Source organism: Mariniflexile sp. HMF6888 (assembly GCF_044335535.1).
GTDB lineage: Bacteria > Bacteroidota > Bacteroidia > Flavobacteriales > Flavobacteriaceae > Mariniflexile.
This window is the reverse complement of record NZ_JBIQVZ010000003.1, coordinates 461,373-519,043: the sequence shown is the minus strand read 5'-3', so window position 1 is coordinate 519,043 and position 57,671 is coordinate 461,373. Positions and strand designations below refer to the sequence as shown.

Annotated in this window: 55 protein-coding genes (2 of these 55 cut by a window edge); 26 read left to right on the top strand and 29 right to left on the bottom strand. The window is 35.3% G+C overall.

Annotation, left to right across the window (positions count from 1 at the left end):
* The 3 genes from ACGLWY_RS10865 to ACGLWY_RS10855 all read left to right on the top strand — a co-directional run.
* The coding region annotated (locus ACGLWY_RS10865; protein ID WP_396619690.1) for a gliding motility-associated C-terminal domain-containing protein crosses the window boundary (this coding region is incomplete at its 5' end): on the top strand, window positions 1-782 show 782 of its 1,205 nt. The annotated region extends 423 nt beyond the left edge of the window.
* A gap of 41 nt (window positions 783-823) precedes the next feature.
* Window positions 824-1,726: a type IX secretion system membrane protein PorP/SprF gene (locus tag ACGLWY_RS10860; RefSeq protein WP_396619689.1), complete on the top strand. Its 903-nt coding sequence runs from the start codon at window positions 824-826 to the stop codon at window positions 1,724-1,726.
* 13 nt (window positions 1,727-1,739) lie between these two features.
* A complete protein-coding gene (locus ACGLWY_RS10855; protein ID WP_396619688.1) occupies window positions 1,740-3,689 on the top strand; it encodes an OmpA family protein in 1,950 nt (649 codons plus the stop codon).
* Between the two features lie 116 nt (window positions 3,690-3,805).
* Here the strand turns inward: ACGLWY_RS10855 and ACGLWY_RS10850 are convergent, their stop codons facing one another.
* Window positions 3,806-4,132, bottom strand: a complete 327-nt coding sequence (locus ACGLWY_RS10850; protein ID WP_396619687.1) for a ferredoxin — start codon at window positions 4,130-4,132, stop codon at window positions 3,806-3,808.
* Between the two features lie 299 nt (window positions 4,133-4,431).
* Between ACGLWY_RS10850 and ACGLWY_RS10845 the strand changes: the two genes are divergently transcribed.
* From ACGLWY_RS10845 to ACGLWY_RS10815, 7 genes are read left to right on the top strand one after another with little or no spacing between them, the layout of a single operon-like run.
* Window positions 4,432-4,857: a SoxR reducing system RseC family protein gene (locus ACGLWY_RS10845; protein WP_396619686.1), complete on the top strand. Its 426-nt coding sequence runs from the start codon at window positions 4,432-4,434 to the stop codon at window positions 4,855-4,857.
* 6 nt (window positions 4,858-4,863) lie between these two features.
* On the top strand, window positions 4,864-5,754 hold the full coding sequence (locus ACGLWY_RS10840) for a Fe-S cluster domain-containing protein (RefSeq protein WP_396619685.1): 891 nt from the start codon (window positions 4,864-4,866) through the stop codon (window positions 5,752-5,754).
* On the top strand, window positions 5,747-7,075 hold the full coding sequence (rsxC, locus tag ACGLWY_RS10835; RefSeq protein WP_396619684.1) for an electron transport complex subunit RsxC: 1,329 nt from the start codon (window positions 5,747-5,749) through the stop codon (window positions 7,073-7,075). The genes ACGLWY_RS10840 and rsxC overlap by 8 nt, the downstream gene beginning before the upstream one ends.
* A 2-nt stretch (window positions 7,076-7,077) precedes the next feature.
* Entirely contained in the window at window positions 7,078-8,088 is a 1,011-nt protein-coding gene (locus ACGLWY_RS10830) for an RnfABCDGE type electron transport complex subunit D (RefSeq protein WP_396619683.1), read from the top strand.
* Window positions 8,089-8,090: 2 nt separating this feature from the next.
* Entirely contained in the window at window positions 8,091-8,687 is a 597-nt protein-coding gene (locus ACGLWY_RS10825) for an RnfABCDGE type electron transport complex subunit G (RefSeq protein ID WP_396619682.1), read from the top strand.
* 5 nt (window positions 8,688-8,692) lie between these two features.
* Entirely contained in the window at window positions 8,693-9,298 is a 606-nt protein-coding gene (locus tag ACGLWY_RS10820) for an RnfABCDGE type electron transport complex subunit E (RefSeq protein ID WP_396619681.1), read from the top strand.
* A gap of 2 nt (window positions 9,299-9,300) precedes the next feature.
* Complete coding sequence (locus ACGLWY_RS10815) at window positions 9,301-9,876, top strand: electron transport complex protein RnfA (RefSeq protein ID WP_396619680.1); 576 nt, start codon at window positions 9,301-9,303, stop codon at window positions 9,874-9,876.
* 192 nt (window positions 9,877-10,068) lie between these two features.
* Here the strand turns inward: ACGLWY_RS10815 and ACGLWY_RS10810 are convergent, their stop codons facing one another.
* On the bottom strand, window positions 10,069-11,082 hold the full coding sequence (locus ACGLWY_RS10810) for a 2-oxoacid:ferredoxin oxidoreductase subunit beta (RefSeq protein ID WP_396619679.1): 1,014 nt from the start codon (window positions 11,080-11,082) through the stop codon (window positions 10,069-10,071).
* Between the two features lie 2 nt (window positions 11,083-11,084).
* On the bottom strand, window positions 11,085-12,953 hold the full coding sequence (locus ACGLWY_RS10805) for a 2-oxoacid:acceptor oxidoreductase subunit alpha (RefSeq protein ID WP_396619678.1): 1,869 nt from the start codon (window positions 12,951-12,953) through the stop codon (window positions 11,085-11,087).
* Window positions 12,954-13,191: 238 nt separating this feature from the next.
* Here ACGLWY_RS10805 and ACGLWY_RS10800 point away from each other — a divergent pair, with 238 nt between their 5' ends.
* From ACGLWY_RS10800 to ACGLWY_RS10790, 3 genes are all read left to right on the top strand, one after another.
* Window positions 13,192-13,542 (top strand): 4Fe-4S dicluster domain-containing protein, encoded by a 351-nt coding sequence (locus ACGLWY_RS10800; protein WP_396619677.1) that lies wholly within the window; start codon window positions 13,192-13,194, stop codon window positions 13,540-13,542.
* Window positions 13,543-14,028: 486 nt separating this feature from the next.
* Entirely contained in the window at window positions 14,029-17,559 is a 3,531-nt protein-coding gene (gene nifJ, locus ACGLWY_RS10795; protein WP_396619676.1) for a pyruvate:ferredoxin (flavodoxin) oxidoreductase, read from the top strand.
* A gap of 251 nt (window positions 17,560-17,810) precedes the next feature.
* Window positions 17,811-18,185, top strand: coding sequence for a hypothetical protein (locus ACGLWY_RS10790; RefSeq protein ID WP_396619675.1), 375 nt, complete (start codon window positions 17,811-17,813; stop codon window positions 18,183-18,185).
* Between the two features lie 183 nt (window positions 18,186-18,368).
* Here the strand turns inward: ACGLWY_RS10790 and ACGLWY_RS10785 are convergent, their stop codons facing one another.
* From ACGLWY_RS10785 to trmB, 9 genes are all read right to left on the bottom strand, one after another.
* The gene (locus ACGLWY_RS10785; RefSeq protein WP_117173236.1) at window positions 18,369-18,614 is read right to left on the bottom strand and encodes a NifU family protein; all 246 of its coding nucleotides are present in this window, start codon (window positions 18,612-18,614) and stop codon (window positions 18,369-18,371) included.
* Entirely contained in the window at window positions 18,615-19,754 is a 1,140-nt protein-coding gene (locus tag ACGLWY_RS10780) for a P-loop NTPase (RefSeq protein WP_396619674.1), read from the bottom strand.
* A gap of 988 nt (window positions 19,755-20,742) precedes the next feature.
* On the bottom strand, window positions 20,743-21,144 hold the full coding sequence (locus ACGLWY_RS10775) for a hypothetical protein (protein ID WP_396619673.1): 402 nt from the start codon (window positions 21,142-21,144) through the stop codon (window positions 20,743-20,745).
* Window positions 21,145-21,169: 25 nt separating this feature from the next.
* The gene (locus ACGLWY_RS10770) at window positions 21,170-22,498 is read right to left on the bottom strand and encodes a glycoside hydrolase family 19 protein (RefSeq protein WP_396619672.1); all 1,329 of its coding nucleotides are present in this window, start codon (window positions 22,496-22,498) and stop codon (window positions 21,170-21,172) included.
* A 243-nt stretch (window positions 22,499-22,741) separates the two neighbouring features.
* Window positions 22,742-23,092: a T9SS type A sorting domain-containing protein gene (locus ACGLWY_RS10765; RefSeq protein ID WP_396619671.1), complete on the bottom strand. Its 351-nt coding sequence runs from the start codon at window positions 23,090-23,092 to the stop codon at window positions 22,742-22,744.
* A 47-nt stretch (window positions 23,093-23,139) separates the two neighbouring features.
* Window positions 23,140-24,222: a tetratricopeptide repeat protein gene (locus tag ACGLWY_RS10760; RefSeq protein WP_396619670.1), complete on the bottom strand. Its 1,083-nt coding sequence runs from the start codon at window positions 24,220-24,222 to the stop codon at window positions 23,140-23,142.
* 825 nt (window positions 24,223-25,047) lie between these two features.
* Window positions 25,048-25,377, bottom strand: coding sequence for an MGMT family protein (locus tag ACGLWY_RS10755; protein WP_396619669.1), 330 nt, complete (start codon window positions 25,375-25,377; stop codon window positions 25,048-25,050).
* 2 nt (window positions 25,378-25,379) lie between these two features.
* Window positions 25,380-26,009, bottom strand: coding sequence for a LysE family transporter (locus ACGLWY_RS10750; protein WP_396619668.1), 630 nt, complete (start codon window positions 26,007-26,009; stop codon window positions 25,380-25,382).
* 2 nt (window positions 26,010-26,011) lie between these two features.
* Window positions 26,012-26,686, bottom strand: coding sequence for a tRNA (guanosine(46)-N7)-methyltransferase TrmB (gene trmB / locus ACGLWY_RS10745; protein WP_396619667.1), 675 nt, complete (start codon window positions 26,684-26,686; stop codon window positions 26,012-26,014).
* 134 nt (window positions 26,687-26,820) lie between these two features.
* Between trmB and ACGLWY_RS10740 the strand changes: the two genes are divergently transcribed.
* A complete protein-coding gene (locus tag ACGLWY_RS10740) occupies window positions 26,821-27,876 on the top strand; it encodes a glycosyltransferase (protein ID WP_396619666.1) in 1,056 nt (351 codons plus the stop codon).
* Here ACGLWY_RS10740 and ACGLWY_RS10735 read toward each other — a convergent pair.
* Both ACGLWY_RS10735 and ACGLWY_RS10730 read right to left on the bottom strand, forming a co-directional pair.
* Entirely contained in the window at window positions 27,850-28,893 is a 1,044-nt protein-coding gene (locus ACGLWY_RS10735) for a sensor histidine kinase (RefSeq protein WP_396619665.1), read from the bottom strand. The genes ACGLWY_RS10740 and ACGLWY_RS10735 overlap by 27 nt on opposite strands.
* A complete protein-coding gene (locus ACGLWY_RS10730; protein WP_396619664.1) occupies window positions 28,893-29,573 on the bottom strand; it encodes a response regulator transcription factor in 681 nt (226 codons plus the stop codon). The genes ACGLWY_RS10735 and ACGLWY_RS10730 overlap by 1 nt, the downstream gene beginning before the upstream one ends.
* A 279-nt stretch (window positions 29,574-29,852) precedes the next feature.
* Here ACGLWY_RS10730 and ACGLWY_RS10725 point away from each other — a divergent pair, with 279 nt between their 5' ends.
* The 4 genes from ACGLWY_RS10725 (at window position 29,853) to ACGLWY_RS10710 (ending at window position 33,050) form a co-directional block, all read left to right on the top strand.
* Complete coding sequence (locus ACGLWY_RS10725) at window positions 29,853-30,194, top strand: T9SS type A sorting domain-containing protein (RefSeq protein ID WP_396619663.1); 342 nt, start codon at window positions 29,853-29,855, stop codon at window positions 30,192-30,194.
* A gap of 153 nt (window positions 30,195-30,347) precedes the next feature.
* A complete protein-coding gene (locus ACGLWY_RS10720) occupies window positions 30,348-31,073 on the top strand; it encodes a T9SS type A sorting domain-containing protein (RefSeq protein ID WP_396619662.1) in 726 nt (241 codons plus the stop codon).
* A 381-nt stretch (window positions 31,074-31,454) separates the two neighbouring features.
* Window positions 31,455-32,435: an acyl transferase gene (locus tag ACGLWY_RS10715; protein ID WP_396619661.1), complete on the top strand. Its 981-nt coding sequence runs from the start codon at window positions 31,455-31,457 to the stop codon at window positions 32,433-32,435.
* 168 nt (window positions 32,436-32,603) lie between these two features.
* Window positions 32,604-33,050 (top strand): YHS domain-containing (seleno)protein, encoded by a 447-nt coding sequence (locus ACGLWY_RS10710; RefSeq protein WP_396619660.1) that lies wholly within the window; start codon window positions 32,604-32,606, stop codon window positions 33,048-33,050.
* A gap of 130 nt (window positions 33,051-33,180) precedes the next feature.
* Here ACGLWY_RS10710 and tyrS read toward each other — a convergent pair whose 3' ends face one another.
* Window positions 33,181-34,476: a tyrosine--tRNA ligase gene (gene tyrS / locus ACGLWY_RS10705; protein ID WP_396619659.1), complete on the bottom strand. Its 1,296-nt coding sequence runs from the start codon at window positions 34,474-34,476 to the stop codon at window positions 33,181-33,183.
* A gap of 141 nt (window positions 34,477-34,617) precedes the next feature.
* Here tyrS and ACGLWY_RS10700 point away from each other — a divergent pair, with 141 nt between their 5' ends.
* Window positions 34,618-35,625, top strand: coding sequence for an NAD-dependent epimerase/dehydratase family protein (locus tag ACGLWY_RS10700; protein ID WP_396619658.1), 1,008 nt, complete (start codon window positions 34,618-34,620; stop codon window positions 35,623-35,625).
* Here ACGLWY_RS10700 and ACGLWY_RS10695 read toward each other — a convergent pair.
* The 3 genes from ACGLWY_RS10695 to ACGLWY_RS10685 all read right to left on the bottom strand — a co-directional run bounded on the left by ACGLWY_RS10695 (window position 35,585) and on the right by ACGLWY_RS10685 (window position 38,285).
* Complete coding sequence (locus ACGLWY_RS10695; RefSeq protein ID WP_396619657.1) at window positions 35,585-36,118, bottom strand: DUF4296 domain-containing protein; 534 nt, start codon at window positions 36,116-36,118, stop codon at window positions 35,585-35,587. The genes ACGLWY_RS10700 and ACGLWY_RS10695 overlap by 41 nt on opposite strands.
* Window positions 36,115-37,464: a dihydroorotase gene (locus tag ACGLWY_RS10690; RefSeq protein WP_396619656.1), complete on the bottom strand. Its 1,350-nt coding sequence runs from the start codon at window positions 37,462-37,464 to the stop codon at window positions 36,115-36,117. Before ACGLWY_RS10690 ends, ACGLWY_RS10695 begins: the two co-directional genes overlap by 4 nt.
* A gap of 98 nt (window positions 37,465-37,562) precedes the next feature.
* Entirely contained in the window at window positions 37,563-38,285 is a 723-nt protein-coding gene (locus ACGLWY_RS10685) for a polyprenol monophosphomannose synthase (protein ID WP_396619655.1), read from the bottom strand.
* 342 nt (window positions 38,286-38,627) lie between these two features.
* Here ACGLWY_RS10685 and ACGLWY_RS10680 point away from each other — a divergent pair, with 342 nt between their 5' ends.
* Both ACGLWY_RS10680 and ACGLWY_RS10675 read left to right on the top strand, forming a co-directional pair.
* Entirely contained in the window at window positions 38,628-39,275 is a 648-nt protein-coding gene (locus tag ACGLWY_RS10680; protein ID WP_396619654.1) for a DUF4271 domain-containing protein, read from the top strand.
* A gap of 21 nt (window positions 39,276-39,296) precedes the next feature.
* Window positions 39,297-40,046 carry a uroporphyrinogen-III synthase gene (locus ACGLWY_RS10675; protein ID WP_117173269.1) on the top strand — a complete coding sequence of 250 codons (750 nt, stop codon included), beginning with the start codon at window positions 39,297-39,299 and terminating at the stop codon, window positions 40,044-40,046.
* A gap of 71 nt (window positions 40,047-40,117) precedes the next feature.
* On the opposite strand, the gene pckA is transcribed toward ACGLWY_RS10675, so the two are convergent.
* On the bottom strand, window positions 40,118-41,734 hold the full coding sequence (gene pckA / locus ACGLWY_RS10670) for a phosphoenolpyruvate carboxykinase (ATP) (RefSeq protein ID WP_396619653.1): 1,617 nt from the start codon (window positions 41,732-41,734) through the stop codon (window positions 40,118-40,120).
* Window positions 41,735-41,795: 61 nt separating this feature from the next.
* Window positions 41,796-42,182, bottom strand: coding sequence for a DUF423 domain-containing protein (locus ACGLWY_RS10665; protein ID WP_396619652.1), 387 nt, complete (start codon window positions 42,180-42,182; stop codon window positions 41,796-41,798).
* 75 nt (window positions 42,183-42,257) lie between these two features.
* Here ACGLWY_RS10665 and ACGLWY_RS10660 point away from each other — a divergent pair, with 75 nt between their 5' ends.
* The 3 genes from ACGLWY_RS10660 (at window position 42,258) to ACGLWY_RS10650 (ending at window position 44,911) form a co-directional block, all read left to right on the top strand.
* The gene (locus tag ACGLWY_RS10660) at window positions 42,258-43,622 is read left to right on the top strand and encodes a saccharopine dehydrogenase family protein (RefSeq protein WP_396619651.1); all 1,365 of its coding nucleotides are present in this window, start codon (window positions 42,258-42,260) and stop codon (window positions 43,620-43,622) included.
* A 176-nt stretch (window positions 43,623-43,798) separates the two neighbouring features.
* Window positions 43,799-44,275, top strand: a complete 477-nt coding sequence (locus ACGLWY_RS10655; protein ID WP_396619650.1) for an Lrp/AsnC ligand binding domain-containing protein — start codon at window positions 43,799-43,801, stop codon at window positions 44,273-44,275.
* Window positions 44,276-44,368: 93 nt separating this feature from the next.
* The gene (locus ACGLWY_RS10650) at window positions 44,369-44,911 is read left to right on the top strand and encodes a DUF3575 domain-containing protein (protein WP_396619649.1); all 543 of its coding nucleotides are present in this window, start codon (window positions 44,369-44,371) and stop codon (window positions 44,909-44,911) included.
* 75 nt (window positions 44,912-44,986) lie between these two features.
* Here ACGLWY_RS10650 and ACGLWY_RS10645 read toward each other — a convergent pair whose 3' ends face one another.
* On the bottom strand, window positions 44,987-46,528 hold the full coding sequence (locus tag ACGLWY_RS10645) for a glycine--tRNA ligase (protein ID WP_396619648.1): 1,542 nt from the start codon (window positions 46,526-46,528) through the stop codon (window positions 44,987-44,989).
* Between the two features lie 211 nt (window positions 46,529-46,739).
* On the opposite strand from ACGLWY_RS10645, the gene ACGLWY_RS10640 reads away from it, so the two are divergent.
* On the top strand, window positions 46,740-47,420 hold the full coding sequence (locus tag ACGLWY_RS10640) for a ComF family protein (protein WP_396619647.1): 681 nt from the start codon (window positions 46,740-46,742) through the stop codon (window positions 47,418-47,420).
* A gap of 58 nt (window positions 47,421-47,478) precedes the next feature.
* Window positions 47,479-49,083 (top strand): Ig-like domain-containing protein, encoded by a 1,605-nt coding sequence (locus ACGLWY_RS10635; RefSeq protein ID WP_396619646.1) that lies wholly within the window; start codon window positions 47,479-47,481, stop codon window positions 49,081-49,083.
* Here ACGLWY_RS10635 and ACGLWY_RS10630 read toward each other — a convergent pair.
* The 8 genes from ACGLWY_RS10630 to ACGLWY_RS10595 all read right to left on the bottom strand — a co-directional run.
* On the bottom strand, window positions 49,070-49,849 hold the full coding sequence (locus ACGLWY_RS10630) for an amidohydrolase (protein ID WP_396619645.1): 780 nt from the start codon (window positions 49,847-49,849) through the stop codon (window positions 49,070-49,072). The two genes, ACGLWY_RS10635 and ACGLWY_RS10630, sit on opposite strands and share 14 nt — an antisense overlap.
* A 71-nt stretch (window positions 49,850-49,920) precedes the next feature.
* Window positions 49,921-51,069 carry a methionine aminotransferase gene (locus ACGLWY_RS10625; protein ID WP_396619644.1) on the bottom strand — a complete coding sequence of 383 codons (1,149 nt, stop codon included), beginning with the start codon at window positions 51,067-51,069 and terminating at the stop codon, window positions 49,921-49,923.
* Between the two features lie 175 nt (window positions 51,070-51,244).
* Complete coding sequence (locus tag ACGLWY_RS10620) at window positions 51,245-53,014, bottom strand: DNA mismatch repair protein MutS (protein ID WP_396619643.1); 1,770 nt, start codon at window positions 53,012-53,014, stop codon at window positions 51,245-51,247.
* Between the two features lie 199 nt (window positions 53,015-53,213).
* On the bottom strand, window positions 53,214-53,918 hold the full coding sequence (locus tag ACGLWY_RS10615) for a Bax inhibitor-1 family protein (protein ID WP_396619642.1): 705 nt from the start codon (window positions 53,916-53,918) through the stop codon (window positions 53,214-53,216).
* 403 nt (window positions 53,919-54,321) lie between these two features.
* Complete coding sequence (locus tag ACGLWY_RS10610; protein ID WP_396619641.1) at window positions 54,322-55,020, bottom strand: zinc metallopeptidase; 699 nt, start codon at window positions 55,018-55,020, stop codon at window positions 54,322-54,324.
* Between the two features lie 360 nt (window positions 55,021-55,380).
* Complete coding sequence (gene ald, locus ACGLWY_RS10605; RefSeq protein ID WP_396619640.1) at window positions 55,381-56,481, bottom strand: alanine dehydrogenase; 1,101 nt, start codon at window positions 56,479-56,481, stop codon at window positions 55,381-55,383.
* Window positions 56,482-56,780: 299 nt separating this feature from the next.
* Window positions 56,781-57,041, bottom strand: coding sequence for a SemiSWEET family sugar transporter (locus ACGLWY_RS10600; protein WP_117173295.1), 261 nt, complete (start codon window positions 57,039-57,041; stop codon window positions 56,781-56,783).
* A 136-nt stretch (window positions 57,042-57,177) separates the two neighbouring features.
* Window positions 57,178-57,671: the final stretch of a leucine--tRNA ligase gene (locus ACGLWY_RS10595; RefSeq protein WP_396619639.1), read on the bottom strand. Its footprint extends 3,019 nt past the window's final position; only the last 494 of its 3,513 coding nucleotides appear in the window; its start codon lies off the right edge, out of view — the gene reads right to left on this strand; its stop codon occupies window positions 57,178-57,180.

The window sequence follows — 57,671 nt, the reverse complement described above, 5'->3', positions numbered from 1 at the left end:
GAACTTATACAGTAACAGCTATATCAGGATCAGGTTGTGTTTCAGTAGCATCTGCAAGTGTAACACTTACTAATTGTATAGATGCTGTGGATGACGATTATGCTCCAAGTATTTCAATAATAAAAACGGGGATATTCAATGATAGTAATAATGATGGCTATGCTCAACCTGGTGAAACCATTACTTATAGTTTTACAATAACTAATACTGGTAATGTACCATTGACAAACGTTACAATTACGGATCCTTTACCAGGTTTAATTTTAACAGGAAGTCCAATACCTATTTTGGGAGTAGGAGAAACAAATAATAGTGCATATACCGCTGTTTATCCCGTAACCTTAAATGATATACAATTAGGTTTAGTAATAAATCAAGCAACTGTAACTGGGTATTCAAACGAAACAACCGTTGAAAGTAGTACTGAAGAACAAACAACTCTTAATGAAGAGCCAATAGTATTACCTGAATCGGATTGTGTCATAGAGGTATACAATGCAATTACTCCTAATGGAGACAATGAAAATGAATTCCTTAAAATTGATGGATTAGAATGCTATCCAGACAATAAGGTAGAGATATACAACCGTTGGGGAGTTTTGGTATTTGAAAGGAGTGGCTACAATAATTTAGACAAAGCTTTTAATGGAATGTCAGAAGGACGAGTTACTGTTAACCAATCTAAATTATTACCTGCAGGAACCTATTTTTATATTCTGACATATAAAGACAATAATGCCAAAGGCTATCAAAAAACGGGATATTTATATTTAAGTAGATAAATCGACAACTAAGGAATCTAATTCCTATAAAATATAAAATTATGAAAACAAAATTATTAGTGTTACTTCTGTTATCAGGTGCTATATATGGCCAGCAGGACACACAGTTTACCCAATACATGTACAATACAATTACTGTAAATCCAGCGTATGCAGGATCGCGTGGAGTCATGAGTGTCTTTGGGTTGCATAGAACACAATGGGTTGGATTGGAAGGTGCTCCAACTACGAATGCTTTTTCTATTAATTCACCCATAGAAAACAGTAATTTAGGGATTGGATTGTCTTTTGTAAATGATGAAATAGGGCCAACGGTTGAAAACAAGATTTCAGTAGATATATCATATACGATTCAAACCTCAGAAATCTTTAAACTATCATTTGGGATAAAAGGAATGGCCAATCTGTTCGATTTAGACGTAAATAAGTTGAATTACAGTAAAAATGATCCCTTACTAATGGATATTCATAATGATTTTTCTCCCAATATAGGAGCTGGAATTTATTTGTATTCAAACAACTCCTATTTAGGGGTATCGGTTCCAAATTTTTTTGAAGCCGAACATTATGATGATAATTCCATAGCTATATATAAAGAACGTATGCATCTGTATTTTATAGGGGGATATGTTTTGAATTTGAATCCTAATCTAAAATTCAAACCCGCCTTTTTAACCAAACTGGTTCAAGGCTCCCCTTTACAATTGGATTTATCGGGAAACTTTTTATTCAACGATAAGTTCGTATTAGGAGCCGCTTGGAGATGGAGTGCTTCAGTAAGTGCCATGGTAGGGTTTCAAGTAAGTGATAACATATATATTGGCTACAGTTATGATTTGGAAACAACAAAATTAGTCCATTATAATTCTGGGTCACACGAGATTTTTTTACGATTTGAGATATTGAAAAATCCAAACAGAATAGTGTCACCAAGATTCTTCTAAAATACCAACAAGAATGAAAAATAGAATTATATATATAGTATTAGCAACGATTACATCGGTAAATATGATGCAATCGCAAAAGTTTAAAAAAAATAAAGCGGACAATGAATATAACCAGTTTGCTTATGTTGATGCCGTCAAAACCTACGAGCGCTTATTTGAGAAAGGGTATAAGTCGGCTGACATGTTGGAAAAATTAGGAAATTCCTATTACTTTAAAGCCGATTTAGAAAATGCTGCCAAATGGTATGGAGAACTGTTCGCCCTCACCCAAGAGGTAGATCCCGAATATTATTACCGTTACGCTCAATCGTTGAAAGCAATTAAAGATTATAAAAAAGCCGATGAGATGATGGCTAAATTCAACCAAAAAAACGGCAATGATTTAAGAGCTAAATTGGCTATTACACAAAAAGATTATTTAGCCCAGATTAAGAAAAACTCTGGAAGATATTTATTGGAAGATGCTGGAATCAACTCAGAGTTTTCTGATTATGGAAGTGCTTTTTATAATAACAAAGTGATATTTGCATCAGCAAGAAAAATGGAAGGTTTTGGAAATAAAAAAAACTCTTGGACAGGAGAGAATTATACCAATCTATATGTTGCCAATATCGAAAAGGAGGGGCTTCTTACCAATGCAGAACTTTTTAATAAAAAAATAAACTCTAAATTCCACGAATCTACACCCGCATTTACCAAAGATGGCAAAACAGTTTATTTTACAAGAAACAACTATTTAAACAAAAAAGGGAAAAACAAAGAAGGATCTACTTTGTTAAAAATATACAAAGCTACTTTGGATGGAGATAATTGGACTAACATCACCGAATTACCTTTCAACAGCGATGAATACAGTGTTGCTCATCCAGCCTTGAGTTCCGATGATAAAACCTTATACTTTGCATCCAATATGCCTGGAACTTTAGGACAATCGGATTTGTTTAAAGTAGCGATCAACTCTGACGGAAGTTATGGAACACCAAAGAACTTAGGAAACGTCATCAATACCGAAGGTAGAGAAACTTTTCCGATGATAACTGCTGACAACGAATTGTATTTTGCTTCAGATGGACATCCAGGATTAGGAGGATTGGACATTTTTGTTTCTAAAGTAGAAAACGACAGTATTTATAAAAAGGTGCAGAATGTTGGAGAACCATTAAACAGTTCCAAAGACGACTTCGCTTTCTTAATCAACAATTCGACAAGAAATGGCTATGTAACTTCCAATAGAGATGGTGGAAAAGGGAGTGATGATATCTACCGATTTCAAGAAATAAAGAAAATTGAATGCGAACAATTATTATCAGGAATTGTAACGGATCAAAACACGGGTTTGCCGATTGCCAATGCAAAAGTTACTTTATCTGATTCCAATCACAAAAAACTAAAAGAAGTTTTCTCCGGCAATGAAGGTGAATTTGATTTTGGAATAGTAGGTTGTGGCACAAAATACTATCTCAGAGCAGAAAAATCAGATTACAATACTGTTGAAACCTCAATTGTTACCAAGCAAGAATCAGGCAAAACATTTGTACCAATTGAATTAGAAAAAGCACAAAAACCAGTCACTCCAGGAGACGATTTAGCTAAGGCATTCAAAATAAAAATCATCTATTTTGATTTAGACAAATCAAATATACGTCCTGATGCAGCATTAGAACTAGCAAAAATATTGGATGTATTAGAACAATACCCAACAATGGAAATAGACATCCGTTCCCATACTGATTGTCGCCAAACGGCTAAATACAACATGTCATTGTCTGAAAGAAGAGCTAAATCAACCATAGCTTGGTTGGTATCAAAAGGCATCGCAAAATCAAGACTTACGGGAAGAGGATATGGTGAATCACAACTGGTTAATGACTGTGGTTGTGAACCAACCAATGAATCTAGTTGTACTGAAGAACAACATCAGGACAACAGACGAAGTGAATTCATTATAATGAAGCTATAGCGTTATGGATATCATAAAATCCGAAAAGGTTTATGGGATGCCATAGAAGAACGCACCATAGAAAACCATTTGGCTACCACCTAAAAAAATGTCCCGAAAATTTCGGGACATTTTTTTTAACTCTCTGGAGCTAATTCTACCTGAAGTCCATTCATGTCGGGAGTCATTTGAATTTGACAACCTAGACGACTATTTTCCCTTACATCAAAAGCTTCAGAAAGCATGGCTTCTTCATCATCGCTCATTTCTGGCAAAGCCGTATTGCTCAATACATAACACTGGCAAGAAGCACACATAGCCATACCGCCACAAATACCGATAGTTCCCTCCGGAGCCAATTCGTAAGAACGAACAACTTCCATTAAATTCATCGCCATATCCGTAGGTGCTAAAACTTCATGTGTTACACCTGCTCTATCTGTTATATTTATTTTAATATCCATCCTACTGCTTTAATAAAGTTAGGAGTTTTATGCTTTATTGCGTTGTTTCATCTATACCGTATAGAAAAAAATCTCTGCAAAAATAACACTTAATTTATAAATATCAAATCTATTTCCTATAATTCTTATAGACTTAATAGGTTTTACGTAAAATGAAAAAAAATGCCATATTTTTTTTCTTTAATCGCAAAATACGAATAAAACTTACGAATAATTTCAATAGCTGACATAAATCATAAAATTGCCAATAGCAAAATACTAACTTCACCCTATGAATTTCACGATAACTAGAGGTAGTTATGAACGCTCAAACTAACAATAATCAATTTATACATTCCGGTGTCATTTCAAAGATAACTGGCGATTCCATTATTGTATCCTTAGAACAAAATATACATTGCGAATCCTGTAAAGCTAAGGCAGGATGCGGTATTTCAGAATCCAACACAAAAGAAATAGAGGTATTTAATACATCCGACTCTTTTAAAATCAATGAAACTGTAAATGTTGTTTTAAAAAAAGCATTGGGTTTTAAAGCAGTCTTTTGGGCATATATTTTCCCATTTATTTTAATGTTTTGCACCCTTATTATTTCATCTTACTTTTTAGAAGAATGGATCGCAGGAATCCTTTCCATTCTTGTATTACTACCCTATTATCTGGTACTCTATTATTTTAAAGACGCTCTTAAAAGTGTTTTTAAAATTTCAATACTAAAAACATAATGAAGTATGTCAAACTCCGTCTTATATAGTGTTTTATTATTAGCCTCTTTAGGAGTCATTGCCGCCATTGTATTGTATGTGGTTTCTAAAAAATTCTATGTTTATGAAGATCCATTAATTGCAAAAGTTGACGAAATATTACCAGCTGCCAATTGTGGAGGATGCGGATCTCCAGGCTGTAAAGCTTTTGCCGAAAAACTAGTTAAAACAGAAGATATATCTGAATTATTTTGCCCTGTCGGAGGCAACACTGTCATGAAACAGGTTGCAGAAATTTTAGGTAAAGAAGTTGCAGAAAAAGATCCGACACTCGCTGTGGTACTTTGTCAGGGTGGCTGCGATGTTCGACCAAAAACCACCGAGTACCAAGGACCGCGTTCCTGTACTATTTCAGCAATGATATATAGTGGAGAAACCGATTGCCAGTACGGCTGCTTAGGCGATGGTGATTGTGTTGCAGTGTGTAAGTTTGATGCCATGTACATGGATGAAAACACAGGGCTGCCTGTTGTTATTACAGATAAATGTACGTCCTGTGGCGCTTGTGCTGAAGCTTGTCCAAGAGATATTATTGAAATGCGCCCTAAGCACAAAAGAGATTTAAAAATATTTGTTGGTTGCCTAAACGAAGATAAAGCTGGTATTGCTAAAAAAGCTTGTGATGTGGCATGTATTGGATGTTCAAAATGCCAAGATATTTGCCCCAAAGATGCCATAACCATGGAAAACAATTTGGCCTATATAAATGCTATTACATGCACACTTTGTAGAAAATGTGTAGATATATGCCCAACACGCTCTATTATAGAAACCAATTTTCCACCAAAAAAAGTAAAGAAGGTTGAACCTACAGTGGAAGCTATTGCTGAAGCTGAAAAACCAGAAACCGATGATTAAGACATTTCCAAAAGGCGGAATTCATCCTCCAGAAAATAAAATAACATCTTCAGAAGGCATCAAAAAAATGACGGTACCTAAAGTTGTATATGTCCCCGTGTCGCAACATATAGGGATTCCGGCGGAAATAATCGTTGACACCAAAGACAAAGTGAAAATTGGGCAAGTTATAGCTAAATCTGGTGGATATGTATCTTCTAACGTACACTCACCAGTTGCAGGAACAGTTACAAAACTTGATAAAATAATAGATACAAGTGGTTATAAAAAACAATGTATCGTTATTAGAACGGACCCTAAAGACACATCGAATTTTGAAGACATAGAATATCCTTTAAAAACCGATATTGAAATAGAACCCAAAGCCATTTTACAAAAAATAAACGATTTTGGCATTGTTGGCTTAGGTGGCGCCACATTTCCATCACATGTGAAATTAAATATTAAAGAAGGCACTACCATAGATCATCTCATTATTAATGGTGTAGAATGTGAACCTTATTTAACTGCCGACCATCGTTTAATGCTTGAAAAAGCGGAAGAAATAATAGTTGGTATAAAAATATTACTCTTTGCATTACATATTGACAAAGCTATTATTGGGATTGAGAATAATAAAAAAGATGCTATCGACCTCTTTAAAACACTTACTAAAGACGACAACACCATTAAAGTAGCAGCGTTACAGGTGAAATATCCGCAAGGGGGAGAAAAACAACTTGTAAGAGCTATATTAAACAGGGAAGTTCCTAAAAACGGATTACCACTGGATGTTGGAGTTATAGTGCATAATGTAGGAACCATTTTTGCCATTTATCAAGCCATTCAGCACAACAAACCATTAACTGAACGTGTCGTGACGGTGACTGGTAAAAAAGTTAAAAACGCTTCAAATTACTGGGTTAAAATAGGCACCCCCATTAAAGATTTAATTGACGAAGTTGGTGGGTTGCCAGAAGGAACCCGTAAAATAGTTAATGGTGGCCCAATGATGGGAAAAGCTATTAAAAACCTAGATGTTCCCGTAACAAAAGGAACTTCTGGAATTTTAATTATTTCTGAAGATGAAGCTAGCAGAGGCGAACCAAAAAACTGCATTCGCTGTAGTGAGTGCATTAATGTTTGCCCAATGGGATTAGAACCTCATCTTCTTATGAATTTATCTGAAAAAGGCATGTTTGAAAATGCTTCAGCAGAAGATATTATGACCTGTATTGAATGTGGTTCTTGTAGTTATGTTTGTCCATCACATCGTCCGTTGCTAGACTATATAAGATTTGGAAAAAATAGTGTCAAAAAATTAAACACTTCTAAAAATTAGCTATGAGCAATCAACCTATAATCGTATCGGCGTCTCCACATGTTCACTCAGACAGAACATCAAAAAAACTTATGTATGATGTGATAATCGCATTGATACCAGCATTTTTGGTTTCTATATATGTTTTTGGAATGAGTGCTTTAATTGTTACCTCGGTAGCTATTATATCCTGTGTTTTATTTGAATACTTAATTCAAAAATACCTATTGAAATCGGATGTAACCATAACCGATGGATCGGCCTTACTCACCGGTATTTTATTAGCATTTAATTTACCTTCAAACCTACCCATTTGGATGGTTGTAATTGGTGCATTGGTTGCCATTGGTATTGCAAAATTATCCTTTGGTGGTCTAGGCTTTAATATATTCAACCCTGCTTTGGTAGGTCGTGTGTTTTTATTGGTGTCATTCCCTGTACAAATGACGATGTGGCCAACTGCGATTGAAAACAACACAACATTAGTTGATGCCGTAACTGGAGCGACATCTTTAGGCACTATAAAAGAAGGCTTATTGGCCGGAGATACCATGACCGAAATTAGCACAAGAATCCCTTCTGCCATAGACATGTTATTTGGTTTTACAGGAGGTTCTCTTGGCGAAATGTCCGCCCTAGCATTATTACTCGGAGGAGTTTATTTAATAATAAGAAAAGTTATTTCTTGGCACATACCTATAACCCTGATACTTACCATGGTGGTTTTTACAGGTGTTTTTTGGGTAATAAATCCAGAACACTATGCCAACCCTGTCATTCATATTTTATCCGGCGGAGCTATTTTGGGCGCCTTTTTTATGGCGACCGATTTAGTAACGAGTCCTATGACCAAAAAAGGCATGGTAATTTTTGCTATTGGCATTGGAGTGCTAACCGTTTTAATTCGGCTTTTTGGAGCATATCCTGAGGGTATTTCCTTTGCTATTTTAATTATGAACGCCTTTGTACCATTAATGAACAAATATTTTAAACCTCGAAGATTTGGTTCTAAAATAAAAGTTAAAATCGTGTAATCATGAGCAAAAAAGAATCCACATTTTTAAACATGGCTGTGTCGCTTTTATTGATAACACTCCTATCTGGCTTGGCTTTAGGCTTTGTAAACGATTTAACCATTGAACCAAAGGCAAAAGCCCAGCTAAACAAAAAAATAAGTGCATTAAAGCAAGTGCTCCCCGAATTCGACAATAATCCTGTTGAAGATTTAAAAAAATTCAAAACAGACTTAGCAACCGATAGTATTGAAGTGTATCCTGCTTTTAAAAACAATGAATTTGTTGGGGCTGCCGTTATTAGCTATTCCGAAAAAGGATTTAGTGGCTTGGTAAAGATTATGGTCGGTTTTAAACCCGACGGATCTATTCAAAATATAGCCGTTTTAGAACAAAAGGAAACACCCGGTTTAGGCACTAAAATGAAAGATAAATCATTTTTAAAACAATTTGAAAATATAGATCCTTCAGTATTCAAACTAAAAGTAAAAAAAGACAATGGCGATGTTGACGCTCTAACAGGAGCAACCATTAGCTCCAGAGCATTTACTGAAGCTGCTCAAATGGCATACAGTGTTTATGTTAAAAACCTTGAATCAACTAAAGAATCCAAACATTAAGAATCATGGCCGAAGAACTAAATCAAAAGCAAAACTTCTTAAAGGGAATCATTAAAGAAAACCCCATTTTTGTAATGCTTCTAGGTATGTGCCCAACATTAGGGGTTACCTCATCCGCATATAATGGCTTAGGTATGGGAATTGCCACCTTGTTTGTCCTATTAATGTCCAACATCGTGGTATCTCTAGTTAAATCCCAAATACCAAGTAAGGTTCGTATTCCTGCCTTCATCATCATAATAGCTTCATTTGTAACTATTGTAGAAATGATTTTAGAAGCTTTTATTCCGTTTTTATATGAACAACTGGGTATCTTTATTCCCTTAATTGTAGTAAACTGTTTAATACTTGGTAGAGCTGAAGCGTTTGCTTCAAAAAACAACCTGACCGCTTCAATCTTTGACGCTTTAGGAATGGGTTTGGGCTTTGTATTGGCTTTAACCGTTTTAGGTGCTGTTCGCGAAATACTGGGAAGTGGTAGCTTATTTGGTTTATCATTTGTTCCTGAAAATGCAAATACCTTCATTCTGTTCATTTTACCACCGGGGGCATTCATTGCTCTATCTTATTTAACGGTACTTTTTAATCGTTTAACAACTAAAACAATTTAGATATGGATTATGTAATTATCCTCATAGCTGCCGTATTTGTAAACAATATAGTGCTATCTCAATTTTTAGGGATCTGTCCGTTTTTGGGTGTTTCAAATAAAATTTCTACATCTATTGGAATGTCTGGAGCCGTTTTATTTGTAATGACGATTGCCACAACAGTAACTTACTTATTACATCAATATGTTTTAATCCCTAGCGGATTGGACTACCTAAGAACCATCACATTTATTTTAGTAATTGCTGCTTTGGTTCAAATGGTTGAAATTATTCTGAAAAAAGTAAGTCCGGCATTATATCAAGCTTTAGGGGTTTTTCTTCCTTTAATAACCACTAACTGTGCCGTTTTAGGTGTTGCCATTTTAGCACTGGGTTTAGAAAATAGCAGTTTAATAAAAGCGGTGTTTTTTGCCATATCAAACTCACTGGGTTTTGGTTTGGCTTTAATAGTTTTTGCTAGCATACGGGAGCAATTAGAACTTGCCAACATTCCCAAAGGCATGAAAGGCGTCCCCATTAATTTATTAGTTGCAGGGCTTTTATCACTAGCGTTTTTAGGCTTTACTGCTTTGGTTTAAATAGTTAAATAAAAAACGATATCATTACAACATCTTAGTTCAAGGTGATAAACTTACTTTGTAACTTTTAACGGTTTAACCGTGTAATCGTTGAATCGTATATCACAAACTTCATTGGTACAAACTCTGAACTTTAAACTTTGAACATTAACTTCGTCAAAATTTATATCGAGTTTACTTAAATAGTATTACTTATTTCACCTCATAAACTTCACCTGAAAAGAAAAGGTCATCAGTTTTTTTGAATTTTGAATTGGATTTGACTGCTTCAGTTAAAGCTTCTTCTCTTTCTTCTAAAGTAACATCATCAAAACTTCTTATGATACCTGTTACTAAAGGAAATTTTAATCGTACTAACATCTGATGCATGGTTGGGTCTTGTTCTTTTGCATTATGGACTAAAATATCGGCTTCCTCAATACCATTTTCCCCTATAGTTACAACTTCCAATTTTAATCCGTTTAACACCAAACCTTTATCTCTGTTTTTACCAAAAACCATAGGCTTTCCATGTTCAACAAACAACTGTTTATCCTCCCGAATGTCTTTATCGGTAAACTGGGTATAGCAACCATCATTAAAAATCACACAATTTTGTAATACTTCGATTAATGATGTGCCGTTAAATTTTTCAGCTTGAATAAAAATATCGGTCATTTCTTTTGGAGTATTCCCTCCTATCCTTGCAAAAAACCGAGCTTGGGCGCCTATGGCTAATTCCCCAGGTTGGAAAGGAGGTTGCGTATTTCCGTAAGGTGATGATTTTGTTTTTTGACCAACAAGAGAGGTTGGTGAAAACTGGCCTTTGGTTAAACCGTAAATCTCATTATTGAACAGAATAATATTTAAATCTATATTTCTACGTAAAACATGAATAAAATGATTTCCTCCTATCGCCATAGAATCACCATCGCCCGTAATGACCCAAACACTTAAATCTGGATTTGCCAACTTAACTCCCGATGCTATGGCTGGTGCTCTACCGTGAATCCCATGCATACCATATGTATCCATATAATACGGAAATCTTGAGGAGCACCCTATACCAGAAATAAAGACGACATCTTCTTTCTTTACACCCATTTCTGGAAGTGCCTTTTGCATAGAACGTAAAATAACATAATCGTCGCAACCGGGGCACCAACGCACTTCTTGATTGCTTGCAAAATCCTTAAACGTGTATTTTTCAACGGCTATTGTTTCCATAATTAGTCTACTATTTTTTTAAATTCCGTGATTAGTTCACTATTTCCAAATGGTAAGCCTTGAATTTTGTTGTATTGAGACAATCCACCTATATCAAAATTCATTCTTAAGATATTTATAAACTGACCATTGTTTAACTCACATACCACAATCTTTTTAAACTTTCGTAAAACAGATTCGGTGTTTTTTGGCAACGGATTTATATAATTAAAATGAGCGTACCCAATTTTAGTATAACCTTCTTTATTTAATTCCTTAACGGCGGAATGCAAACTACCATAAGTACCACCCCAACCAACAACTAACAAATCGCCTTCTTGGGCAAATTCCGTAGTTAACTCTGGTATATAATTTTGTACACGCTTGATTTTTTCTGCGCGTATTTTGGTCATGAATTCATGATTTTCTGGAGCATGCGACACATCTCCTGTAATTTTATCTTTTTCCAATCCGCCAATTCGATGCTCTAAACCAAAAGTACCTGGCACTGCCCAGTTACGAGCTAGCGTCGCTTCATCTCTGTCATAAGGATGCCAATTCTCTGTAACTTTGGTCACTTTATTATTTTTAATTTCTGGCATTTCGGAAACACTTTTTATTTTCCAAGGTTCTGAACCATTAGCTATATAACCATCGGTTAATAAAACAACAGGCGTCATATGTTCTAAAGCGAGTTTTGCAGCTTGGTATGCATAATTAAAACAATTAGAAGGGGTACTAGCCGCCAAAACAATCACGGGACTTTCCCCATTTCTACCATACATAGCCTGCATTAAATCTGATTGTTCTGTTTTGGTTGGCAAACCGGTAGAAGGACCGCCACGTTGCACATTGACTACAACTAAAGGCAATTCTACCATCATCGCTAATCCTAATGCCTCACCTTTTAAAGCTAAACCGGGTCCCGAGGTTGTTGTAATTGCCAAATCACCAGCAAATGCAGCTCCTATGGCAGATGTTATGCCGGCTATTTCATCTTCAGCTTGAAACGCTTTTACACCAAAATGTTTATGCTTAACAAGCTCATGCAAAATATCTGTGGCAGGTGTAATAGGATAGGAACCTAAGAATAATTCTAGCCCCGACTTTTCTGCTGCTGCTAAAAAACCCCAAGCTGTTGCAGTATTACCTCCAATTATCCGATAAGTACCAGCCTCCATTTTGGCTGGTGAAATGGCATATGCATTTGGAATTAACTCTAATGTTTCTGCATAATAATAGCCTGCATTTAACACTTTCGTGTTAGACTCAATTAAATGTGGTTTTGATGCGAATTTTTTATTAATAAAATCGATAGTGTGCTCTGGTGAACGATTGTACATCCAATACACCATACCTAAAGCAAACATATTTTTACTTCGAGTTATGATTTTATTATCTAAATTCTCAACATTCTTTAAAGCCTCTTTTGTTAATGAAGACATGGAGACTTCTATGACTCTATAGTTTTCTAGGCTACCGTCTTTAAGCGGATTTGTTTGGTATTGCGCTTTTTCTAAATTCTTTTTTGTGAATGCATCGGTATCTACAATAATAGTATGTCCAGGTTTCACTGAATATAAATTAGTTTTTAACCCAGCAGGATTCATGGCTACCAATAAATCCACATCATCTCCCGGCGTACTAATCTCCACACTACCTATATGTACTTGAAACCCGGAAACACCATATAAACTTCCTTGTGGCGCCCTTATTTCAGATGGATAATTAGGAAATGTTGCTATATCATTACCAAACATAGCAGATGTATCTGAAAATTGCATGCCCGTTAGCTGCATTCCGTCACCAGAATCGCCAACAAATCTTATTACTACGGCATCCAGTGCTTCGTGCTGAAGATTTTTATTGTCTGTAATAATATTAGCTATCATAAGAAATTAATTTACTTGATAATCGAGATTTGAATGCTCCGAGGCTTGCCTCGAATTTTTAATGTTCTTCCTATAAATGCCCCGTGGGCTTATACAGAGGTAGTTGACTTAAAACCAATACCTTAAAAAAAGTCTTTACACGTAAATATAACTTACCTTTTTTAGTTTAAAGGTGACAAATGTCATATTTAAACTGAAAATTGAAAACTACTTTTATAACTCTAAACACAAATTAATTATGGCAATTATTATAACAGATGAATGTATTAATTGTGATGCTTGTATCGTGGAGTGTCCAAATAATGCAATTTATGAGCCTGGTCAAGAATGGGCTTTTGCAGACGAAACAGCTTTAAGCGGAACTGTAACTTCGCCTACTGGCGAAGAAATAGATGCCGATAAAATGAATGAACCCATATCTGATGAGTTTTATTTTATTGTGCCAGATAAGTGTACCGAATGTAAAGGGTTTCATGACGAACCACAATGCGCTTCGGTATGCCCTGTCGATTGTTGCGTTCCAGATGTAAACCATGTTGAATCAGAAGATGCTTTACTAGAAAAGAAAGCATGGTTACACGCAGAGTAACACAACCTAATACCATTTAAGAATTTATTTTTCTTTTTCGCAATAATTTCTATCGTTTTACAGTCAATGAAATTATGCACTATAAAATGAGGGTTTCAAACGGAGGGATTCCCTCATTTTTTGTTAATTCATTAAATGCAGATTATCCCACAGAAAATTTATTATGACCTGAAATAGAACGAAATGAGATTCACGAATACCAATAAAAAATGATAAAAACTATAAGCTAAATAAGATGCTGCGATTGATTTTCCTCTTTCAGCATAACAATGTCATGATTCAGTCAGTGAAATCACTTATTTTATTGGTCTTTCAGCCTTCATCATGAAGTTCTATTGCATAATCAGGGCAAAAAACAAGGCACCACATGACAATTATCATAGTCTAGATGCTATTCAAATTCTAATTTTAAGAAATTTATTTAATTGACCTGTCGGGTTTTAATTGGTTCATAAAATCTTACTTGGTCTAAACAATAAGAACATTATGGAAAAACAATTTTCAAAACTAATTTGCGATGCTAATGAGGCCGTTGCAAGAGTTGCACACAAAACCAATGAAGTGTGCGCAATCTATCCAATTACTCCTGCATCTCCCATGGGCGAACACGTAGATGTATATAGCTCAAAAGGACAGAAAAACATTTGGGAAAACATCCCTCGAATTGTAGAAATGCAGAGTGAAGGTGGTGCTGCTGGAGCTGTTCATGGATCTCTGCAAGCTGGTGCCTTAACCACAACCTTTACAGCATCACAAGGGCTACTCCTTATGATTCCTAATATGTACAAAATAGCAGGTGAACTATTACCTTCTGTAATACATGTGGCTGCAAGAACCATTGCAACCCATGCACTATCTATTTTTGGTGATCACTCAGATGTTATGGCAGCCAGACAAACAGGATTTGCTATGTTGTTTGGCGGCTCGGTTCAAGAAGCACAAGACATGGCTTTAATTGCTCAAGTAGCAACCTTAAAATCCAGAGTCCCTTTTCTTAATATTTTCGACGGATTTAGAACCTCACATGAGATTTCAAAAATTGATGCTATTCCAGACGATATTATTATAGCCATGATGCCAGAGGACAAAATTTTAGAGCACAAAAAACGCTCTCTTGACCCAGATCATCCAGTAATACGAGGAACCTCACAAAACCCCGATGTTTTTTTCCAAGCCAGGGAAGCTGCTAATTCGTTTTACGAAAAAGTACCTGGTATTGTTGAAGAAACCATGAATGAATTCTACAAACATACCGGCAGACAGTATAGTTTATTCTATTACGAAGGCCATCCAGAAGCAGAACGCGTTATCATATTAATGGGTTCTGGAGAAGGTGCTGCAAGAGAAGCTGTAGAAACTATGGTGCATCATGGTGAAAAAGTAGGTGTACTATTTGTTCGCTTGTTTAGACCTTTCTCTATTAAGCATTTTGTTGATGAATTACCAAAAACCGTTAAAAAAATTGCAGTTCTTGACAGAACGAAAGAACCAGGCAGTGTTGGCGAACCACTTTACCAAGATGTTATTACAGCATTAAATGAAAGCGATAGGGAAATGCCTGTTGTAGTAGGTGGACGTTATGGTTTATCATCAAAAGAATTTACGCCTCAAATGGTTAAAGGTGTTTATGACGAACTATTAGACGACAAACCTAAAAACCATTTTACAGTTGGCATTAATGATGACGTGACCTTTACGAGCTTACCAATTGACAGAAGCTTTGAAATAGAAAGCAGCACTATTAATTGTATGTTCTACGGTTTAGGATCAGATGGTACTGTTGGAGCAAATAAAAACTCCATCAAAATTATTGGAAAAACTACTGATAATTATGTGCAAGGTTATTTCGTTTATGATTCTAAAAAAGCAGGCGCACAAACCATTTCCCACTTACGTTTTGGTCCCAAACCAATATATTCTACATACTTAATTGATAAAGCAGATTTTGTTGCGAGCCATCAATTCAATTTTATTGAGAAATACAATATGGTTGCCGATTTAAAACACGGTGGAACCTTCCTATTAAACGCCCCTTATTCCAAGGAAGACATCTGGAATCAATTACCAAAAAAACTACAAAAAGAAATTGTTGAAAAAGAAATCAATTTCTATGTAGTTGATGCCACAAAAGTAGCAGCAAACTCCAATTTAGGTAAGCGTACAAACACTGTATTACAAACATGTTTCTTCGCCATCTCTGGTGTTTTACCAAAAGAAGAAGCAATTCAACGTATTAAAGATGCTATTGTAAAATCGTATTCCCATAAAGGAGATAGGATTGTACAAATGAATTTCACAGCTGTAGATAATGCCTTAGCTAACCTTCAAAAAGTAGCATATCCAAAAGCTGTAACGAGCGAAAAAGACCTGCAAACAGCTATGACGAATGCGCCTGAAGGATTTGTAACCGATGTATTGGAAAAAATCCTAGGGGGATTTGGCGATGAGCTTCCCGTAAGTGCATTTCCTGTTGATGGCACCTTCCCTACAGGAACCTCACAATACGAAAAAAGTGGTATTGCCGATATGGTTCCTATTTGGGATGATGCAAGCCTATGTACACAATGTAATAAATGTGTCGTTATTTGTCCGCATGCTGCCATTAGAGCAAAAGTTGTAAATAATACCGAATTAGCAAACGCACCCAAAACATTAAAATCTGCAGGAGCTATAGGTAGACCATTTAATAAAAATGAAGAATCTTATGTGCTACAAGTATCTCCCCAAGATTGTACGGGTTGCGATTTATGTGTAGCTGTTTGTCCTGCCGTTAGTAAAGAAGATGAAAACTTTAAAGCTATTAACATGCACAAAAAACTTTCTGTTGAAGCTGAAGAAGATGTTAATTGGGAATACTTTATTAATCTACCGGATTACAATAGAACGGAATTACAAATTACAAACGTAAAAGGGTCCCAATTTTTAGAACCTTTATTTGAATTTTCCGGTGCTTGTTCTGGTTGTGGAGAAACACCATACGTTAAGCTATTGACCCAGTTATATGGCGATAGCATTTTAATAGCAAATGCAACGGGATGTTCTTCAATTTATGGTGGTAATCTACCAACAACACCTTATAAAACCAATAAGTTTGGTAGAGGTCCTGCTTGGGCAAATTCATTGTTTGAAGATAATGCTGAATTTGGTTTAGGTATGAAATTAGCCTTAAGTAAAAAACAAGAAATTGCTGTTAACCTACTTAAGTCTATTGAAGATGAAGTTGGTACAGACTTAGTGGATGCCATACTAAATAATCCAGAAACTACTGAAACAGAAAAAGCAGAAAACTTCAAAAACCTTGACAAATTAAAAGAAAAACTTATTGGTTTAGATAGCGGAAATGCTAAAAAGCTTATGCAACTTACAGAATACCTTCGTAAAAAATCTGTATGGATTTTAGGTGGTGACGGTTGGGCATACGACATTGGTTACGGTGGTGTAGATCATGTTTTAGCTTCAGGAGAAAACATAAATATTTTGGTAATGGATACCGAAGTTTACTCGAATACTGGCGGACAAACATCTAAGGCAACACCTTTAGGTGCTAGTGCAAAATTCTCTGTGTCTGGCAAACGAACCCACAAAAAAAGCTTAGCATTACAAGCTGTTTCTTATGGAAACGTATATGTAGCACAAATAGCCATAGGTGCTAAAGACCTTCAAACGCTTAAAGCAATAGAAGAAGCTGAAGCCTATCCAGGACCGTCAATAATAATCGCCTACTCACATTGTGGTGAACATGGTTACGATCTTGCTAACGGTGTCTCACAACAAACAAAAGCTGTAGACAGTGGTTATTGGCCACTATTTAGATTTGACCCTTCTAAACCAAAAGGCCAGAAGTTTAAATTAGACTCTAAAGCGCCTTCAATTCCGCTTAAAGACTTCATGTATAACGAAACCCGTTTTACCAGAGTTGCTAAAGAAAATGCAGAACTTGGAGCGAATCTTTTAGAACAAGCCCAAACAGAGGTTAACTCTAATTGGGAAAGACTGGAACTTTACAGAGACATTTAAGATATGTCTTTTGAAAGAGACTGTCGAAAAAGTCTAGTTCTATGTCATATTGAGCCTGTCGAAATATTTTAACTCACTGGTAATCAATATCGGTTTCGACAAGCTCAACCTGACAAATTAAATTTAAAGGACTTTTTAGATAGCCTCAAGTATAAAAAATCTCCATTCTATACAATTCCAATAGGATGGAGGTTTTATAAACCGAACTCAAACTGAGTTCATTTAAAACTATTAACAATAAATTTTTTATCATGGACCAAGATGCCACTAAATTTTTTGTAAATGCCGCACAAAAACTAAACCAAGCAAATAAAGAATTATACAAACCCGAAGAGGATATTGTATCTTATTTGGTATGTAAAAATTCTCAAGATGCCATTGAAAACTACCTAAGAGGCTACCTTATAAAACATGAAGTTGAAACAAATCAATATAAAACCATAGAAAGCTTGTTCCAACAGTGTAAAATTATAAACAAGAATTTCGGAAAAATAAAATTAGTAGACTTGAATTGTAAAGCACAAAACACTGATAATAAATTTTGCAACGAGGTCTCTAAAGTTAGTCATTGCTTCGAAATAGCCAATAGCCTAGAAACTTTACTTAAAAAAGAAAAGGTTATTTAATTAGAGCCTGTTTAAATTTGTATGATTGGATATTCTATAGGTCATTTTTGATGCAAAATGAGGCGAAATCGAAGATAATGGCAGGGCCATTTGATGAGGTTTCAACGAAATTGTGCCCAAAAAGGGGCATAGAAAAACAATTGATATAAATTTAAACAGGCTCTTACAGTGTGTAAATGACATTTAAGCGGAAATATTCACAACCTGCTCTATTTGCGGAGCATACTTTTTTATAGTCATTTCTACACCCGATTTTAGTGTCATTTGGTTTACTGTACAACCAACGCACGCCCCTTGCAACTGCACTTTTACCAAGGTATCATTATCTTCTATTGATAACAATGAAATATCGCCCCCATCGCTTTGTAAAAATGGACGAATCTCATCTAATGCTTTTTCGACATTTAGTCTAACTTCTTCTGACGTCATTTATTTCTTTTTAACTGCTGAACATCCAGCCATAGTTGTAATTTTTATAGCCTCGGTAGGCGGTAAACTATCGTTTCGTCTCACAACTTCTTGCACAACATTCTGTGCTAGTTTTTCAAATGCTTGCTCTAACTCAGTAGCTGTTTGTAATGCCGCTGGCCTGCCCACATCTCCCGCTTCACGAATACTTTGCACCAACGGTATTTCGCCTAAAAATGGCACTTGTAAATCGTCTGCTAAATTTTTAGCACCCTCTTTTCCAAAGATATAATATTTATTGTTTGGCAATTCCTCTGGTGTAAAGTATGCCATATTTTCTATAATTCCTAATACTGGTACATCAATACTTTCTTGTTGAAACATGGCAACACCTTTTTTAGCATCTGCCAATGCCACATTTTGCGGTGTACTAACTACCACAGCACCTGTTATTGGAAGCGATTGCATAATGCTTAAATGAATATCGCCAGTACCTGGAGGTAAATCAATTAGCATAAAATCCAGCTCTCCCCAATGGGCATCAAAAATCATTTGGTTTAAAGCTTTGGCTGCCATAGGTCCTCTCCAAACTACCGCTTGATTTGGTTGGGTAAAAAAGCCAATAGACAACACTTTTACACCGTAATTCTCAACGGGTTTCATTTTAGATTTTCCATCGATATTAACCGCTAAAGGTTTTTCAGCTTCTACATCGAACATAATAGGAATGGATGGTCCGTAAATATCGGCATCCAGCACCCCTACTTTAAAGCCCATTTTAGCCAAGGTTACTGCTAAATTTGCCGTTACGGTAGATTTCCCTACACCACCTTTACCCGATGCTATTGCTACAATATTTTGAATCCCCGGAATAGGGTTTCCTTTAATAACATTTACTTTTGGTTTTGCTGGAGCGTCAACTTTTACGTTCACGGTAATTTTAGCTTTTTCGTAAACCTGTTCGTGAATGGTCTTTAAAATATCGACTTCGGTACGTTTTTTAGCTTGTAAACTTGGATTTTTTATAGTAATATCAACAATAACCTCATCGCCAAAAGTCACTACATTCGTTACAGCACCACTTTCAACCATGTTTTGTCCTTCACCAACTACCGTAATAGATTCTAAGGCTTTGAGTATATCTTGTTTGTTCAGCTTCATTGTATACTTAAATTTATTCTAAAACGCAAAGATACTGTGAATTATTTAAAATTTAAAGCTATTGAATTGAAATGATTTATGGAGATATTTACTTTGTTTATAAATATGATTTTTGTTTGCTTTTTGTGAATTTTTGGATAATTAGGAAATAAAAAATCAAGAAACAAAAGCTGTAGTAATTTCTTTTGAGGTTACTGAAGTGGTTTAAACTTTTTCTATTGAAGTGAAAATCAGTCGTTTTTCGTCCAATCGAAGTCTTTTTCGAGTTCCATAGCATCGCTACGGAAAGAAAAAAAGATGTAGAGTGGGCAAAAAAGGGCGATTTTTTAGCCAATTGGAAAAAGTTTAAACCGCTTCATTGTCAATCCCAGAACATTTTTAAGTGTTACCTCAAGAGAAGTCAGCACACATACACCTAGTGTAGATTGTTTTTCACATGTTGTAACAATTCCTGCTTTTACTAATTTATTGTACTCTTCGGCACATAATCTTTCCCTGGATTATTCGAATTTATTCCTTGTATTTGGCTACTACAATTTGCAGTGAAATAAGGGTTCGTATCATCACAATCCGGGCCTTTGGTTATAACATCGGTCCATCTTCCCGGTGCAGTAGGCATGGTGGAGGACATTTGCACAGCTGCGTGGTAGCCATCGCCGTCATTGTCCAGAAACCAGCCTCTTACCGGGTTGCAATCATAGCCCCATCTGGGATCATCGTCATCACAATCCGGGCCATTTGTAGAAGAGCTCCATCCTATACCAAGGTGAGTACTTCTTTGTTGGGCTGCCCTGTGGTAGCCATCGTTGTTCAAGAACGTGTTCAATGTTCTCTATAAAAACCCACAGCTTTTTTACGGTCGTGGGTTTTGTTATAATGTTAAGGCTACTGCTTTATTAAATAACCGCACGAAGGATTGGACTTCGCCGTATTTTATTTCGTGCAGTTGTTGTTTTTTTTGCGGATTTTTACATCACAATAGTTATCATTATTGTTTAGTATATAACTCTAGCTGCCCTCTATCATTTGTTATTGATAAAATAGTAACACCATTAGCGTCTGTGTGAATGTTATTTACTATATCGCAAGCATTATCATTTAAATCATCAATACTTTGTCGTCTTTTCAAATAAATATCATATCCGTTTGAATTGGAATTACAAGAAGAAGTAATACTATATAGATAAACTTCAGTTTGCAATTGTCCATTTACATATTCTAGTTGATTCCCTTGATTAGTAAATACAATTTTATATTCAGGATCATCTTTAGATAACCAAGTTCCTATTATTTTTGTCTTGTAAGCAGTAATTCTTTCCGATTGTGACTGAGCTTTACAACCATACGTAAATCCTAAAATAATTACTAACACTAAACTTATTTTCTTCATAATTTTATTATTATTATTATTATTATTATTGACAATTAATATTTTCTTTTGCTTTGTTAAACCGTGCCTTTCTATCTGCTAATCCCTTTTTCTTTTTTCCATTTATTTTAATTGTAACATTATCTACTGTTGCTTCTTTGTCAAAATCTTTGTATTTATCTAAAACCCTAGTTTTGAAATACCACAATCCACTGAGTATAGCCAAATTATTATCTGTTGATAGTAAATCCGGGTTAGTTACTACATCTATATCGGGGTCATTATTAGCATTATACCATGTTTGGAAGTCCTCATAATTTGCTTTCCATGTTAATTGCATGATTCCTCTACCCCTATACTTATAACCATCTCCACTAGCTACATCACCATTGTGATAATTACAACACATAGCAATATTTGCAACTCCTTTTGAATTTTTTAAATAATCGTTTGCATAATATAAATTAACGTCTTTTGAAGCTGCGGTTGAGTCAGTAGTGAATTTAGTGTATGTCTCTGCTAGTTTACTGGCAGTTGTCCAATAGGTGCTTTCTGTTACTTGCAGTGTTCCATATCCTCCTGTTTCATGTCCAGTTTGACTAAGTAAATGTTGGAGTTTAATTTTAGTGTCTACTCCTAAGCTTTTTGCGTACTTATTAATTGTATTACTTAGTGTTTCAAGATTAGTATCACTCGCAGCGGGGAACAATGTCTTTAAATCTTCTTTTGAGGTCTTACATAGTTCACAATCCTCAGCGGTTTTACGATTTGCATCATTATCATCACAATCTGGGCCTTTGGTTATAACATCTGTCCATCTTCCCGGTGCAGTAGGCATGGTGGAGGACATTTGCACAATTGCATGGTAGCCGTCGCTGTCATTGTCCAGAAACCAGCCTCTTACTGGGTTACAATCATAGCCCCATCTGGGATCATCGTCATCACAATCCAGGCCATTTGTAGAAGAGCTCCATCCTATACCAGGGTGAGTACTTCTTTGTTGGGCTGCCCTGTGGTAGCCATCGCCGTCTAGGTCCAGATAGTACCAGGTTAGTGTTGTTGTACCCGTACCTTGCGTGCTATTTCCTAATAGCTGGTTCGCTTGTTGTATGTTGGTTGTTGCAGTTGATATATATCCTGTAGCTGCTGCTTGTGCCAAGTTTGTTTGGGTTAATTGTACGTTATTTCCTGTTGCAGCGGCTATTTCCATGGCCGTAAGCAGTTCTTGTTGCGCCTGTTCCAGTGCCTGTTCTGCTTGTGCCTTTGCCTGTCGTGCCTGTTCCAGTGCGGCCTGTGCTGCTAGCGATTGCTGTAATGATGCTGTTATATCCAATGTTTGTATCTGATTCCCTATATCAAACAGTACTACTCCCATGGCCTGTAATTTTTGTGCCTCTGCCATTGCTGCTTCGGCTGCGGCTTTTGCTGCTTCAGCCTCTTGTTCTTCCAGTCTCTTATTGTATGCATCTATGGCTTGTTTGCAACCATAGTATTGGCTGGAACCTACTTCATATTTATAGCATGAAGAATAATCTAGTCGTTGCTGTGCATATCCCATTATGGTACTTAGTATTGCTACAATACAAATATATCGTTTTATAGTTTTTTGCATCCTTATTTAGTCTTTAATTACCATTCGGGTGTATATTTCGCCATTAACCATTACCTGTACTATGTACATGCCCTTTTTAAGGTTACCCCCATAAAGGGTGTACTGGTGCTTACCGGCGGCCTGCATGACTCCAGGCTCCAGGGTTGCCGGTACCGGGTTCCCGGTAAGGTCGTACACGCTTACGCTTACCTGGGCATCGGTCTCCAGCTCATAGGCAATGAGTACATTATTTACAAAGGGGTTGGGATACAGGGTAATAAAATGTTCTTTTTGCTGGCTTAGGGCCAGTAACTCGCTTTCAGACATTTCTTCGTCTTCACCTTCATTGTCTTCTACTTGTTTTAAGATAACGCGCATGGGAGGCCCTGCCTCTTGCCATTGTGGGCTATAGGTTTCCAGATCGGCTATAAGGTATTTTTTTTGTTAACGGTTTTAAGTTCCATTTGTGCCGAAATCAAGATCCAGTCTATGGTGTTTATGCTTGGAATGTCGCTAAAGGGCCAGTCAAAGACCATTTTCAGTTGTTTAAAATACAGGGCTTTGTGTCCCCATCTGGCAGTGTCCCTGCATATGGTATTGTTAATTTCCCATTGGTAGCTTACCTTGTTGTTGCCCTGTGCTGCAAACTCACAGCTTATGGGCAGTATTTCCGTGATCTGTTTGCCGGACCATTCCAACGCTATTAATTTGCCCTTCCATTTGCCGTCTAGGTGTTTGCGCTTAAAGGTTTTGCTTGTTGTTGGTTGCCCTTTTTGGATGGTTGTTTTCTCAATGGCCGCTTGGGCAATGCCCGTGTTCTGGTGGGTTTCTTTTTCTTTGATCTGCTTGCTTATTGCCGTGTCCACCTTGTCTTTTGTGTTTTCGGCAATATGTTTCAATAGCTGCTTACTGTTGGGGGTACCGCTCTGGTTGCAGTACGCTATCGCCTTTTGGGTGTCTTTGGGAACGCCGTATCCGAAATAGTGGCAATAGCCCAACCAGTGCTTTGCCATGGGGTTGGGGGATTGTTCAAACCACGAAAGGGCGGCTTCGTAGCTTTGCGGTACGCCCTGGCCTTTTAGGAAATTGTACCCCATAAAATAAGCGGCTTCCTTATTTCCATGGTTGGACGACCGGGCAAGCCAAACGACTGAACTAACCAAATCAATCGGGCAACCGATGCCCGATCTGTAAAAAAGGCCAAGTTTGTATTCGGCATAGCCGTATTCTTGTTGGGCGGCTTTCATCATATACTCAAAAGCCAAGTTTTCGTTTTTTTCGACGCCTACTCCATACTGGAGCATGTCTGCAGATAGGGCCAGGGACACTGCATCCCCCTGATTGGCACAATCCTGTAAAACGGTATAGGCTTTTGCATGGTCTGGCTTGGTATTGGCCGTACCGAAGAAATAGGTACCTGATAATTTAATGGCTTCGGCACAATCGTTCTGGGCAGGCCCCATAATGCTCCATAAACAGCCAAAGCAGACGAGTAGTGTTTTTCTCATGTCTTTAGAATTAGTTTGTAATTGGTTTTATACAAAACAACAAGAAAAAAATTACAAACAGAGTTCTATTTGTATCAAAGTACTGTACGAAATGTTGTAATTGATATAAAAATAGCTTTACATCATTTAACATATTATTACCCATTCTAATTCGAAAAAAGTCGAGAATATCATCAACATAGCCTCTCGACCTTGCTCGATGTATTGTAATTGCTTTTAACTATTTATATTTATTGTTTTAATTTGGTGAAGGTGGAACACTCTGAATAATCATCCCCATGTGTGAATGCCATTCCCTTATGGGTGTTTCATGTTTTTTTCAGTGATTATTTTTGAATAAGAATAGACGGTACTACTTGGGTTTTGCCTACCGCAGGGTCTGTATAGATATAGTGCCCCTTACATCATAGCCTATTATAGAAATGTTATGAGAAATTATGTTGTTTTGTCTTTTTGATCTGTCTTTAGGAAAATAGGATTTGGAGTTGATATGGTCCCGGTCTTTATATCTGTTATTAAGAAATAAACCACTCTGGACTTGAAGTCCATAGTTTTGTTTACAGACTAATCTGCAAGGTTAGTTTGCGAAATTAATCGGTGAAATTTTACCGCAGATTCGCAAATTTTTAACATTTTAGGTAATCTGCGGTAAAAATTTTTAGCCACGAAATCTTAGTTGTTTTAAGAATTTGTGTCATTCAAATCGATGATTATTCAAGTGAATTTGTGACCCGAGCGACAGCGAACGGGCGAAGCAAATTCGTGGTTAACTTTTTTTTAAAGCGAATGCCCTGCAGCATTTGCAATTAATGAAGTGGTTTAAAATCACAATTCCTTTGAAGGCTCCCAAAACACATTTTCAAAATCCTGTATTTGGTTATCAACTACTTTAATCCCTTCGCTTTCTAAAAGCTGCTGCATTAAATTAGTACCATCAAAATGATGTTTGCCCGTTAGTAAACCTTTTCTATTAACTACACGGTGTGCTGGCACATCCTTTCCCATTGAACCATTCATGGCATACCCAACCATACGTGCACTTCTTGCTGCACCAAGATATGTTGCAATAGCACCATAACTAGTAACTCTACCATAAGGGATTTGCTTGGCGACTTCATAAACTTTATCAAAAAAACTCCATGTTTCTGGCTGCATACCTACACTTCTTTGATGATATTAATTAAGGTGATGATTGAAATCACGCCAGTCACAGTGCCTATAAGGTAGTTCATGCTTTTTTGGGACGTAATTGATTTATTTTTTATTTTGTCAAAAAAGAACATATACACATAAAGCATCACAAAAGTGCCCATAGCAGCCCCTGCCACATACGAAATAATACTAATTTGATTAAAATCCAACCATCCAAACGATGCTATAGTAATGGTCATATAAGCTTGATACGGAATGGGAAATACGTTAATCCCAGACATAAAAACACCTTGAAAAAAGCGGCTTTTTTTACTGCGTATTTCAGGCTCGGCAACTTCTTTAGGTTCTATTTTAGCTATAAACAAAAAGTAGATGGTTATAAGTACAAAAACAACAAACGCCACACGCTGCAGTATATCCACAATTTCGGGATGATGACTTAAATAGCTTGCAAAAATGGCAGCTACATACGTTTGAATCAATACAATGGCACTAACACCAATTGAGAACACGACACCTCTTGTATGCCCTTCCTTTAAGCTTATTTTAGCCGCAGTCATGTTTAGCAAACCTGGTGGAACAACCCCTACTAAAGCTATAATTAAACCCAAAAAAAAGATAATGGTTATATTCACAACTATTTAATTTTAAACCGAATATACGTAATTGGTTTGTTTTGTTCTAAATATTGCGATTCGTAAAAAGTTTGAATGCTTGTAACTTCCTCAGGACTACCCTCCTGTTTGTACACATTATGGTTGGCATACAATACCTCGTGTCCTGCGCCATGCAGCAGCCCGAGTGTATAACCATGCATAAATTCGCTATCTGTTTTAAGGTTTACAACACCATCTTCTTTTAAAATGGTTTTGTAACGTTTTAAAAACTCAGCATTCGTCATGCGGTGTTTGGTCCGCTTGTATTTTATTTGTGGATCTGGGAATGTAATCCAAATTTCATCAACTTCATGAGTTCCAAAAGCATAGTCTATAAGTTCAATTTGCGTTCGTAAAAATGCGACATTTGAAATATTCTCTTCTACCGCTGTTTTAGCACCACGCCAAAAACGAGCACCTTTTATATCAATACCAATAAAGTTTTTATTTGGATATTTTTTTGCCAATGCCACCGAATACTCCCCTTTGCCGCAACCCAGTTCCAACACCAGTGGATTGTTGTTTTTAAATACTGATTGGTTCCAATTTCCCTTTAGAATAAAGCTGTTATTAACCAATGCATCTCTTGTTGGTTGGTAAACATTACCAAATGTTTCGTTTTCTTTAAATCTTCTTAGTTTATTTTTACTTCCCACGGACTCTCTTTATATAATAATTTGGTAAAATTAAGGAAATATACCCAAGCATTTATATGCTTATCTTTGAATTTGGTAAAAAAGACCGACCCCGAACTAAATTCGGGGTCACGCTTAAATAAATATACATACTTTTGAAAAAACGTATTTTAGTTGCGCCTTTAAATTGGGGCTTGGGACATGCTACCCGCTGCATTCCTATTATAAATGCATTGTTAGCTCATGGTTTTGAACCTGTAATTGCTAGTGATGGGGTGGCACTTTCCTTGTTGCAAAAAGAGTTCCCTAGACTATCTTCGGTTGAATTACCTTCCTATAACATTACCTATGCTAAAAATGGCAAATTCTTTAAATTAAAACTTCTTACAGACTCACCCAAACTACTAAAGGCTATTAAATCTGAAAAAAGAGCCATAAAGCAGATTGTTGAACACAACCATATTTCGGGAATTATTTCTGATAATAGATTGGGCGTTTATAGCAAAAAAGTGCCTTCGGTATTTATTACGCACCAATTGAATGTTTTAAGCGGAAACACGACTTGGTTGAGCACAAAAATTCATGAGAAATTCATTAAAAAGTTTGATGCATGTTGGATTCCTGACGTTGAAGCTACCATTAACTTAAGTGGAAAGTTAGGGCATCCGGATACTTTTGAAATCCCAACAACCTACATAGGACCTTTAAGTCGGTTTGAAAAACAACATGCGAAAATTGCAAACGATATTATGGTTTTACTGTCCGGTCCTGAACCACAACGTACATTCCTTGAAACCAAACTTTTAAGTGAGTTAAAAAACTACTCCGGTAAAGTGGTTTTTGTAAATGGGGTTATGGAAAAAGAACAAACCATACAAATAATTGGTAACATAACCGTTTATAATTTTATGACGTCGAGCTTATTGGAAAAAACCATTAACGAAAGCGCTGTCATTATATCACGATCCGGTTACACAACGGTTATGGATTTGGCTAAACTTAATAAAAAGGCTTTTTTTATACCAACTCCTGGGCAGTTTGAACAAGAATATTTAGCGACACGACTTACAGAATTAAACCTAGTGCCCAGTTGCAGTCAGCAAGCTTTCACTTTAGATAAGCTAAACGAATTGGATGATTTTAATGGACTGAAATCTTTTGACTATGAACCTGATTTTAAAAAACTATTTAGCCTTTTCGAGCGTAAATGAAAACTCGCTGCCAACACCAAACTCGCTTTCCACATATATTTTCTCTCGGTGCGCTTCAATAATATGCTTCACTATAGAAAGGCCTAAACCAGAACCGCCCTCTTTACGCGAGCCACTTTTATCGACTCTATAAAACCGTTCGAATATACGCGATAAATCTTTTTTCTCTATACCTTCACCATTATCGGTAACCCTTACGATAACTTTGTTTTTTATAAGGTTTTCTATGCTTACCTCTGTTGTGCCTTTTTCCCTTCCGTACTTTATGGAGTTTACAATAAGGTTTGCCAATACTTGCTGTATGCGTTCTTTATCGGCTTTTACTAAAACAGGAGTGAAATAATCAGCATCAAAAGTAAGTGTAATTCGTTTTTTTGAAGCTTTCATTTCAAGCATATCAAATACGCTTTTTACTAATTCTACTATATTAAAAACTTCGGTATTTAAACTTAAATCACCAACTTCCAGCTTGGTTATCATATCTAAATCTTTCACGATATAACCCAATCTTTCTACACCTTTACTGGCTCTTTCTAAATATTTCTCTCTAAGGTTTTTATCTTCCATAGCACCGTCAAGCAATGTTAAGATGTAACCTTGCACTGTAAATAAAGGTGTTTTTAATTCATGTGATACGTTGCCTAAAAACTCTTTTCTGTATTGTTCCCTAACTTTTAAAGATTCTATTTCTATTTTTTTATCGCGCGCAAACTTATCAATTTCTTCCGTTAGCGTTTTCATGTCGGTTGTTATAGTACCTTTTGTTATACTTGTCGATTCTAAAAGCGTTAAATCGTCGTATATTTTTTTTACCCGTTTATAAATGAACCGTTCCACTCTAAATTGAGTAACAATAAAAGAAAATATGTAGGTACTAAAAGCAAGCAGTAGTACATACCTTATATTAAAAGAATAAAATGTATATAAAAAAACACTCGTTAAGAGCGTTACATAAATAGTAATATAAAGCGATGTATTAATCGCGAACTTATATGATTTTTTAAATTTTGGTTGCATTAATCTACAAACTTATAGCCAACGCCTTTTATGGTTTTAAAGCTATCATCTCCTATTTTTTCACGTAGTTTACGAATGTGCACATCTATGGTTCTACCTCCAACTATAACTTCGTTACCCCAAACGGTATCGAGAATCTCATCGCGTTTAAAAACTTTACCTGGCTTTGATGCTAATAAAGATAGTAATTCAAATTCTTTTCTCGGCAAAATAATTTCCTTTCCTTTTGAAGTAATTTTATACTCGTCTCTATTTATTTCTAAGGTTCCTATTTTAAAAGAATCTACAACATCCTCTTCTTTAAAGCGTCTTAATAAGGCTTTAACTTTACTAACCAACACTTTTGGCTTAATGGGCTTGGTTATATAATCATCGGCACCTGCATCAAATCCTGCTACTTGTGAGTAGTCTTCACCTCTAGCGGTTAGAAATACAATAAGTGTATTTTGTAAATCTGGGTGTTTCCTAATGAGTTCACAAGCTTCAATACCATCCATTTCTGGCATCATCACATCTAAAATAATTAAATTAGGAAGTTCCTTTTTTGCTTTTTTAACGGCTTCGCTACCATTTTCGGCAGTAATTACTTGATAACCTTCACTAGATAAATTGTAACTAACTATTTCTAAAATATCTGGCTCGTCATCTACTAATAGTATTTTAATATCCTTCTTTTTCATAAGTTTTTTAAGTTTCAAAGCTGCAAAGTTTCTAAGTTTTAGAGTTCTTACTTCTCTTCTCTTTTTTTTTGTTTAAAACAATAAACGTTTTTTCTTGAAGTAAAGATAAAATTAATAACAAGACTTTATAGAAATTTATCACGATTCTAAAATAAATAACATTAAGATAACAAACAAGTTACAGTAACTTAAACTTTCGTTCAAACACATATATCTTTAACACTTTTTTGGCATCAATTTTGTTGTAATTGTGTATCTTTATAGCGTTTAATAGAATCTATGAGAAAAAAATACTTTTTAACTTTATTTCTTGCTTTGGCATTTTTTACCACCTTTTCCGGGTTTGGTCAAAATAGTGTCAGCAATAATTCTATTCCACAAAATATAGAAAACTTATCTATTTATCCTAACCCTGTTAGTAACGGCAAAACGTTTATATATATTACATCTAAACTTAATTTAACCAAGAGCATTGAATTTTACGATGTTTTAGGTAAGTTAATTTTCAGTACCGTTTTAACTGGCAAAGAGTTGAATATTTCAAATTTAAGTAAAGGTGTTTATGTTTTAAAGATTACGGAGAGCAACATAAGCGAAACCAGAAAATTAGTGATAAAGTAAAGCAATCGTTATATTGTAGTAAAAAACAGCTAAATAGCTGTTTTTTTTTGCTTTAATTTAAAAAATATTCATAAGTTTGTAGGATATGTATTAATTATTATTCTGTTGTTATAAAAAAAACCTTACACATTATTTTTTACTTTTCTTATTTCTTTGATTTCTTTTGGACAGACTATAAACGAAATTGATTCAGATCAAACAGGAACGGATACGGCTGAGTTTATTGAAATTAAATGGACTCCAAATACGTCCTTAAGTGGATATATAGTTGTTTTATTTAATGGTTCAACAGACACAAGCTATGATACCATTGACTTAGTTACTGCAACTACAGATGCTAATGGTCTTTATCTAATCAGTTTCCCAACTGGCGGTATACAAAACGGCGCAGATGCTGCTGCGATTTATCAGGATTCAGCTACCAATTTCCCTTCTGGCACTGGCACAATAACAACTAATTTAATAGATGCGATTGTTTATGGAACAAATGATGAAGACGATACCGGTTTATTAACGGGTTTAGGAAAGACCGTTCAATATAATGAGACCACCACCGAATCCCTTAACCGAGCAGATGATGGCTCTTATTATACTGCCACTCCAAGTGCTGGTACAGTTAATAATGTTTTATCTACCCAAAACAAATATATTGAGACTATTGGCATATACCCAAACCCAACAAGTTTAGGTTACGTAAACATTTCCGGCAAAGGCAATTCTAAAATGGATGTTTCCGTTTTTGATGTTCTAGGGAAACAAATTATTAATGAAACGGTTAACAACCATATACTTAATGTTTCAAAATTGAATTCTGGCATTTATATCATGAAAGTATCTCAAGACGATGCTACCATTACTAAAAAAGTAGTGATAGAATAATTTAGCTCGCTTTATTAATTTTTAGAGGCTGTCTAAAAAGTCTAGTTCTATGTCATATTGAGCTTGTCGAAATAGTTTAATTACTAGTAATCAATATCGGTTTCGACAAGCTCAACCTGACAAATTAAATTTAAAAGACTTTTTAGACAGCCTCTTTTATTTTATTTATTTGTAAGCGAAAATGCTCTTTGCGCTAGCTGGCTCGTTTGCTAAAATAACCCGCTGGGTCATTTTATACGCTCCACCCTGTTTCATAATGAAATCTTTTTTATGTCGCATAACAGCGCTACGGAACTTAAAAAAGTCAAAATTAGGGAGCTAAATGTGAATTTTGCAGGTAAAAGAAAACGTTTAAATCACTTCTTTATCTACTTTTGCCATATGATAAATACAAACGCTATTTTCAACATACAAACAGAAGAAGAATTTGAAGATGTCACATTAAAAATCTTTAAATTCCAGTTTGAAAACAATCGTGTTTATAGATCGTTTTGCGATTTGCTATACAAACATCCTGGTGATGTAAAAACAATACAAGAGATTCCGTTTTTGCCCATTCAATTTTTTAAAACCCATAATGTTTTAAGTTCAAAAGAACCCATTCAATCCACTTTTACAAGTTCTGGAACGACGGGAAGCATGGCGAGTAAACATTTGGTTACCAATTTAGGAATCTATGAAAAAAGTTTCAATAAAGGATTTCAGCAATTTTATGGCAATATTGAAGATTATGTGGTTTTAGCATTACTTCCAGCTTACTTAGAACGCAAAGGGTCTTCTTTAATCTACATGGTAGATGCTTTGATTAAACAATCCAATCATCCAGAAAGTGGGTTTTATTTAAATAATCTTTCCGATTTAAAAAACAAATTAACACAGTTAGATTCCAAAGGACAAAAAGTGTTACTTATTGGTGTTTCCTTTGCTTTGCTAGATTTAGTTGAAACCTATCCATTCAACCTAAAGCATACCATTATAATGGAAACTGGCGGTATGAAAGGTCGTAGAAAAGAATTAATTCGAGAAGAACTGCATCAAGAATTAAAACAAGGCTTTGGCGTAGAATTTATTCATAGCGAATATGGCATGACCGAATTACTGAGCCAAGCCTATTCTAAAGGCCATGGTATTTTTAATACTCCAAATTGGATGCGTATTTTAACCCGAGATACCGAAGATGCTTTGAGCATTCAACCCAAAGGAAAAGCGGGAGGTATTAATGTGATTGATTTAGCAAACATCAACTCCTGTTCATTTATTGCAACGCAGGATTTAGGAAGGGTTTATGAAAACGGTTCTTTTGAAATTATCGGACGTTTTGATAATTCAGATATCCGTGGTTGCAACCTAATGGTACTGTAAGTTACAAACTGCTTTCCGACTTATTACAAAATTACTTTATGTAACATCCATGGTTATTAAAAGAAGTAAATATAAACATATGAAACACCTATCAGAAAAAGCTTTACGCCAAGGATGATTATTAAGGGTGTTCCATATGACCAAACTAAAACAATAAATTTAGAATAGATGAAAAGTCTAATCACTATATTTTTACTTTATGCATCCATATGCTCTTCCCAAACAATTGACTATAATACTAAAAAAGGATTTGCCGTAAATGGTTACGATATCGTTGCTTATTTTAACAATCAAGCGATGGAAGGCAACAAAAATATCGTTACTGAATTTGATGGCATAAATTATAAATTTATTTCTAAAGAAAACCTAAATACATTTAAGAGAAACCCTAAAAAATACCTGCCACAATATGGAGGTTATTGCGCTTATGCCATTGGTTCTAAAGGAGAAAAAGTAAATATAAACCCCGAAACTTTTGAAATAAAAGACGGCAAACTCTACTTGTTTTATAACGCTTGGGGCACAAATACCTTAGAATTATGGAGAAATGAAAACACCGAAGAATTAAGAAAAAAAGCTAATAAAGCGTGGGAGCAAATAAAATTTAAAAAATAATCTATTTGTTATGTAAACTTAAACAGCCTATTACGACTAACATACAAACTATTAAAAAGAATAATTAATTTTTATAGTTTGGTTGGTTAGTGGCGAAAAGCCAGATTTCTCAATCTGGCTTTTCGTTTTTTTATACAATTCTCAAAATAAAATAGTTCTTTTTACCACGTTGTAGCAATACGAATTTATCATTTATTAAGTCTTTTGAAGTAATGCTATAATCCTCCTTTACTTTTTCTTTATTTACCGAAATGGAATTTTCTTTTAAAGCACGACGCACCTCGCCGTTAGATTTTAAAAATCCACCTTTTTCGGCTAAAGCAGCTATAATATCTAACCCAGCTTCAATATCTGCGTGAGCTATTTCAGTTAAAGGAACACCATCAAACACATCTAGAAACGTTTGCTCATTAAGCTTTTTTAAATCATCGCCCGTTGAGTTCCCAAAAAGAATTTCACTGGCTTTAATGGCATTCTCTAAATCGTCCTTAGAATGTACCATCGTTGTTATTTCTTCTGCTAAACGCTTTTGTAACACACGCAAATGTGGCGCTTCTTTGTGTTCTTCAATTAAACCTTTTATTTCTTGTTCTGTTAGAAACGTAAATATCTTAATGTATTTTTCGGCATCTTCATCACTAGAATTTAACCAATATTGGTAGAATTTATAAGGCGACGTTCTGTTAGCATCCAACCACACATTTCCTCCTTCAGATTTCCCAAATTTCGAACCATCGGATTTTGTAATTAACGGACAGGTAATTGCATAACCTTTTCCACCAGAAATACGTCTAATTAATTCCGTTCCTGTTGTAATATTCCCCCATTGGTCGCTACCACCCATTTGAATGGTGCAATCTTTTTCTTTGTATAAATGAAGAAAATCGTAACCTTGAACAAGTTGATAAGTGAATTCGGTGAAACTCATCCCTTCGGAAGCATCTGATGAAATTCTGTTTTTAACCGAATCTTTTGCCATCATATAATTTACAGTAATGTGCTTACCTACATCGCGAATAAACTCAAGGAAAGAAAAATTCTTCATCCAATCGTAATTATTCACCATAAATGCTGCATTGGCTTCATTGCTTTCAAAATCCAAAAAATGTGCTAATTGCTTTTTTATGGCTTCTTGGTTGTGCCTCAAGGTTTTTTCATCCAACAAATTACGTTCACTGGACTTCCCCGAAGGGTCACCAATCATACCTGTTGCACCACCCACCAAAGCGACTGGTTTATGCCCACAACGCTGGTAATGCGCCAGCAACATGATAGGCACAAGATTGCCAATATGTAAAGAATCCGCAGTAGGATCAAACCCCACATAAGCACTTCGCATACCTTCCATTAAATGCTCCTCTGCTCCTGGCATAACGGTATGAATCATACCTCTCCAAGTTAATTCTTCAACAAAATTTTTAATCATTATTTTTTAATTTTTATAAAACTATGGCAAAGATAAAAATCAATGTATAATTCTTTTGTTTTAAAGCTGAAAGTTTTAAAGTTTTGAAGAAACGACCACCAAAAACCATTGCCTACACCAAATATTCACTATTTTAGTCGCATGATTTTAGTAACAGGAAGCACAGGTTTGGTAGGTTCGCATTTGCTTTACAATCTTGTAAGTAATAACGAAAATGTTCGAGCTATTTATAGAAGCGAACGAAAACTAGAACAGGTTAAAAGTGTTTTTGCCACCTATACAAACAACTACGCATCGCTTTTTGAGGCTATTGAATGGGTACAGGCCGATATTTTAGATATTCCTGCATTAACCGAAGCATTTAAAGACGTTACTTATGTGTACCACTGCGCTGCTTTTGTGTCTTTTGAACCCGATAAATATCAACTTTTAAGAAAAACAAATATTGAAGGCACTGCCAATATTGTAAACTTTTGTATTTCAAATAATGTGAAAAAACTTTGCCATGTGAGCTCAATTGCCACATTAGGAAAAACGACTAATAATGAACCGATTACAGAAGAAACCATTTGGAACCCGGAAGACGATAACAACGTTTACGCCATTACAAAATACGGTGCCGAAATGGAAGTTTGGCGCGGTACACAAGAGGGTTTACATGCTGTAATTGTAAATCCTGGAGTCATTTTGGGCGCTGGTATTTGGCACTTTGGCACAGGCAGTTTGTTTAAAAAAGCACATAAAGGTTTAAAATATTACACATCTGGTACTATCGGACTTATTGCCGTTAACGATGTTGTGTCTATTATGACTCGTTTAATGAAAAATGACATTACAAACGAACGCTTTGTGTTGGTTGCTGAAAGCTGGACTTATAAACAGTTTTTGCAAACTTTGGCTCAATCGGTACAAACAAACCCTCCAAAGAAACTGGCGAGTGCTTTTTTATTAAATATAGGTTGGAAATTAGATTGGCTAAAACACAAATTAACTGGTAAAAGAAGACAATTAACAAAACACCTTTCTGGCTCTTTAATGTCTAAAACAAATTATAGCAGTGGTAAACTTAAAGCAGCTTTAAATTATAATTTTAAAGATATTAAAGAAACTATTTTTGAGGTTGGGGATTCTTATCTGAAACAGGGTTAATTAAAACACCAGCATCATCTTTAAGTTTCTTTTTCAATAAATCTTCGGTTAAAGAATCTTTTTTTATGGTCACATCTAAAGAATCTTTAACTTTCAAAGCATTTATAGAATCTTTTTCGCGTTTTTCCTGTTCCTTTTCTTCTTTTAATTTCTGTTCGTTTAAAACTTTTTTCAGCTTTTCCAAACTATCAGTCATAGTATTATAAATTTCTTCATAATCTTTGATATGGTATGCATAATATGCATTACTCAATGCAAATTGCAAACTATCTATACCATATTTTTCAAAAACATAGCTATCTAGCTTAATGCCATGTTCTTGCATTTTTTGCTTGTTGATGAAGGTAGCCGACCCTATTAGTCTAGCATCCATTAAAATGTTAGCCATGTTCTTTTTTGAAATCAAATTGCTTGGCTTTTTAGGTCCATCAAAACTATCACAAGCTATAACAAGCAACACAATGCTTAAATAAGGTAAAAATCGTTTTGTCATGATCTGTTAAAAGTTAATCTTTTTGCAGCTTTCACATCATTAAATTTAGAGTTTTGATATACCAAACTACCATTTACAAAGGTATGGGTAATTCTTGATCTAAACGTGGTGCCTTCAAATGGAGACCAACCACATTTATATAAAATATTTTCCTTTTTTACTGTCCATGGATTGTTCAAATCTACCAACACCAAATCGGCAAAATAGCCTTCTTTTATATACCCTCGCTTTTCAATCTGAAATAAAATGGCTGGGTTATGGCACATTTTCTCAACAATTTTCTCTATTGATATTTTACCTTTATGATGCATTTCCAACATAGCTGGTAAAGCGTGCTGCACCAATGGTCCACCCGAAGGTGCTTTAGTATAAACGTTTTTCTTTTCCTCTAAAGTATGTGGTGCATGGTCCGTTGCAATAACATCAATACGGTCATCTAGCAATGCTTCCCATAATTGCGTTCTGTCTTTCTCTGTTTTTACCGCAGGGTTCCACTTTATAAGTGTTCCTTTTTTATCATAATCTTTATCTGAAAACCATAAATGATGTATGCAAACTTCAGATGTAATCTTTTTGTCTTTTAATGGAATTTTGTTACTGAACAAACTCGTTTCTTTCCCTGTTGAAAGATGGAATACATGTAGTCTTGCCCCTGTTTTTTCGGCTAATTTAATAGCTTTCGAAGAGGATAAATAACATGCTTCTTCGCTTCGAATGATTGGATGGTATTTTACAGGAATATCCTCCCCAAATTTATCTAAATGCTCTTGAAAATTCTTTGTTACTGTAGCTTCATCTTCGCAATGTACCGAGATAAGCAGTTTAGTACTTTTAAAGATTTTCTCCAATACTTTAATATCGTCAACCAACATATTCCCTGTTGAAGATCCTAAAAATAATTTTAATCCCGCAACACTCTTGGCATCAACTTTTAAAACTTCATCCAAATTATCATTCGTTCCACCAAACATAAAAGAATAGTTTGCCGATGATGTTTTAGAAGCTATTTCAAATTTCTCTTCTAATTTTTCAATGGTTGTTGTTTGCGGATTGGTATTGGGCATTTCAATAAACGAGGTAATACCACCTGCAATAGCGGCTTTACTTTCGGTTTCAATAGTAGCCTTTTTTGTTAACCCAGGCTCTCTAAAATGCACTTGATCATCAATCGCTCCCGGCAACAAATATTTCCCTTCTGCATCAATAACAAACACATCCGAAGACTTGGCACTTATAGAATCGCTAACTTCTTTAATATATTCGCCTTCAATTAATATATCGCCATTAAAAATAGCTCCTTCATTTACAATGTGAGCGTTTTTAATAAGTATTTTATTTGGTTTCATCTGTTTATATTTTTGTTTTAACTTGGTCAGATGGAGCATCCTTTATAATCACCTTCGTGTATATGAATGTGGTTTTCATAGGCGTTTCATAATCCTATCTACTTTTTGAATAGACTTTTTAATTTCATGGAAATAACCCCAAAAATAGCTTCAGAGATTATCCCTGAACTTAATTTTGATTCTCCTAATGTTCTATCTGTAAAAATTACGGGGACTTCTGTTATTTTAAACCCTTTTAAATAGGCTTTAAATTTCATTTCAATTTGAAAAGCGTAACCCACAAATTTAATAGCTTCTAAATCGATAGTCTCCAAAACTTTACGTCTATAACACACAAACCCTGCTGTTGTGTCGTGTATTCTCATACCGGTAATAATACGCACATACCGAGATGCAAAATACGACATGAGCACCCGACTCATAGGCCAGTTAACCACATTAACGCCAGTAATATAGCGCGAACCAATTGCTAAATCGGCATCCCCAACGTGGCATGCATGATACAACTTCACCAAGTCTTTTGGATCATGTGAAAAATCGGCATCCATTTCAAAAATATATTGATAACTTTTTTTCAAGCTCCATTTAAACCCATGAATATAAGCTGTACCCAACCCAGATTTCAACTTTCTAACTTCTAAAAATAATCTATCAGGAAATTCTTTTTGGAGTTCCTTTACTTTTAAACCTGTTAAATCTGGCGAGTTATCATCAACAACAAGAACATGAATAGTATCCGATTGAGAAAATACCGCTTTTATTATAGCCTCAATATTCTCTATTTCATTGTATGTGGGAATGATAACAATCGTATCTGTCATTCTTTTATTTTAATGAAGATAATTTATTTTTTAGCAAATGTACATCATTAGCAGTTTATTTATTGAACTCGTTTGAACTTTTTTGATTGAAGCGAAAATGTAACCCTACGCCAGCTGGCTCGTTCGCTAAAATAACCCACTGGGTTATTTTTTAACGCTCCGTCCTGTACTCGGTTGAAGGTTTTTTTGAATTGCATAGCAGCGCTACGGAAGGAAAAAAGAACAAAAAGCGAGTGCGAAAGGACAATTTTTTAGCCAATTATAAAAAGTTTAAACGAGTTCATTCCAAATATTCCTTAATAATTAAACCATCTTCTAAAATATTTATAATAATTTTACACTATGCTTAGGGATATTATATCAAACGATTTCTTTACCATCATGCTTGTCGTGGGGATGGCTCTAATTGCCACCGCTAAGTTAACATCTCCCAAACGGTTTAATGATTTTATTTCAGTTTTAGGGAATTCAAAATATCTTAAAATTTATTCACGTGAACAAAAATTTTTCGATAAGTTCGATGCTTTACTATTTGCCAATCTTATAATCTCAGTATCTCTTTTTTGCTATATAAGCTTTAAATTTTTCACAAACACGAATACCATTTCGCCAGATACCATGTTTAAAATTTCTTTTGGTATTAGCGTGTTTATTTTAATAAAAGTGTTTATTGAACGCCTTATAGGCAGCCTTTTCGAAATCGATGCCATTATAGACCAATATCTTTTTCAAAAAATAAGTTATAAAAACTATTTAGGTCTTGTGCTTATACCTATTAATGCTCTATTACTGTTTAGTTTTAGGCCAACATTAACCTTTTTTTACGTAACTGTTATTTTATTGTTTATTGTAATCTTAATAGGGCTTGTTACTTCTTTTAAAGCACATCAAAGTTTGATAAAACACAATTTTTTTTATTTTATTTTATATCTTTGCGCACTTGAAATCGCTCCGTGTATCATTTTATACAAAGTAATCATTTCAAAATAGAAGAATTAACTACCTGCGCCTATGAAAGTGAAAACCATTTTAGTATCTCAACCAGAACCTAAAATTGACAACTCGCCTTACTTCGACTTAATTGAAAAACAAAAAGTAAAAATAGATTTTAGGCCTTTCATTCATGTTGAAGGTGTTTCTGCTAAAGAAATTAGACAACAAAAAGTGGACCTAAACAATTATACTGCTATAATTTTAACCAGTAGAAATGCTATTGACCACTTTTTTAGAGTAGCTGAAGAAATGCGATTTAAAGTGCCAGACACCATGAAATATTTTTGTCAGTCGGAAGCTGTTGCTTTTTATCTTCAAAAATATGTGGTGTACAGAAAACGTAAAATTTATGTTGGAAAACGTACTTTTTCTGAATTGTCGCCTTTAATTAAAAAATATAAAGACGAGAAGTTTTTAATGCCTAACACGGATAAAGTAAAGGATGAAGTACCAGATACTTTAAATGCCTTGGGAGTAGACTGGAAACAAGCTATTTTTTACAAAACCGTAATTAGCGACCTTTCTGATTTAGCTGATGTTTACTACGATATTTTAGTGTTCTTTAGTCCTTCTGGAATTGATTCTTTATTTCATAATTTTCCAGATTTTAAACAAAACGAAACCCGTATTGCCGTATTTGGGGATACAACCATTAAAGCTGTTGAAGAAAGAGGATTGCGTGTAGATATTGCTGCACCAACACCCGAAACACCTTCTATGACCATGGCTTTAGAAAAATATATTGAAAAAGTGAACAAAGCAAAATAGGCTTTTTTTAACCAAACAAAAAAGGGATGATTTTTAAAAATCATCCCTTTTTTGTTTTATTGAATTCCTCATTAAAAGGCGTAGCGCTGCGGACCACCACGTCTAATCTCTTCACTAGCAAAAGCCTCAAATTTTTTGAAATTTTCACGAAACGCATTGGTTAATTTAAAGGCAGTTGTATAGTATGCCTCATCATTGTTCCATGTCGTTCTTGGACTTAAAACACTGGTTGGAACACCTGGGCACTCTCTGGGTTGTGCCACTCCAAATACAGAATGTATGTGGTAATTATCATAATTATACAAGCCTAAATCGCCATTCAAAACCGCATTAATCATGGCGCGGGTATATTTTAATTTCATTCGGGTTCCAACCCCATAAGGACCACCTGTCCACCCCGTATTTACCAACCAGACATTTACACCGGAATCTATCATTTTCTGACTTAGCATTTCAGCATATTTTGTGGGATGCAACGGCATAAAAGGCGCACCAAAACAAGCCGAAAAATTAGGTGTTGGTTCTAAAACACCCGCCTCGGTTCCTGCTACTTTAGCGGTATAACCCGATATAAAATGATACGCCGCCTGACTTGGCGTTAATTTAGAAATTGGTGGTAATACCCCAAAAGCATCGGCTGTTAAAAAGAAGATATTTTTAGGATTCTTCCCTATTGAAGGCACTTGAATGTTCTCAATATGATTAATAGGATAACTAACACGGGTATTTTGTGTGATAGACGTGTCTTCAAATTTCACATGTCCATTGGCATCTAAAATCACATTTTCAAGAACCGCTCCTCTTCTTATGGCATCATAAATTTCCGGTTCGTTATCTCTTGAAAGATTTATAACTTTAGCATAGCAACCACCTTCAAAATTAAAGACCGTGTTTTCAGCAGTCCAACCATGTTCGTCATCACCAATTAAACTTCTATTGGGATCGGTAGAAAGGGTTGTTTTTCCGGTTCCTGATAAACCAAAGAAAATAGCAGTATCACCATCTTTCCCAACATTGGCACTACAATGCATCGGCAACGTGTTTTTATATACAGGAAGAATAAAATTCAATGCTGAAAAAATACCTTTTTTAATTTCCCCTGTGTAACCTGTACCGCCAATAAGCACTATTTTTTTAGTAAAGTTTAAAATAGCAAAATTATGCTGCCGGGTACCATCAACCTCGGGATCAGCCATAAATCCAGGTGCATTGACTACGGTCCATTCCGATTCAAAATTCTTTAATTCATCATCGGTCGGACGTAAAAACATATTGTATGCAAACTGATTACTCCAAGGGCATTCATTAATAACCCGAATATTCAATCTGTAATCGGCATCGGCACAAGCATAACAATCTCTAACAAAAACTTCTTTATTTGATAAATAATCGGCAACCTTATTATATAAAGCATCAAACTTTGCCGCATCAAACGGAATATTAATTTTGCCCCACCAAACACGGTCGCGGGTAATAGCGTCTTCAACAATAAATCGGTCATTTGGTGAACGCCCTGTAAATTCTCCTGTGTTTACCGCTAAAGCTCCAGAAGAGGTTTCCACTCCTTGACCTTTTTCAATAGCTATTTCATGAAGCCGTTCTGGGGATAATTGATATTTAATTTTTGCATTTTTTATTCCATATTTTTCCAACGAAACCGTCTTCGTAATCTGGTCATAGTTTGTCATAATACTAGTATAAATTATATATTATGCAAAATTAGTATATTATTTTTATATTTTTCTTATTTTAGTTTTTCATTTTTAAGAAATTAACAAATAAAAATATCCAAGACAGTATTAAAAGCAGTCCACCAACAGGTGTAATAAAACCTATTATTTTAAAATCGAAAGCGGTTAAAGCATTTGTGGCCAATCCATAAATAGACCCTGAAAATAGAATGACGCCTGTTATGGTTAGATAAAAGATGATTTTTTTAAATTTTTGTTGTACTGAGGAAAGACTTCCAATAAGTAACAGGAAAAAAGCATGGTATATTTGGTAGCGTACCCCAGTTTCAAAAGTTTGTTGCGCTTCTACAGAAACCAACTCTTTTAAACCGTGTGCGCCAAAAGCACCTAAAATAATGCCTGTTATTCCTAAAATAGAAGCTGTAATTAATAATGTCTTGTTCATAATGTATGTTGTTTTATTACAAATGCTATTGATTAACTAAATTAGCCGTTACAAAATTACTTAACAAATATCACTATGCGAAAGATTTTGGTTATTGGTTCTGGAAAATCCACTTCCTATCTGTTAAAATATTTATTGGATAAATCGGTTTCCGAAAATCTGTTTATCACCGTAGGTGACTTAAATATCGCTATAGCTGAAAAACTTATTGATAATCATCAAAATGCCAAAGCTATTTTATTGGATATTTTTAATGAAGCTTCAAGAAAAAATGCCATAAAAAATGCCGACATAGTCATTTCCATGCTACCAGCAAGTTTACATATTGAAGTTGCTAAAGACTGTATTTTATTTGGAAAAAATATGGTCACGGCGTCATATATCAGCCCCGAAATGCAAGCACTAGATGCTGATGTCAAAGCTAGGGGTCTGATTTTTATGAACGAAATTGGCGTAGACCCAGGTATAGACCACATGAGCGCTATGCAGGTTTTAGACCGTATTCGAGACAACGGCGGCAGCGTTATTTTATTCGAGTCATTTACAGGCGGATTGATTGCTCCTGAAAGCGATAACAATCTTTGGAATTATAAATTCACATGGAACCCCAGAAACGTGGTCATTGCAGGACAAGGTGGCGCTGCTAAATTTTTACAAGAAGGCACCTATAAATACATTCCATACCACCGCTTGTTTAGACGTACCGAGTTTTTAGATATTGATGGTTTTGGACGTTTCGAAGTATATGCCAATAGAGATTCACTTAAATACCAAAACGTTTATGGCTTAGATACTGTAAAAACATTATATAGAGGCACCATCAGGCGTGTTGGGTTTTGCAGAGCGTGGCATATTTTTGTAACTCTAGGAATGACGGATGACAGCTATACCATAGATGATAGTGAAAACATGAGCTATCGCGATTTTGTAAACGCCTTTTTACCTTACAGTCCTTCCGATTCGGTGGAACTCAAACTAAGGCATCAACTTAAAATTGACCAAGACGATATTGTTTGGGAAAAACTTATAGAACTCGATATTTTTAATGCTAAAAAGCCTGTGGGTTTAAAAAAAGCAACCCCGGCGCAAATACTTCAAAAGATATTAATGGATAGTTGGGCACTTGACCAAAATGACAAGGATATGATAGTGATGTATCATAAATTTGGCTACGAAAAAGATGGTAAAACACACCAAATTGATGCCAATATGGTAGTTCTTGGCGATGACCAAACCTATACTGCCATGGCAAAAACCGTAGGTTTACCTGTTGCCATTGCTACACTTGCCATTTTAAACGGAAAAATAAAAAACCCGGGAGTACAGATTCCAATTACTAAAGAAGTTTATGAACCTATTTTAAAGGAACTTAAAGATTTTGGCATTATATTTCAAGAAAAGCATGTACCTTATCTGGGTTACAACTCCCTAAATAATTAATATTTTAATATTTAGGCATTACCTATCAGAATCAACTGCGGGCTTCCCACTTCAATTGCGAAACATTCATGATTTTAAAATTCAATGAATGATAGTATGCATGAGTAATTGCTAACGCTATTTTAGTTTCAATTTAAAACTATATTAGTACATTTATGTTTTAAATTTCAACCTAAATGAAATCCAAAAACAAAATCATCACCATCACCATAGACGGTATCGACAAAAAAATACTTCGTGCCTTGACCCAAGATGCCCGAACACCCATTTTGGAAATTGCCCGAAACGTTGGTATTTCTGGGGCTGCCATCCATCAACGATTAAAAAAACTAGAAAAATCTAAATTACTTAATGGATCAAAATTTATAATAAACCCAAAGGTATTAGGTTATTCAACATTAGCTTTTATTGGTATTTATCTAGACAAAGCCATCAATAACGAAGATGTTGTTAGGGCTCTAAAACGCATTCCCGAAGTTTTAGAATGCCATTACACCACAGGCAACTATAATATATTCATTAAACTGCTTTCGCGCGATAATGCCCATTTGATGCAGTTGTTAAACAACGACATTCAAACTATTAATGGCGTTTTACGAACCGAATCGCTTATTTCTTTAGACCAACAAATTGATAGGCAAATTAGCATTTAAATAATATGTCTTTTATAATATGCATGTAAGATTTTGTATATATTTGAATGTTTATTGATACTTTCAATAAATCAATCTTAAAACAAACTTTTTATGAAAAAATCTTTATTGTTTCTGCTGATTACTTTCTTAGCATCTTCATCGATGTATTCACAACAGGAAACAGTTCAAAACAACACATCTCAAAATTTTAGCGAATTAAAGCTAAATGGTCTTTTCTTAATTTTAGGCGCTTTTGAAGCTACCTATGAAAGAACTTTAAACGAAGAATCTGGAATTGGAATTTCTGTATTTCTACCTTTTGACAATGATATTAGTGACGAAATTAAATATACTATCTCACCTTACTATCGTTTCTATTTTGGAGAAAAATATGCTGCCGGATTTTTTGTAGAAGGTTTTGGGTTATTAAATTCGACAAATCGAAACATTAATGTTATAGGGGGACAGTTAGGAGGAAGTGATGATTTTAGAACAGACTTTGCTTTAGGGTTTGCTATTGGAGGCAAGTGGATTACTAAAAGAGGTTTTAGTGTTGAATTATTTTCAGGAATTGGCAGAAACTTTTTTAATAACGATGACACTGATTATGAAATCATTGGTAAAGGTGGGATTAATCTTGGATATAGATTTTAGTATAACATAAAAGATAAAAACCCAAGCGCTGCTTGGGTTTTTATCTTAATTGGGATTCCTGCCTTCGCAGGAATGTTACATCTTCATTAACCAAGTACGCACATCTACTGCTTCCTTAATAATAGCTCTTAAGTCTTCAATTTTCACACGTTCTTGTGCCATGGAATCTCTGTGACGAATGGTAACTGTGTTATCTTTTAAAGTATCATGATCTACAGTAATACAAAATGGTGTTCCGTTGGCATCTTGTCTTCTGTAACGGCGACCAACAGCATCCTTTTCGTCGTAATCCACATTAAAATCCCATTTTAAATCATCTACAATCTGTTTGGCGATTTCTGGTAAACCATCTTTTTTAACCAATGGCAATACCGCCGCTTTTATAGGTGCTAATACTGCTGGTAATTTTAAAACGGTTCTTGTGGTGTTGTTATCCAATTCTTCTTCAACCAAAGAATTTGAAAACACTGCTAAAAACATACGGTCTAAACCAATGGATGTTTCCAAAACATAGGGTGTATAACTGGCATTATCTTCATGGTCAAAATACTGTAATTTTTTACCAGAGAATTTTTCATGCTGCGACAAATCAAAATCTGTACGCGAGTGAATACCTTCCAACTCTTTAAATCCGAATGGGAATTTAAACTCAATATCGGTTGCAGCATCTGCATAATGCGCTAATTTTTCATGGTCATGAAAACGGTAATTGTCCGTTCCCATACCTAAAGACAAATGCCATTTCATTCTGGTTTCTTTCCAGTGTTCAAACCATTCTTTTTGTGTGCCTGGTTTAATAAAAAACTGCATTTCCATTTGTTCAAACTCACGCATTCTAAAAATAAACTGTCTTGCTACAATTTCATTTCTAAACGCTTTACCTGTTTGTGCTATTCCAAAAGGAATTTTTAAACGGCTTGTTTTCTGAACATTTAAAAAGTTCACAAAAATACCTTGTGCCGTTTCGGGGCGCAAGTATAAATCCATGGCATTTTCAGCCGAAGCTCCTAATTTTGTTCCGAACATCAAATTAAACTGCTTAACATCGGTCCAGTTTCTGCTTCCCGTTAACGGATCGGCAATTTCCAACTCTTCAATGAGTGCTTTTACATCGGCTAAATCTTCATTTTCTAAAGATTTTGCCATACGTGAAAGCGTTGCATTTATTTTTTCTTGATATTCTACAACACGTATATTGGTGGTAATAAATTCTTTTTTATCAAAAGCATCACCAAAACGTTTGGCTGCTTTTTCAACTTCTTTATCAATTTTTGCTTCAATTTTAGCGCAATAGTCTTCAATGAGTACATCGGCTCTATAACGCTTTTTTGAATCTTTATTATCAATTAAAGGGTCGTTAAACGCGTCAACGTGCCCAGATGCTTTCCAAGTGGTTGGATGCATAAAAATGGCGGCGTCAATACCCACAATATTATCGTTCATCTGCACCATGGCTTTCCACCAGTAGTCGCGAATGTTTTTCTTTAGTTCTGCACCGTTTTGTGCGTAGTCGTAAACTGCACTTAATCCATCGTAGATTTCACTACTTTGAAACACGTAACCATACTCCTTTGCATGAGAGATTACTTTTTTAAATTGATCATCGTTATTTGCCATGGTGCAAAAATAAAAAACCGCACCAAACTAAATGCGTTCTTTGTTAAAAATTAAGTGTGAAATTGCTTATTTTTAAATGCGTTAGGGATTGAAGCATTTGTTTGAGCTCTTTTTGCGACGGAAGGAACAAAAAAGCGAGTGCGTAAAGCCCGACCACCTGCTCTGGGCGAAGTTGAAGGATGTGGTAACGCCCAAATAATTAGTAGTGTATATGATGCTTAAACCCTTAGTTGATTTATTATTCCCAAAAGTGTGCCACGCCTGCCTGAACTTGTTGCAAGATAACGAGAATACTATTTGTGTAGATTGCAGGCACGATTTGCCTGTAACCAATTTTCATTTTGATGATGACGATGCTATAAAAAAGGTGCTTTACGGACGGGCAAACATTGAAAATGGCACAGCACTTTTCAGGTTTGAAAAAAAGGGACTGGTACAACAACTTGTTCATGGATTAAAGTATAAAGGCTATGAAACTATTGGATATTCCTTAGGAAACTGGCTAGGAGGCGAATTAAAAACTTTAGATACTTATAAAACAGTTGACATGGTTATTCCTGTGCCTTTGCATAAAAAGAAACTTGCCAAACGAGGTTATAATCAGGTTACCAAATTTGGACAACAAATTGCAGAAGCTTTGGGTGCTGATTATGTAGACGATGTCCTTATAAAAATAACCAACACACAATCGCAAGTCTCAAAAAAGCAATTTGAAAGATGGAATAAAAATGATGCTTTTTTTGAGATAAAAAATAGTGAGCTTATTAACAACAAACACATTCTTTTGGTTGATGACATTATTACTACCGGTGCTACTTTAGAGGCTTGCATCAGTGTTTTAAACAAAGCCAAGAGCATAAAAATAAGTATCGCCACCATAGCAATAGCCTAAAGAGTTAGCCGTTATATCTTTAAAATTATGTAGGTTTGTACAAAATTTAAAATTGGTGATGAACAAAACCCTTTCAAGTTTTATTTTATTGATTTTTTTAGGCCTTGTTTTTGTAAACTGCGCCAATAGAGGAACACCCGATGGTGGTCCTAAAGACGACACACCACCTAAAATAGTGGAAGAGCTTCCTAAAAATTACAGCACTAATTTTAAGGGTAAAGTCATTAAGATTTATTTTGATGAGTATGTAAAGATTAAAGACGTACAAAAACAGCTCATTATTTCGCCGCCAATGACTACCCAACCCGAAATTACACCGCTTGGTGGCGCCAGCAAATACATAACCATTAAAATTTTTGATACCCTACAACCCAATACGACCTATGCGTTTAACTTTGGTAACAGTATTACCGACAATAACGAAGGGAATCCCTACCCGTATTATAGATATGTGTTTTCAACGGGTAGCTACATCGATTCGCTAAACGTAAAAGGTAATATTGTTGATGCTTTAAAAAGACAGCCCGAAACCTTTGTAAATGTGGCGCTTTATGAAGTAGATTCGACGTTTACCGATTCTATTGTCTATAAAGAAACACCTAAGTATATTACCAATACGTTAGATAGCGTTACCACGTTTTCTATTGAAAACATTAAAGCTGGAAAGTATATGCTCATGGCTTTAAAAGATGGCAACGGTGATAATAAGTTTCAACAAAAAACCGACCAAATAGCCTTTCACAAAAGCTTTATTACGGTGCCCACAGATTCCAGTTATACACTTAGGTTGTTTAAAGAATCTTTAAATTTAAAAGCAAGCAGACCCTTTCTGGCTGCAAGTGAAAAAATTGGATTTGGTTATGAAGGCGATAACAGCAAACTGAAAATTAAGTTAAAATCTGAAACACCCGAAGGTTTTGCCAGCAGGTTAACAAAAGATGAAAAGTCGGACACGCTGTATTATTGGTACAAACCAAAATTAGAAGTAGATTCTCTGATATTTAACATTTCGCATACTAATTTTGATAAAGATTACACCGTAAAAATCAGAAAACAGAAAAAAGATTCATTAATTATAAAAGGTAATTCTGGTGCTATTGGCTTAGATCAGCCTTTTAAAATTACAGGAAATATTCCATTTGTTCATTTTGACACCTCTAAAGTCAATCTTATAGATAAAGATTCAACAAAAATTGATTTCACTTCAGAATTTGATTCTATTAGCAATACTTACGTACTTAACTTTAAAAAAACATACGAAAACAGCTATAAAATGCTGGTCTTACCTGAAGCTTTTACCGATTTTTTCGACACTAAAAACGACACCTTAAACTTTAATTTAACTACACGAAAAGCATCCGATTTTGGCTTTGCACGTTTCACATTGGTAAACGCAAAATATCCATTGATTATTCAACTAACTACCGATAAAGGTGAAGTAAAAGCAGAAAGATATGTGACCAAACCCGAAACCATCGATTTTTTAGATCTACAACCAAGCACCTATTACATTAGAGTGATACATGATGCTAATGGCAATGGTAAATTCGATACGGGTAATTACCTTAAAAAAATACAGCCTGAACGGGTAAGCCATTTTAAGGAAATAGAAATACGTGCCGATTGGGGTTACCCTGAAACTTTGGAGTTTACTTCAGAGTAAATTCGTCTTTATCGGCTAAAAACTTAAGTTTATTACGGTAAAAATTAATGTGGCTGCGGTCTAACACAGCTACCTCAACCTGTTCCCTATTTGGTTTTATAGCAGTTATGGCATTGCCCAATACATCATACACTGCCGAGTTTCCGGAGTATTCGTTTTGCATTCCGTCTAAACCCACACGGTTTACGCCTACAACATAACTCATATTCTCAATAGCCCGTGCTTTTAACAGGGTATCCCAAGCAAAAATTCTTGGCTTGGGCCAGTTGGCAACATACAGCAATACATCATAATTTTCAATGTTTCTTGCCCAAACCGGGAATCGCAAATCGTAACAAACCAAAGGGCAAATTTTCCATCCTTTATAGTTTATAATTACTTTTTCCTTGCCGGCTGAATATACTTTATCCTCACCTGCAAGTGCAAAGGTATGTCTTTTATCATATGCTGTAATACTGCCCGATGGATCCACAAAAAGCAAGCGATTGTAATAGCTATTGTTTTCAGAAATAATAAGGCTTCCAACGATGGCTGCCCCTGTTTTTTGAGCTTGTTCTTGCATCCAAGTCACTGTTTTTCCATCCATGGTTTCGGCTACAGTTTCAACTTTCATGGTAAACCCTGTTGCAAACATTTCGGGGAGTACAATAACATCTACTGCTTTTAAAATACTTTCAATTTTCTCTGAAAAGTTTTTACGATTTTGTTTGGGATTTTCCCAAACCAAATCAGATTGTATTAAGGCTACTTTAAGTTGATCTTGCATATCATCCATTTATGTTAAAGCTTTCACGTTGTTTTTCAATATCTTCTTTGAATCCTTTATTTTCCAGCCACTCAATAAATTCCGTTTAAAATATCTGCTGCTTGTTTTAAAGTGTCATCTGTTTTCGCAAAACAAAAACGAAGCACTTTATTGTCTAAATTATTGCTATTAAAAACCGACAAAGGAATGGAAGCAACGCCCCATTCTACAGTTAGTCTTTTAGCAAAATCAACATCATATTCTTGGGTTATTCCCGAATAATCCAACACTTGAAAATACGTGCCTTTTGATGCTGTAAATTTAAACTTGGAATCTTTGATTAAATTTAAAAATAAATCCCGTTTCTTTTGATAAAAATCTGATAATTCTAAATAATGTTTTGGCTCCTGCATATAATCAGCAATGCCTTTTTGAGTAGGATGATGAATGCAAAACACAGTAAACTGATGCACTTTTAGAAATTCCTGCATCAATTCTTTGGGTGCACAACAATACCCAATACGCCAACCCGTGTTATGAAAGGTTTTACAAAAGGATGCCACCACAAAACTCCTCGTTTTTAAATCGGGAAACAAGCAGGCACTTTGGTGATTTTCGCCATCGTAAATCATATGCTCATAAACCTCATCACTTAACACCATGATATTGGTATCTCTGGTTAGATTTTCCAATTGAAGCATATCGTCTTTTGAAAACACAGATCCTGTTGGATTATGTGGCGAATTGATAATAATCATTTTTGTTTGACTATTAATCTTTGCCTTCACCTCATGCCAATTGACTTTAAAACCATTAGACGCTTGCAACTGTATGGGCACTACTTTTCCGCCATGCAACTCAACATTAGGTTCGTAACTATCGTAAGCTGGTTTAAAAATAATAACCTCGTCATTGGGTTTTATAAAAGTTGTAATGATAGTAAAAATAGCCTGCGTTGCCCCTGCGGTCACGACAATTTCGCTTTCAGGATGGTAACTTGTGTTATAAAGCAACTCGTATTTTTTAGCAATAGCTTCGCGAAGTTCTAAATTCCCAAGCATCGGTGCGTACTGGTTGTAACCAGAATTCATAGCATTACTAACCAAATCGATTAGTTTTTGGTCGCTTTTAAAATTTGGAAAACCCTGGGATAAATTAATAGCACCATGCTTAGTCGCCAAAGCGCTCATTACCGAAAAAATGGTAGTTCCAACATTTGGTAGTTTAGATGTATGTTGCATTGTTGTTGGATTTTGGGTTGTTAGGTGTTGGGTACGGGGTATTTGGTCATTGGTTGATGGTTGTTAGGTTTTGGGTTGTAGGTATTGGGTCATTAGTTGCTGGTTGTTTCTAAGTAGAATCTTCCGTCTTCCGTCTTCCATCTTCCGTCTTCTGCCTTCCGTCTCCCGTCAAAACCTACACAATATTCATTTTCTTCAACAAAAAAGAAGCATTCATATTTTTACAAACACCTGTTTTCAATGTATAATCAAAATGAAGTTCGTCGTTTATAATTTCAGCATCAAAATAATAATTTTTAACCTGATGAAACTCTTTTTCAATCTCGCACAAACTTAAATCATGCGTTGCAATAATTCCAGTGGCGTTTGAAGCTACCAATTTTTCAACAAATTTTCTGGAACCTATGGCTTTATCGGTACTGTTGGTGCCTTTTAAAATTTCATCTAGAACAATAAAATAAGACTCTTCCTGAATGGCATCAACAATATATTTTAAGCGGGTTAATTCTGAAAAGAAATATGAACTATCATCGGTTAAAGAATCGGTAGTACGCATGCTTGTAATGAGTTTCACAGGCGAATAGCTACTTGATTGTGCACAAACAGGCAAGCCAATATTTGCCATCACAATATGCAGAGATACGGTTCTTAAAAACGTACTTTTCCCAGCCATATTAGCACCCGTAACTATAAAAAACTGTTCATTTTCTATAGTTAAATTGCTGTCTACACGTTTGTTTTTATTTAATAAGGGATGCCCTAAATCTGTCGCTTTTATAACAGTCCCTTTTTCTTCAATATTCGGAAATACAAATTCAGGATGGTTAAACACAAAATTTCCTAAAGAATTATAAGCATCGAAAAACGATACCACTTCAAACCAATCGGTGACTTTATCGGCGTGATGTGAGATCCATTGTTCGATGTGATAGCTGTTTTTTATATCAGACAGAAAGAATCCATTTCCAAAAATGGCAGAGAGAAAATTATTTCGGTTGTCTAAAGCATCCAACGCCTTTGAAAGCTCTCTAAAAACATCAGAAGCTTTTTTCCCTTGCTGTTCGATTTGCTGCTGTTTTTCTTGTAATAATTCTGAAGAAAACGATTCCTTTTCAATTAAGTCCAAAAGCGAGGCGTATTGGCGAAAAGTTTCTTTGACCTTATCGGTATTAGCTGATAATACATTGATCTTTTTTACATAAATCCCTGAAATCCCTAAACCTACAAGCAACCAATATCCTATAAAAACAGCATCAATAACATCAAAAAGTCCTAAAGCAAAAACGAGTATTGAAATAAGCGTAAACCCCAAAGGGAACCATTTGAGTGTTTTTGGTATAAACGCCTGGTGATGGTGTAACCAATGTATAATTTGTTTTGCCGGTGTTTCAACAACCACCAAACGAGATGTTGCTGAATAAAACTGACGCCATTTCGGTTTCGAACTTAACTCTTTAATGGCCTCTTGACGCAAAACAATACCAGTAATATCATTTGCCTTCAAAGCATCGGCTAATTTTTGAGTCCCTTCATTTATAGTAGTTCTATTTATAAATTGAAAAAAAGAACCACGACCAAACAAATCGATATCCAAACTATAAAAGTGATGGGGATCTTGAAACTGCAAACCAGAATCCCTATGGTGAAAATCTCCCGAAGCAATTTCAATTTCGTCTTGATTAATCCTTACTAAAGCTTCCTTGAACTGCTTTTGTGATTTAATATCATTATACTTTGACAATAAGTACAGAAAAATAGCAATACCAACGATGCCTATAACCACTGCTACTTGCCAGTTTTTAAACCCAACATAGATACCAATGCCCGTGAATGCAAAAACCAAGAGGCGGTATACGCTTAGCATCGTCATCTGTCCATACAGTTTTTGCGCTTGTTTTTTATATGTTTTTAAATGCTTTTGATAATATGCTAGCGGATTGTTCATTATTGATTTTTATTGAAAAAGAAAAGAGGCTATCTAAAAAGTCTAGTTCTATGTCATATTGAGCTTGTCGAAATAGTTTAATTACTGGTAATCAATATCGGTTTCGACAAGCTCAACCTGACAAATTAAGTTTAAAGGACTTTTTAGATAGCCTCTTTATTTTATATTTTGAAGTGGTTTAAACTTTTTCTAATTGGCTTTAGTCTCTAGACATAAAAATACTAAGCACATACCAAAATAGCAGCATTAACGAAGCAAATAAGCCCAATGCCGCTGGAATGTATTCATCGTTTGAATATTTATTCACCAAATTTGATGTTTGGTACAAGATAGAACCTGCAGCCAATACACACATACCAACCGAGAACCAAAGTCCTAAATTAAAACCGAATAAGGTACCTGCTAAAATCAATCCAATGGCGATAAAAAATCCAACGGTTAAGCCCGCTTTTAAAAAGGAAAAATCTTTTTTAGTTACAAAAACAATTGCCGACAACCCTGTGAATAATGCTAAAGTCACTATGGCTGCTTGATTTAAGATTTCCGGACCCGATTCCATATAAAAGGCAGCAATGTAAATAAGCGGTACAAAAATGAAAGCTTCAGCCAGAATATAAACACCGTAAGCCAAATATTGTTTATTCTTATCGGGTGTTTTCAAGGTCATTCTTTCGGCATAATTGGTTATAAACATAAAACCGCCCAACATGATTAGCCAACGATAACCGTCTGTCATAGACAAGGCGAAACTCACAATAGCCTCACTTTGAAGCAATAAATATTCAAAAAGAACGAATACTAAAACACCAACAGCAACGTGCGAATAGGTTTTTTTATAAAAAGCAACTTTATCAACTTCTGAAAGTTCGCTTACCATTAATTTGTTTTCAACTAGGTTTTCCATAAATACTTTTAGTTAAGGTTTCCAAAATTAAAGATATAAAAAAAGAACAGAATTCTTAATTTAATGTAAGAATTCTGTTCTTCTCAATTATTTAATACCATTGTTGTCCGATAAAACTTTTAAAATTCCCTTCAGAGCCTGTTTAAATTTATATCAATTGTTTTTCTATGCCCCTTTTTGCGCCTAATTTCGTTGAAACCTCATCAAATGGCCCTGCCATTATCTTCGATTTCGCCTCATTTTGCATCAAAAATGACCTATAGAAGATCCCAATCATACAATTTTAAACAGGCTCTCAAACGCAGTGATAATGACTTTCTAAAAAGATTACTGATTTGTTGTCAATTTACGTACATCTTGTCTCGTCTCTTGTCTCTTGTCTATTTTCTATTTTCTTTTAATCCTAATCTCTAGACCCACCAAATACTTGAAGTCCCCAATATACTAACGAAGCCAAGGCGCCAATCGCAGCTACCAAATACGTTCTGGCTGCCCATTTAAGCGCATCTTCAGAGCCTGCATATTCTTGTTGGGACACCATGTTTTTACTTTTTAACCAAGCCAAGGCACGGTTACTGGCATCATATTCAACAGGCAATGTTATAAAACTAAATAAGGTGGCGAACCCCATCATTACCAAACCTGCAACCGCTATATAATAGCCAAGACCAACACCAGCTGCCGCTCCTAATATTAAACCACCAAGAACGACCCATTGCGACATCCCAGAGGTGACGCTAACCACAGGTACTAATGCCGAACGCATTTTCAACCACTCGTAAGCTTGTGCGTGCTGTACCGCATGTCCACATTCGTGAGCAGCAACAGCCGCAGCCGCAGCGTTGCGCTGGGTATAAACCGATTCACTTAAATTCACGGTTCTATTTTTTGGGTTGTAATGGTCTGTTAATTGTCCTGGTGTAGAAATAACCTCAACATTGGTAATACCGTGGTCTGCCAACATTTTTTTGGCTATTTCGGCACCACTCATACCATTACGCAATTGTACTTTAGAGTATTTATCAAACTTACGCTTCAACGTACTGCTTACCAACCAGCTTACCAATGCGATAGCTCCTAATAATATATAATATCCAATCATTGTTTTAAAATTTTAATTTTACTAAGAACTCATTTAAAGTTTTTCAATTTGCTAAAAAATTGCTGATCTCAGCTCTGTTTTTGCCTTTTTTTCCTTCCGTAGCACTGCTATGAAACTCAAAAAAGCCTTCAACAGAACTAAAACCCCCTAATTTTCGCTTAATTTCAAAAACTTTAAATAAGTTCTAATTAAATATAACAAAAATAACGCCAAATTAATGCGAATGATATTATGTCAGTATAAGGATTCATATGGATTTTTTCTATTTCCTAAAAATGACTAAAATGAGTTCAAAGCTAAAAACCCCAAGAAATAATCTTGAGGTTTAAAGTGATCTGTTTTTAAACTATTGAAAGTGATTTAAGCTTTTGCAAACTCTAAATCGAATGCTTCAGCTATTTCTTTATAAACAATCTCTCCTTTTACAATATTTAATCCTTTGGCTAAAGACGCACTGTTTTTACAGGCTTTCTTCCAACCTTCATTTGCCAATTTAATAACATAAGGCAAAGTGACATTGGTTAATGCTACAGTCGATGTATACGGAACAGCTCCAGGCATATTGGCAACACTGTAATGTACAACATCGTCAATTATATAAGTAGGATCTTGATGCGTTGTTGGTCTGGTCGTTTCAAAACATCCGCCTTGGTCTACCGCCACATCCACAATTACAGTCCCTGGACGCATGTCTTTTAACATGTCTTTGGTAATCAATTTTGGTGCTTTTGCGCCTTTTAATAACACACCACCAATAATTAAATCTGAATCCTTAATATGTTTTCTAATATTATATTCACTCGAAAATTCGCTAATCACATTATTAGGCATGGAGTCACTTACATAACGTAGAGCTTTCATGTTAATATCCATAATAATAACCAAAGCACCCAATCCTGCCGCCATTTTAGCCGCCTGATAGCCCACAACACCAGCACCTAGCACCAACACTTTTGCTGGGGGCACTCCTGGAACACCTCCTAATAAAATGCCGCGTCCTTTAATTGGTTTTTCTAAATATTTAGCGCCTTGTTGAATAGACATCCTACCTGCTACTTCAGACATAGGGATTAACAAAGGTAAGGTGCCATTTTCATCCTCAACTGTTTCATAAGCAATACAAACCGCTTTACTTTTAATCATGGCATTTGTAAGTTCCTCACTAGACGCAAAATGAAAATAGGTAAATACCACGTGATGTGGTTTTATCAAATCATACTCCTGCTCAATAGGCTCTTTAACCTTAACAATCATTTCTGCTGCTGCATAAACCTCTTCAATCGTATCAAGAATAGTGGCACCAGCTCCAACATAATCCTTATCAAAAAAACCACTTCCAAATCCGGCATTTTTCTGTACATAAACCGTATGATTTCTTTTGGTTAATTCAAACACACCCGAGGGTGTCATACCTACTCTGTTTTCATTATTTTTAATTTCTATTGGAACACCTATTTTCATATGTAAATATTTATTGTTTTTTAATGGTCATATGGTATCGCTTTATTTTCATTGGTGTTTGGGTTTACAAATCATGGCGATTTCATAGTATCATATTTTAAGTTAGTCAAAAACCTATGCAATATTAAAACAAACAATCGAAAAAAATTCAAAAAAGCTATTTTTGATGAATAATATTTAACAAATTTAACTTTTTTTTAGTAATTACATAAAACACATCAATTTAATAGGAAATATTAAGAGACTGTCTAACTCCGAAGAAAAAACAAAAAAGAAGACTAAAAAGAAGTTTACAGCAACTAATTTTTGCTGTATCTTATTTTAAAATAAACCAATAAAAATGCCGAAATAAGTGTTACGGCATTTGCCGAAACCATAGACGGACTTTGTTTATAAACGCCGTAAACCAGCCATAAAAAAACGCCAATAAAAAACATGATTAACATGGGTAAAGACAAACCTGAAACATCTTTGGTTTTCCATGTTTTATAAACTTGAGGTAAGAAGGCAGCCGTTGTTAAAATAGCTGCTGAAAAACCGATGATTTCTGTATCATTCATTCAAAGTGATTTTTTTTAGTTGAAACGCTAATCAATTGTCATGTCGACGATAGGAGACATCACATAACAAGAATCGTTTATAGTCTTTATGTGATGTCTCAATCGTACCTCATGTCGACATGACAAAGCAATGGTTTTAACCTACAATATTTACAATTTTACCAGGTACCACAATCACTTTTTTAGGAGTACGCCCCTGTAATTGTTCTTGGGTTTTTTCGTGCGCCATCACCGCTTCTTCAATTTGTTGCGCATTAAAATCCATTGGCAATTCTAGTGTAAAACGCATTTTTCCATTAAAGGAAATTGGATAATTTTTACTGCTTTCTACCAAATGACTGGCATCAAATTTTGGAAATGGGGCTGTTGAAATCGATTCGGTATGCCCTAACTGGCTCCATAATTCTTCGGCGATATGCGGTGCATAAGGCGACAATAAAATCAATAACGGTTCCAATATCTCTTTTGAAGTACATTTTTGAGCCGTCAATTCGTTAACCGCAATCATAAAGGTTGATACTGAGGTGTTGAATGAGAAATTTTCTATATCTTCTTGGACTTTTTTAATGGTTTTGTGAAGAGTCTTTAAGGCCTCCCCTAACCCCTCCGAAGGAGGGGAACTCGTTACGT

What these genes read in the sequence shown, in the direction of transcription:
- ACGLWY_RS10615 (WP_396619642.1), bottom strand. Translation starts at nt 53,918, where the DNA reads ATGGAAAACCTAGTTGAAAACAAATTAATGGTAAGCGAACTTTCAGAA.
- ACGLWY_RS10830 (WP_396619683.1), top strand. Translation starts at nt 7,078, where the DNA reads ATGAGCAATCAACCTATAATCGTATCGGCGTCTCCACATGTTCACTCA.
- ACGLWY_RS10780 (WP_396619674.1), bottom strand. Translation starts at nt 19,754, where the DNA reads ATGAAGCTGAACAAACAAGATATACTCAAAGCCTTAGAATCTATTACG.
- rsxC (WP_396619684.1), top strand. Translation starts at nt 5,747, where the DNA reads ATGATTAAGACATTTCCAAAAGGCGGAATTCATCCTCCAGAAAATAAA.
- ACGLWY_RS10840 (WP_396619685.1), top strand. Translation starts at nt 4,864, where the DNA reads ATGTCAAACTCCGTCTTATATAGTGTTTTATTATTAGCCTCTTTAGGA.
- ACGLWY_RS10635 (WP_396619646.1), top strand. Translation starts at nt 47,479, where the DNA reads ATGAACAAAACCCTTTCAAGTTTTATTTTATTGATTTTTTTAGGCCTT.
- ACGLWY_RS10860 (WP_396619689.1), top strand. Translation starts at nt 824, where the DNA reads ATGAAAACAAAATTATTAGTGTTACTTCTGTTATCAGGTGCTATATAT.
- ACGLWY_RS10645 (WP_396619648.1), bottom strand. Translation starts at nt 46,528, where the DNA reads ATGGCAAATAACGATGATCAATTTAAAAAAGTAATCTCTCATGCAAAG.
- ACGLWY_RS10790 (WP_396619675.1), top strand. Translation starts at nt 17,811, where the DNA reads ATGGACCAAGATGCCACTAAATTTTTTGTAAATGCCGCACAAAAACTA.
- ACGLWY_RS10815 (WP_396619680.1), top strand. Translation starts at nt 9,301, where the DNA reads ATGGATTATGTAATTATCCTCATAGCTGCCGTATTTGTAAACAATATA.
- ACGLWY_RS10785 (WP_117173236.1), bottom strand. Translation starts at nt 18,614, where the DNA reads ATGACGTCAGAAGAAGTTAGACTAAATGTCGAAAAAGCATTAGATGAG.
- ACGLWY_RS10665 (WP_396619652.1), bottom strand. Translation starts at nt 42,182, where the DNA reads ATGAACAAGACATTATTAATTACAGCTTCTATTTTAGGAATAACAGGC.
- ACGLWY_RS10630 (WP_396619645.1), bottom strand. Translation starts at nt 49,849, where the DNA reads ATGCAAGATCAACTTAAAGTAGCCTTAATACAATCTGATTTGGTTTGG.
- ACGLWY_RS10655 (WP_396619650.1), top strand. Translation starts at nt 43,799, where the DNA reads ATGAAATCCAAAAACAAAATCATCACCATCACCATAGACGGTATCGAC.
- ACGLWY_RS10855 (WP_396619688.1), top strand. Translation starts at nt 1,740, where the DNA reads ATGAAAAATAGAATTATATATATAGTATTAGCAACGATTACATCGGTA.
- ACGLWY_RS10710 (WP_396619660.1), top strand. Translation starts at nt 32,604, where the DNA reads ATGAAAAGTCTAATCACTATATTTTTACTTTATGCATCCATATGCTCT.
- ACGLWY_RS10600 (WP_117173295.1), bottom strand. Translation starts at nt 57,041, where the DNA reads ATGAATGATACAGAAATCATCGGTTTTTCAGCAGCTATTTTAACAACG.
- ACGLWY_RS10680 (WP_396619654.1), top strand. Translation starts at nt 38,628, where the DNA reads ATGCTTAGGGATATTATATCAAACGATTTCTTTACCATCATGCTTGTC.
- ald (WP_396619640.1), bottom strand. Translation starts at nt 56,481, where the DNA reads ATGAAAATAGGTGTTCCAATAGAAATTAAAAATAATGAAAACAGAGTA.
- nifJ (WP_396619676.1), top strand. Translation starts at nt 14,029, where the DNA reads ATGGAAAAACAATTTTCAAAACTAATTTGCGATGCTAATGAGGCCGTT.
- ACGLWY_RS10850 (WP_396619687.1), bottom strand. Translation starts at nt 4,132, where the DNA reads ATGGATATTAAAATAAATATAACAGATAGAGCAGGTGTAACACATGAA.
- ACGLWY_RS10715 (WP_396619661.1), top strand. Translation starts at nt 31,455, where the DNA reads ATGATAAATACAAACGCTATTTTCAACATACAAACAGAAGAAGAATTT.
- ACGLWY_RS10845 (WP_396619686.1), top strand. Translation starts at nt 4,432, where the DNA reads ATGAACGCTCAAACTAACAATAATCAATTTATACATTCCGGTGTCATT.
- ACGLWY_RS10825 (WP_396619682.1), top strand. Translation starts at nt 8,091, where the DNA reads ATGAGCAAAAAAGAATCCACATTTTTAAACATGGCTGTGTCGCTTTTA.
- ACGLWY_RS10640 (WP_396619647.1), top strand. Translation starts at nt 46,740, where the DNA reads ATGATGCTTAAACCCTTAGTTGATTTATTATTCCCAAAAGTGTGCCAC.
- ACGLWY_RS10660 (WP_396619651.1), top strand. Translation starts at nt 42,258, where the DNA reads ATGCGAAAGATTTTGGTTATTGGTTCTGGAAAATCCACTTCCTATCTG.
- ACGLWY_RS10760 (WP_396619670.1), bottom strand. Translation starts at nt 24,222, where the DNA reads ATGAGAAAAACACTACTCGTCTGCTTTGGCTGTTTATGGAGCATTATG.
- ACGLWY_RS10700 (WP_396619658.1), top strand. Translation starts at nt 34,618, where the DNA reads ATGATTTTAGTAACAGGAAGCACAGGTTTGGTAGGTTCGCATTTGCTT.
- ACGLWY_RS10620 (WP_396619643.1), bottom strand. Translation starts at nt 53,014, where the DNA reads ATGAACAATCCGCTAGCATATTATCAAAAGCATTTAAAAACATATAAA.
- ACGLWY_RS10735 (WP_396619665.1), bottom strand. Translation starts at nt 28,893, where the DNA reads ATGCAACCAAAATTTAAAAAATCATATAAGTTCGCGATTAATACATCG.
- ACGLWY_RS10765 (WP_396619671.1), bottom strand. Translation starts at nt 23,092, where the DNA reads ATGCGCGTTATCTTAAAACAAGTAGAAGACAATGAAGGTGAAGACGAA.
- ACGLWY_RS10755 (WP_396619669.1), bottom strand. Translation starts at nt 25,377, where the DNA reads ATGCAGCCAGAAACATGGAGTTTTTTTGATAAAGTTTATGAAGTCGCC.
- ACGLWY_RS10610 (WP_396619641.1), bottom strand. Translation starts at nt 55,020, where the DNA reads ATGATTGGATATTATATATTATTAGGAGCTATCGCATTGGTAAGCTGG.
- ACGLWY_RS10805 (WP_396619678.1), bottom strand. Translation starts at nt 12,953, where the DNA reads ATGATAGCTAATATTATTACAGACAATAAAAATCTTCAGCACGAAGCA.
- ACGLWY_RS10690 (WP_396619656.1), bottom strand. Translation starts at nt 37,464, where the DNA reads ATGAAACCAAATAAAATACTTATTAAAAACGCTCACATTGTAAATGAA.
- ACGLWY_RS10695 (WP_396619657.1), bottom strand. Translation starts at nt 36,118, where the DNA reads ATGACAAAACGATTTTTACCTTATTTAAGCATTGTGTTGCTTGTTATA.
- ACGLWY_RS10800 (WP_396619677.1), top strand. Translation starts at nt 13,192, where the DNA reads ATGGCAATTATTATAACAGATGAATGTATTAATTGTGATGCTTGTATC.
- ACGLWY_RS10770 (WP_396619672.1), bottom strand. Translation starts at nt 22,498, where the DNA reads ATGGGAGTAGTACTGTTTGATATAGGGAATCAGATACAAACATTGGAT.
- pckA (WP_396619653.1), bottom strand. Translation starts at nt 41,734, where the DNA reads ATGACAAACTATGACCAGATTACGAAGACGGTTTCGTTGGAAAAATAT.
- ACGLWY_RS10730 (WP_396619664.1), bottom strand. Translation starts at nt 29,573, where the DNA reads ATGAAAAAGAAGGATATTAAAATACTATTAGTAGATGACGAGCCAGAT.
- ACGLWY_RS10725 (WP_396619663.1), top strand. Translation starts at nt 29,853, where the DNA reads ATGAGAAAAAAATACTTTTTAACTTTATTTCTTGCTTTGGCATTTTTT.
- ACGLWY_RS10775 (WP_396619673.1), bottom strand. Translation starts at nt 21,144, where the DNA reads ATGAAGAAAATAAGTTTAGTGTTAGTAATTATTTTAGGATTTACGTAT.
- ACGLWY_RS10675 (WP_117173269.1), top strand. Translation starts at nt 39,297, where the DNA reads ATGAAAGTGAAAACCATTTTAGTATCTCAACCAGAACCTAAAATTGAC.
- ACGLWY_RS10820 (WP_396619681.1), top strand. Translation starts at nt 8,693, where the DNA reads ATGGCCGAAGAACTAAATCAAAAGCAAAACTTCTTAAAGGGAATCATT.
- ACGLWY_RS10625 (WP_396619644.1), bottom strand. Translation starts at nt 51,069, where the DNA reads ATGCAACATACATCTAAACTACCAAATGTTGGAACTACCATTTTTTCG.
- ACGLWY_RS10685 (WP_396619655.1), bottom strand. Translation starts at nt 38,285, where the DNA reads ATGACAGATACGATTGTTATCATTCCCACATACAATGAAATAGAGAAT.
- ACGLWY_RS10810 (WP_396619679.1), bottom strand. Translation starts at nt 11,082, where the DNA reads ATGGAAACAATAGCCGTTGAAAAATACACGTTTAAGGATTTTGCAAGC.
- ACGLWY_RS10650 (WP_396619649.1), top strand. Translation starts at nt 44,369, where the DNA reads ATGAAAAAATCTTTATTGTTTCTGCTGATTACTTTCTTAGCATCTTCA.
- tyrS (WP_396619659.1), bottom strand. Translation starts at nt 34,476, where the DNA reads ATGATTAAAAATTTTGTTGAAGAATTAACTTGGAGAGGTATGATTCAT.